The 57,671-nt window shown below is 64.7% G+C and carries 51 protein-coding genes (1 of these 51 only partly in view); 20 read left to right on the top strand and 31 right to left on the bottom strand.

All coding sequences use genetic code 11. The annotated features are described in order from the left end of the window. Positions 1–898: the 3' portion of an NAD-dependent succinate-semialdehyde dehydrogenase gene (locus HHL14_RS09845; protein WP_169497413.1), read on the top strand. Its footprint begins 548 nt before the window's first position; 898 of the gene's 1,446 nt are visible here — the last part of the coding sequence; the start codon falls outside the window, past its left edge; the stop codon is at positions 896–898. A 132-nt stretch (positions 899–1,030) separates the two neighbouring features. Next, a complete protein-coding gene (locus HHL14_RS09840; protein ID WP_169497412.1) occupies positions 1,031–1,657 on the top strand; it encodes a GNAT family N-acetyltransferase in 627 nt (208 codons plus the stop codon). 177 nt (positions 1,658–1,834) lie between these two features. Here the strand turns inward: HHL14_RS09840 and kdgT are convergent, their stop codons facing one another. After that, on the bottom strand, positions 1,835–2,854 hold the full coding sequence (kdgT, locus tag HHL14_RS09835; protein ID WP_169497411.1) for a 2-keto-3-deoxygluconate transporter: 1,020 nt from the start codon (positions 2,852–2,854) through the stop codon (positions 1,835–1,837). A 280-nt stretch (positions 2,855–3,134) separates the two neighbouring features. On the opposite strand from kdgT, the gene kduI reads away from it, so the two are divergent. The 6 genes from kduI (at position 3,135) to HHL14_RS09810 (ending at position 7,244) form a co-directional block, all read left to right on the top strand. Continuing rightward, a complete protein-coding gene (gene kduI, locus HHL14_RS09830; RefSeq protein ID WP_169497410.1) occupies positions 3,135–3,980 on the top strand; it encodes a 5-dehydro-4-deoxy-D-glucuronate isomerase in 846 nt (281 codons plus the stop codon). Positions 3,981–4,009: 29 nt separating this feature from the next. After that, positions 4,010–4,780, top strand: coding sequence for a 2-dehydro-3-deoxy-D-gluconate 5-dehydrogenase KduD (kduD, locus tag HHL14_RS09825; protein ID WP_169497409.1), 771 nt, complete (start codon positions 4,010–4,012; stop codon positions 4,778–4,780). A 102-nt stretch (positions 4,781–4,882) separates the two neighbouring features. After that, the gene (kdgR, locus tag HHL14_RS09820; RefSeq protein ID WP_169497408.1) at positions 4,883–5,782 is read left to right on the top strand and encodes a DNA-binding transcriptional regulator KdgR; all 900 of its coding nucleotides are present in this window, start codon (positions 4,883–4,885) and stop codon (positions 5,780–5,782) included. Between the two features lie 538 nt (positions 5,783–6,320). Then, a complete protein-coding gene (locus tag HHL14_RS33535) occupies positions 6,321–6,455 on the top strand; it encodes a hypothetical protein (protein WP_268966589.1) in 135 nt (44 codons plus the stop codon). A 93-nt stretch (positions 6,456–6,548) separates the two neighbouring features. Continuing rightward, entirely contained in the window at positions 6,549–6,917 is a 369-nt protein-coding gene (locus HHL14_RS09815; protein ID WP_169497407.1) for a hypothetical protein, read from the top strand. Between the two features lie 78 nt (positions 6,918–6,995). Next, positions 6,996–7,244, top strand: a complete 249-nt coding sequence (locus HHL14_RS09810; RefSeq protein WP_169497406.1) for a hypothetical protein — start codon at positions 6,996–6,998, stop codon at positions 7,242–7,244. A gap of 119 nt (positions 7,245–7,363) precedes the next feature. On the opposite strand, the gene HHL14_RS09805 is transcribed toward HHL14_RS09810, so the two are convergent. From HHL14_RS09805 to HHL14_RS09785, 5 genes are all read right to left on the bottom strand, one after another. Next, the gene (locus HHL14_RS09805) at positions 7,364–8,788 is read right to left on the bottom strand and encodes an MFS transporter (RefSeq protein WP_169497405.1); all 1,425 of its coding nucleotides are present in this window, start codon (positions 8,786–8,788) and stop codon (positions 7,364–7,366) included. 102 nt (positions 8,789–8,890) lie between these two features. Beyond that, positions 8,891–9,655 (bottom strand): SDR family NAD(P)-dependent oxidoreductase, encoded by a 765-nt coding sequence (locus HHL14_RS09800; RefSeq protein ID WP_169497404.1) that lies wholly within the window; start codon positions 9,653–9,655, stop codon positions 8,891–8,893. A gap of 25 nt (positions 9,656–9,680) precedes the next feature. After that, positions 9,681–10,019 carry an NIPSNAP family protein gene (locus HHL14_RS09795; RefSeq protein ID WP_169497403.1) on the bottom strand — a complete coding sequence of 113 codons (339 nt, stop codon included), beginning with the start codon at positions 10,017–10,019 and terminating at the stop codon, positions 9,681–9,683. Beyond that, positions 10,016–11,830: an FAD-dependent oxidoreductase gene (locus tag HHL14_RS09790; protein WP_169497402.1), complete on the bottom strand. Its 1,815-nt coding sequence runs from the start codon at positions 11,828–11,830 to the stop codon at positions 10,016–10,018. Before HHL14_RS09790 ends, HHL14_RS09795 begins: the two co-directional genes overlap by 4 nt. Before the next feature lie 22 nt (positions 11,831–11,852). Then, the gene (locus HHL14_RS09785; protein ID WP_169497401.1) at positions 11,853–12,704 is read right to left on the bottom strand and encodes an SDR family NAD(P)-dependent oxidoreductase; all 852 of its coding nucleotides are present in this window, start codon (positions 12,702–12,704) and stop codon (positions 11,853–11,855) included. A gap of 180 nt (positions 12,705–12,884) precedes the next feature. Between HHL14_RS09785 and HHL14_RS09780 the strand changes: the two genes are divergently transcribed. Then, positions 12,885–13,775 (top strand): helix-turn-helix domain-containing protein, encoded by an 891-nt coding sequence (locus HHL14_RS09780; protein WP_169497400.1) that lies wholly within the window; start codon positions 12,885–12,887, stop codon positions 13,773–13,775. Positions 13,776–13,816: 41 nt separating this feature from the next. On the opposite strand, the gene HHL14_RS09775 is transcribed toward HHL14_RS09780, so the two are convergent. Together HHL14_RS09775 and ilvA are read right to left on the bottom strand one after the other, a co-directional pair. Then, complete coding sequence (locus HHL14_RS09775; RefSeq protein ID WP_169497399.1) at positions 13,817–15,007, bottom strand: 4-hydroxybenzoate 3-monooxygenase; 1,191 nt, start codon at positions 15,005–15,007, stop codon at positions 13,817–13,819. A gap of 265 nt (positions 15,008–15,272) precedes the next feature. Continuing rightward, positions 15,273–16,838: a threonine ammonia-lyase, biosynthetic gene (gene ilvA, locus HHL14_RS09770; RefSeq protein WP_169497398.1), complete on the bottom strand. Its 1,566-nt coding sequence runs from the start codon at positions 16,836–16,838 to the stop codon at positions 15,273–15,275. A gap of 26 nt (positions 16,839–16,864) precedes the next feature. Here ilvA and HHL14_RS09765 point away from each other — a divergent pair, with 26 nt between their 5' ends. Further along, on the top strand, positions 16,865–17,314 hold the full coding sequence (locus HHL14_RS09765) for a hypothetical protein (protein WP_169497397.1): 450 nt from the start codon (positions 16,865–16,867) through the stop codon (positions 17,312–17,314). On the opposite strand, the gene HHL14_RS09760 is transcribed toward HHL14_RS09765, so the two are convergent. Next, positions 17,311–18,576, bottom strand: a complete 1,266-nt coding sequence (locus HHL14_RS09760) for a virulence factor family protein (RefSeq protein WP_169497396.1) — start codon at positions 18,574–18,576, stop codon at positions 17,311–17,313. The genes HHL14_RS09765 and HHL14_RS09760 overlap by 4 nt on opposite strands. After that, positions 18,573–21,164 (bottom strand): bifunctional lysylphosphatidylglycerol flippase/synthetase MprF, encoded by a 2,592-nt coding sequence (mprF, locus tag HHL14_RS09755; RefSeq protein WP_169497395.1) that lies wholly within the window; start codon positions 21,162–21,164, stop codon positions 18,573–18,575. Before mprF ends, HHL14_RS09760 begins: the two co-directional genes overlap by 4 nt. A gap of 333 nt (positions 21,165–21,497) precedes the next feature. Between mprF and HHL14_RS33530 the strand changes: the two genes are divergently transcribed. Then, positions 21,498–21,626: a hypothetical protein gene (locus HHL14_RS33530; RefSeq protein WP_268966588.1), complete on the top strand. Its 129-nt coding sequence runs from the start codon at positions 21,498–21,500 to the stop codon at positions 21,624–21,626. A 146-nt stretch (positions 21,627–21,772) separates the two neighbouring features. Here the strand turns inward: HHL14_RS33530 and HHL14_RS09750 are convergent, their stop codons facing one another. After that, entirely contained in the window at positions 21,773–21,916 is a 144-nt protein-coding gene (locus tag HHL14_RS09750) for a hypothetical protein (protein ID WP_169497394.1), read from the bottom strand. 254 nt (positions 21,917–22,170) lie between these two features. On the opposite strand from HHL14_RS09750, the gene HHL14_RS09745 reads away from it, so the two are divergent. Next, the gene (locus tag HHL14_RS09745) at positions 22,171–23,568 is read left to right on the top strand and encodes an MFS transporter (protein WP_169497393.1); all 1,398 of its coding nucleotides are present in this window, start codon (positions 22,171–22,173) and stop codon (positions 23,566–23,568) included. Between the two features lie 75 nt (positions 23,569–23,643). On the opposite strand, the gene HHL14_RS09740 is transcribed toward HHL14_RS09745, so the two are convergent. The 5 genes from HHL14_RS09740 to HHL14_RS09720 all read right to left on the bottom strand — a co-directional run bounded on the left by HHL14_RS09740 (position 23,644) and on the right by HHL14_RS09720 (position 29,124). Further along, on the bottom strand, positions 23,644–24,138 hold the full coding sequence (locus HHL14_RS09740) for a DUF421 domain-containing protein (RefSeq protein ID WP_169497392.1): 495 nt from the start codon (positions 24,136–24,138) through the stop codon (positions 23,644–23,646). Positions 24,139–24,193: 55 nt separating this feature from the next. Then, on the bottom strand, positions 24,194–24,847 hold the full coding sequence (locus HHL14_RS09735; protein WP_169497391.1) for a glycosyltransferase: 654 nt from the start codon (positions 24,845–24,847) through the stop codon (positions 24,194–24,196). Beyond that, the gene (locus HHL14_RS09730) at positions 24,844–25,449 is read right to left on the bottom strand and encodes an SAM-dependent methyltransferase (RefSeq protein ID WP_169497390.1); all 606 of its coding nucleotides are present in this window, start codon (positions 25,447–25,449) and stop codon (positions 24,844–24,846) included. Before HHL14_RS09730 ends, HHL14_RS09735 begins: the two co-directional genes overlap by 4 nt. Positions 25,450–25,487: 38 nt before the next feature. Then, positions 25,488–26,756 carry an acyl-CoA dehydrogenase gene (locus HHL14_RS09725; RefSeq protein WP_230412975.1) on the bottom strand — a complete coding sequence of 423 codons (1,269 nt, stop codon included), beginning with the start codon at positions 26,754–26,756 and terminating at the stop codon, positions 25,488–25,490. 403 nt (positions 26,757–27,159) lie between these two features. Continuing rightward, positions 27,160–29,124 carry a PAS domain-containing hybrid sensor histidine kinase/response regulator gene (locus HHL14_RS09720; RefSeq protein ID WP_169497389.1) on the bottom strand — a complete coding sequence of 655 codons (1,965 nt, stop codon included), beginning with the start codon at positions 29,122–29,124 and terminating at the stop codon, positions 27,160–27,162. Positions 29,125–29,570: 446 nt separating this feature from the next. On the opposite strand from HHL14_RS09720, the gene HHL14_RS09715 reads away from it, so the two are divergent. Continuing rightward, positions 29,571–29,831, top strand: a complete 261-nt coding sequence (locus HHL14_RS09715; RefSeq protein WP_169497388.1) for a hypothetical protein — start codon at positions 29,571–29,573, stop codon at positions 29,829–29,831. 262 nt (positions 29,832–30,093) lie between these two features. Here HHL14_RS09715 and HHL14_RS09710 read toward each other — a convergent pair whose 3' ends face one another. After that, positions 30,094–31,140 (bottom strand): NAD(P)/FAD-dependent oxidoreductase, encoded by a 1,047-nt coding sequence (locus tag HHL14_RS09710; protein WP_169497387.1) that lies wholly within the window; start codon positions 31,138–31,140, stop codon positions 30,094–30,096. A 293-nt stretch (positions 31,141–31,433) separates the two neighbouring features. Between HHL14_RS09710 and HHL14_RS09705 the strand changes: the two genes are divergently transcribed. Beyond that, positions 31,434–31,871 carry a carboxymuconolactone decarboxylase family protein gene (locus HHL14_RS09705; protein WP_169497386.1) on the top strand — a complete coding sequence of 146 codons (438 nt, stop codon included), beginning with the start codon at positions 31,434–31,436 and terminating at the stop codon, positions 31,869–31,871. A gap of 117 nt (positions 31,872–31,988) precedes the next feature. Here the strand turns inward: HHL14_RS09705 and HHL14_RS09700 are convergent, their stop codons facing one another. Further along, positions 31,989–32,849 carry a LysR family transcriptional regulator gene (locus tag HHL14_RS09700; RefSeq protein ID WP_169497385.1) on the bottom strand — a complete coding sequence of 287 codons (861 nt, stop codon included), beginning with the start codon at positions 32,847–32,849 and terminating at the stop codon, positions 31,989–31,991. 158 nt (positions 32,850–33,007) lie between these two features. On the opposite strand from HHL14_RS09700, the gene HHL14_RS09695 reads away from it, so the two are divergent. The 5 genes from HHL14_RS09695 (at position 33,008) to HHL14_RS09675 (ending at position 37,817) form a co-directional block, all read left to right on the top strand. After that, positions 33,008–34,408: a DHA2 family efflux MFS transporter permease subunit gene (locus tag HHL14_RS09695; protein WP_169497384.1), complete on the top strand. Its 1,401-nt coding sequence runs from the start codon at positions 33,008–33,010 to the stop codon at positions 34,406–34,408. A gap of 371 nt (positions 34,409–34,779) precedes the next feature. Continuing rightward, complete coding sequence (locus HHL14_RS09690) at positions 34,780–35,709, top strand: LysR family transcriptional regulator (protein ID WP_169497383.1); 930 nt, start codon at positions 34,780–34,782, stop codon at positions 35,707–35,709. A gap of 111 nt (positions 35,710–35,820) precedes the next feature. Beyond that, positions 35,821–36,048, top strand: coding sequence for a hypothetical protein (locus tag HHL14_RS09685; RefSeq protein ID WP_169497382.1), 228 nt, complete (start codon positions 35,821–35,823; stop codon positions 36,046–36,048). Between the two features lie 210 nt (positions 36,049–36,258). Beyond that, entirely contained in the window at positions 36,259–37,413 is a 1,155-nt protein-coding gene (locus HHL14_RS09680; protein WP_169497381.1) for a glycosyltransferase family 2 protein, read from the top strand. 182 nt (positions 37,414–37,595) lie between these two features. Further along, complete coding sequence (locus tag HHL14_RS09675) at positions 37,596–37,817, top strand: hypothetical protein (RefSeq protein WP_169497380.1); 222 nt, start codon at positions 37,596–37,598, stop codon at positions 37,815–37,817. A 202-nt stretch (positions 37,818–38,019) separates the two neighbouring features. Here HHL14_RS09675 and HHL14_RS09670 read toward each other — a convergent pair whose 3' ends face one another. The 11 genes from HHL14_RS09670 to HHL14_RS09620 all read right to left on the bottom strand — a co-directional run bounded on the left by HHL14_RS09670 (position 38,020) and on the right by HHL14_RS09620 (position 55,389). Further along, a complete protein-coding gene (locus HHL14_RS09670; protein WP_169497379.1) occupies positions 38,020–39,327 on the bottom strand; it encodes an MFS family transporter in 1,308 nt (435 codons plus the stop codon). Between the two features lie 249 nt (positions 39,328–39,576). After that, the gene (locus tag HHL14_RS09665) at positions 39,577–41,100 is read right to left on the bottom strand and encodes a SpoVR family protein (protein WP_169497378.1); all 1,524 of its coding nucleotides are present in this window, start codon (positions 41,098–41,100) and stop codon (positions 39,577–39,579) included. Positions 41,101–41,343: 243 nt separating this feature from the next. Beyond that, positions 41,344–42,615 carry a YeaH/YhbH family protein gene (locus HHL14_RS09660; protein ID WP_169497377.1) on the bottom strand — a complete coding sequence of 424 codons (1,272 nt, stop codon included), beginning with the start codon at positions 42,613–42,615 and terminating at the stop codon, positions 41,344–41,346. Between the two features lie 180 nt (positions 42,616–42,795). Continuing rightward, complete coding sequence (locus HHL14_RS09655; RefSeq protein WP_169497376.1) at positions 42,796–44,718, bottom strand: PrkA family serine protein kinase; 1,923 nt, start codon at positions 44,716–44,718, stop codon at positions 42,796–42,798. A 935-nt stretch (positions 44,719–45,653) separates the two neighbouring features. Beyond that, entirely contained in the window at positions 45,654–46,415 is a 762-nt protein-coding gene (locus tag HHL14_RS09650; protein WP_169497375.1) for a 2-keto-4-pentenoate hydratase, read from the bottom strand. A gap of 413 nt (positions 46,416–46,828) precedes the next feature. Then, entirely contained in the window at positions 46,829–48,655 is a 1,827-nt protein-coding gene (locus tag HHL14_RS09645) for a methyl-accepting chemotaxis protein (RefSeq protein ID WP_169497374.1), read from the bottom strand. 443 nt (positions 48,656–49,098) lie between these two features. Next, positions 49,099–50,028, bottom strand: coding sequence for a ribokinase (gene rbsK / locus HHL14_RS09640; RefSeq protein ID WP_169497373.1), 930 nt, complete (start codon positions 50,026–50,028; stop codon positions 49,099–49,101). Positions 50,029–50,092: 64 nt separating this feature from the next. Continuing rightward, positions 50,093–51,136 (bottom strand): LacI family DNA-binding transcriptional regulator, encoded by a 1,044-nt coding sequence (locus tag HHL14_RS09635; RefSeq protein WP_169497372.1) that lies wholly within the window; start codon positions 51,134–51,136, stop codon positions 50,093–50,095. 176 nt (positions 51,137–51,312) lie between these two features. Further along, positions 51,313–52,389: an ABC transporter permease gene (locus HHL14_RS09630; protein ID WP_169497371.1), complete on the bottom strand. Its 1,077-nt coding sequence runs from the start codon at positions 52,387–52,389 to the stop codon at positions 51,313–51,315. Next, positions 52,386–53,981: a sugar ABC transporter ATP-binding protein gene (locus tag HHL14_RS09625; protein ID WP_169497370.1), complete on the bottom strand. Its 1,596-nt coding sequence runs from the start codon at positions 53,979–53,981 to the stop codon at positions 52,386–52,388. Before HHL14_RS09625 ends, HHL14_RS09630 begins: the two co-directional genes overlap by 4 nt. A gap of 433 nt (positions 53,982–54,414) precedes the next feature. Continuing rightward, the gene (locus HHL14_RS09620; protein WP_169497369.1) at positions 54,415–55,389 is read right to left on the bottom strand and encodes a sugar ABC transporter substrate-binding protein; all 975 of its coding nucleotides are present in this window, start codon (positions 55,387–55,389) and stop codon (positions 54,415–54,417) included. Positions 55,390–55,763: 374 nt separating this feature from the next. On the opposite strand from HHL14_RS09620, the gene HHL14_RS09615 reads away from it, so the two are divergent. Then, positions 55,764–56,036 (top strand): hypothetical protein, encoded by a 273-nt coding sequence (locus tag HHL14_RS09615; protein WP_230412974.1) that lies wholly within the window; start codon positions 55,764–55,766, stop codon positions 56,034–56,036. Here the strand turns inward: HHL14_RS09615 and corA are convergent. Both corA and HHL14_RS09605 read right to left on the bottom strand, forming a co-directional pair. After that, complete coding sequence (gene corA, locus HHL14_RS09610) at positions 55,958–56,935, bottom strand: magnesium/cobalt transporter CorA (RefSeq protein ID WP_169497368.1); 978 nt, start codon at positions 56,933–56,935, stop codon at positions 55,958–55,960. The genes HHL14_RS09615 and corA overlap by 79 nt on opposite strands. 191 nt (positions 56,936–57,126) lie before the next feature. Beyond that, on the bottom strand, positions 57,127–57,549 hold the full coding sequence (locus HHL14_RS09605; RefSeq protein ID WP_329601637.1) for a hypothetical protein: 423 nt from the start codon (positions 57,547–57,549) through the stop codon (positions 57,127–57,129). Positions 57,550–57,671 lie beyond the last annotated feature (122 nt).

Here is a 57,671-nt window from a genome sequence, read left to right as displayed (position 1 = left end):
CCCGGCCTCGCCCGCCGCGCTGCTGCAGGCGTTCGTCGAAGCCGGCGTGCCGGCCGGCACGGTCGGCCTCGTGTTCGGCGATCCGGCTGAAATCTCGAGCTACCTGATCCCGCATCCGGTGATCCGCAAGGTCACGTTCACCGGCTCGACGCCGGTCGGCAAGCAGCTCGCGGCCCTCGCCGGCTCGCACATGAAGCGCGCGACGATGGAACTCGGCGGCCACGCACCGGTGATCGTCGCGGAAGACGCCGACGTCGCGCTCGCCGTCAAGGCAGCCGGCGCCGCGAAGTTCCGCAACGCAGGCCAGGTCTGCATTTCGCCGACGCGTTTCCTCGTGCACAACAGCATCCGTGAAGAATTTGCCACGGCGCTCGTCAAGCATGCCGAAAGCCTGAAGCTCGGCGACGGTCTCGCCGAAGGCACCACGCTCGGGCCGCTCGCCAACGCGCGCCGTCTGACCGCGATGGCCAAGGTCGTCGAAGACGCTCGCAAGACCGGCGCGAAGGTCGCGACGGGTGGCGAGCGCGTCGGCTCGGAAGGCAACTTCTTCGCGGCCACCGTGCTGACCGACGTGCCGCTCGAAGCGGACGTGTTCAACAACGAGCCGTTCGGCCCGATCGCGGCGATCCGCGGCTTCGACAAGCTCGAAGAGGCAATCGCCGAAGCGAACCGTCTGCCGTACGGTCTGGCCGGCTACGCGTACACGAAGTCGTTCGCCAATGTGCATCTGCTGTCGCAGCAGATGGAAGTCGGCATGCTGTGGATCAACCAGCCCGCCACGCCGACGCCGGAAATGCCGTTCGGCGGCGTCAAGGACTCCGGCTACGGCTCGGAAGGCGGTCCGGAAGCGATGGAAGCCTACCTCGTGACGAAGGCCGTCACGGTGATGGCGGTTTAAGAAAGCGCATCGGCCGCGGCGCGGGTGACGCAGGCGCGTCATTCGCGCGGTGGCCGATCTGTGGCCGATAACCGTTTTTCATCGATCTGCCAGGTCCGCGAGCCCCAAATCTCGCGGACCTTTTTTATTGCCATGCACACTATTTCCGCCGAATCGATGCAGCCGACACTGAGCGGCACGCACGTCGAACTGCAGCCGCTGCGCGAAGAACACGCACCGGCGCTCGTCGCGGCCGCCGCCGACGGGCAGTTGTGGGACATGAAGCTGACCGTGGTGCCGGACGCATCGACCGTCGATGCCTATATCGCTACCGCGCTCGCGGGCCGCGCGGCCGGCACCGTGATGCCGTTCGTGATCGTGCGGCGCGATAACAACGTCAACGCTAACGACGCGGGCTGCGGACGGATCGTCGGCAGTACGCGGTTCTGGAAGATCGATCGCGCGAATCGCAAGCTCGAAATCGGCCACACGTGGCTCGCGGCGTCGGCGCAGCGCTCGGCCGTGAACACCGAGGCGAAGTATGTGCTGCTGTGCCACGCGTTCGACGCAATGCACTGCGTGCGCGTGCAGTTCACCACCGACGAACTCAACGACCGCTCGCGCGCGGCGATCCTGCGTATCGGCGCGCAACAGGAAGGCGTGGTCCGGCACGAGCGGATCATGCCGGACGGACGCAAGCGCAACTCGGTGCGCTTTAGCATCATCGACGACGAATGGCCGGCGGTGAAGGCGATGCTTGAGGCGAAGCTGGCGGGCTGAGAGGACGCACGGGCGGCTCAGGCGGCTCAGGCGCGCATCACAATCTGTCGCGAGCGGCCCGCGAATCGGCGAGCCACCCGCCCGCCGAACACATCACGTCACCTTCGCGGCAAGCCCATCAACAAGCCGGGCCGCCCTCACGCGCGGAACCGGCCTTCTCTCCCCCCCATCACCCCATCAAACGTGCGCATCCCGCTCGTTCATCGGTGCGGTCTGCGTCGCCACCGCGAACTCTTCGCGCAGCGCATCGCGCGCATGATGCCGGCGCACCCACAGCGCGGTCAGGATCGGCACGAGGATCGCGGTCACCAGACACGCGGTCGCCACCATCGCGGTCGCGGCCGGCACCAACGGTTTGAAGCTCGGGATCATGTCGGCGATGATCGCCGGATTCGCGACCGCGGCGCCCGCCGTCGACGACGCCGCCAGCCCCGCCGCACCGTTGCCGCCGGCGATCCAGCGATCGGCGAGAATCAGCGGCACGCCGGTCACGACGATCACGCCGAGCCCGAGCACGACGCCCGGCAACCCGCTCGTGACGATCACGTTCAGATCGATGCCGTTGCCGAGCGCAAAGCCGAAAAACGGAATCAGCGGATGCACGCAGCGGCCGAACAGATCGCGCAGCTCGCTATCGAAGTTGCCCAGCGCAAAGCCGATCAGAAACGGTAGCACCGCGCCGACGAACAGCCGCGGCTCGAAGAACGCGACGCCGGTCGCGCCGAGAATGAGCATGCTGATCAGCGGCCCCGATTCGACCGACATCAGCACGAACGCGCCCGCCTCCTCCTTGGTGCCGTATTGCTGCATCACGGCCGCATACAGACCGCCGTTGGTCATGTCCATCGAGGTCGTGATCGCGAGGATCGACAGCCCGGCGAACAGCCCGGTCTTGATGCCGTCGACCGGAATGAAGCGCGCCGCGATCAGCGTGACGATCCACGCGACCAGCATCTTGGTGGCCAGCAGCGTGCCCGATTTGCGCAGCACGGTGCCGGTCGCGCGCAGATCAATCGTCGCGCCCATGCAGAAGAACCACACCGCGAGGATCGGCACCGTGCCGGTGATCAGGCCGTTGGTGAACGAGCCGAAATACTTGCCCGCGCCCGGCGCGAACGTGTGCACACAGGCACCGAGCAATAGCGGCACCAGCATCAGACCACCAGGAATGCGGTCGATGGCCTTCTTGATCTTCATGCCTCCTCCATGGACTGTCACGTCCCGTTGACGGGTGGATTACCCGGGGTGATGTCCCGTTCTGCGCCGAGCTCTCCCTGTTCGGCGCAATATAGCATCATAAAAGGAACGTCGTTCCGTTTTATTGCTTCCCGTCGTCCTATCGTTTACCCGTTACGAACTGTAAGCCTTATCTGGCTTGATACCGCACAGCAATATTTTCGGACCGACGTTCCGAAATGCGAATTCCTGCGTTACAGTTTCGGGCACACGGCGAGCGCCGAGCGACCGGAGACCCCGCATGGAAGTGAGACAGGCCTGCAACAGCGAATACGCGAAAACGCTCGACACGACCGGCTTGCGCCGCGAGTTTCTGGTCGAGCAGATTTTCGAGCGCGATGCGCTGAAGCTCACCTATAGCCACATCGACCGCATCATCGTGGGTGGGGTGTGGCCGGTCGGGCGCGCGGTCGAGGTGCCCAGCGCGCTCGGCAAATCAATCGGCGTCGGCTATCTGCTGGAGCGGCGCGAACTGGGCGCGATCAATATCGGCGGTGACGGCTGGGTCGAGGTCGACGGCACGCGCTACACGGTGCGTCACGAAGAGGCGATCTATATCGGCAAGGGCACGCAGTCGGTCACGTTCGGCAGCGCCGATACCACCGACGCCACCCGCGCCGCGAAGTTCTATCTGAACTGCGCGCCCGCGCACACCGCTTATCCGACCCGCACGATCTCGCTGGCCGAGGCGTCGCCCGAAACGCTCGGCGATCCGGCCACCGGCAACCGCCGCACGATCCACAAGTTCATCGTGCCCGACGTGCTGCCGACCTGTCAGCTGTCGATGGGCATGACCCGGCTCGAACCCGGCAGCCTGTGGAACACGATGCCGTGCCACACGCACGAGCGCCGCATGGAGGTGTATTTCTATTTCGACCTCGCCGACGATGCCGCGGTCTTTCATCTGATGGGCGAGCCGCACGAAACGCGGCACATCGTGGTGCGCAACGAGCAGGCGGTGATCTCGCCGAGCTGGTCGATTCACTCGGGCGTCGGCACGCGCGCATACACGTTCATCTGGGGCATGGTCGGCGAGAACCAGGTGTTCGGCGACATGGATCATCTCGCGGTCCGCGAGCTGCGCTGAGCGCGTCGCGACGCTTTACCGGGTACGACATGAGCTCGACCACCTTGAACACTTTCGATCTGACCGGCAAGGTCGCCATCGTCACCGGCAGCAACACCGGTCTCGGCGCCGGCATGGCGGTCGCGCTCGCCGCGGCCGGTTGCGACATCGTCGGCGTGAGCCGCGCCTATGCGGGCGACACCGCCGCGCGCGTCAAAGCGCTCGGACGCCGCTTCGCCGACGTGCGCGCGGATCTGTCGTCGATCGCACCCGTCGACGACATCGTGCATGCGGCGCTCGAAGCGTTCGGCCGTGTCGACGTGCTGGTCAACAACGCAGGCATCATCCAGCGCGACGACGCGCTGACGTTCAGCGAAGACGCGTGGGACGCGGTGATGGACGTCAATCTGAAGAGCCTGTTCTTTCTGTCGCAAGCGACCGCACGGCAGTTCGTGCGCCAGGGCGACGGCGGCAAGATCATCAACGTCGCGTCGATGCTGTCGTTCCAGGGCGGCATTCGCGTCGCCTCGTACACCGCGTCGAAAAGCGGCGTGCTCGGCCTCACGCGGCTGCTCGCGAACGAATGGGCGGCGCAGCGCATCAACGTGAACGCGATCGCACCGGGCTATATGGCGACCGCGAACACCGCCGCGTTGCGCGACGACGCGCAGCGCAACGACGAGATTCTCGGCCGCATTCCGGCCGGCCGCTGGGGCGTGCCCGACGATCTGGCCGGGCCGGTGGTTTTTCTGGCGTCGTCGGCATCGGACTACGTGCATGGGCATACACTGGCGGTGGATGGCGGCTGGCTCGCGCGCTAGGCTGGCCACGCGTCGGACGGATTCGTCGCCAGCGTTCGCACAACGCGCTATGCTCTCGCGCCGGTGCTTTCGATCGACGGCGCGAGTGGGTACAGACAGGGAATGACGGACATGGCGGCAAAAGCAACACCGAAAAACACGGCGCAAACGGGTGCACGAAACCCGCGCAAGAATGCAGCCGACACCCCCGCGCTCGATACCGACGGCGCCGAGCGCGGCGAATCGGCGTCGTCGATCGGGCGGGTTTTTGCGATTCTCGGCGCGATCGGCGATAGCGGGCAGATCGGCATCAGCGAGTTGTCGCAACGGCTCGGCATGTCGAAGACCACTGTGCATCGCGTGATTCAAACCTTGAAGGCGCTCGGCTACGTGACGCAGGAAGTCGAAACCGAGCGCTACCGGCTGACGATCCGTCTGTTCGAACTCGGTGCGAAAGCGCTCGAAAGCGTCGACCTCGTGCGCGAAGCCGACATCGAGATGCGCCGCATCGGCCAGATGACGCGCGAAGCGGTCCACCTCGGCGCATTCGACGACGACGCGATCATCTACATCCACAAGATCGACGCCGACTACGGGCTGCGCATGCAGTCGCGCATCGGCCGGCGCAATCCGCTGCATAGCACCGCGATCGGCAAGGTGCTGCTCGCGTGGATGGAGCCCGCCGACGCGCACGAGGTGCTGTCGCACATCGAATTCCGTCGCTCGACGCAAAAGACCCTGACCTGCGCCGAAGCAGTGTTGAGTATTCTGCCGCGCGTGCGCGAACAGGGTTATGGCGAAGACAACGAGGAACAGGAAGAAGGCCTGCAATGTATCGCGGTGCCGGTGTTCGACCGCTTCGAGCGCGTGATCGCCGGCTTGTCGATTTCGTTTCCGACGATGCGCTGCGGCGCCGATACGAAGTCGCACTACGTCGCGCTGCTCAAGCAGGCGGGCCTCGCGATTTCGACGCGGCTCGGTTATCGCGAAGCCATCGCAGCGGAGCCCGCGGCGGCACAGTGAGCGTGGTCGATTACACCTGCACCCCATTCACGCGCTGCGTGTTGCCGACATGATCGAAGCTTAAGAGACGCTGATGTCGCGGCACGTCAAACTATATTTAAAGCGTCTTTACGATCATGCCCACGTGAGCGCGCGAGCGGCTCACGCCTAGTCTGCAACTGAATGTATCCGCGCGATACATCAGCAGCGAAAGCCCATTCGCCGCCTTTTTCAGCAGCCAACGCAGCGCCGCGTCTCTCGATCGACCCACATCGCATCGTGTCGACGCCGAATTTTTTCATAACGCCCTCAAGGGTTTGCCGGACCCTCTAACAATCATCTGTCATTTCGACAGGTCGACCGCACACTTTTTCCATCGGGATCGTCGCACGCGCACGCTTCGACTGCGGCGCGCGTGGATCGACACGTCCTGTTACACACAAACACACCAGTAATCGCGCCGCTCAGTAGAGTTCGGTTCAACCCGAGCGATTCGTACGAAACGCTTTACACGAAACCAATTGAATGTCGGCGATACCGACACCCAGGGAGCAACGTCATGAAGAAAATTTTCGCACTGGCCATTCTTGCCGCTACGCTCGGCGGCGCATTGAGCGGCTGCATCGTGGTCCCCGATGGTCCTCATGGTCACGACCATCACTACGAGCACGATCACGACCGCGACCATTACTAAGCGCATCGCCTGAGCGCGCGGTTCAGACCGCGCGCGATGAAGGCATAGCGCGCCAGCCGCTTCTCCTCACATACAACGATACAGAGAACCATCATGAGTCAATCACGCAACCGCTGGATTCAGTTGACGCTCGCCGCCGGCCTCGCGATCGGCGCATCGTCGGCCGCTTTCGCGCACGTCGACGTCGGCGTGAATATCGGCGTACCCGCCGTGGTCGAGGCTCCGCCCCCGCCGGTTTATGTGCAGCCCGCGCCGGTGTATGCACCGCCGCCCCCGGCCGCCGTCGTGATCACGCCGGGCTGGTACGGCGATCGCTACTACGACGGTCATCGCTATTGGGAACGTCACGACTGGGAGCGCCGCCATCCCGAATGGCGCGACGCGCGCGGCCCGCATGGCGACCGTCATGACAACGGCTGGCACGGCCGCGATCATGGCGACCGCGGCGATCACGACCATTGATGAACGACATGGCGGCGTCGCGCTGACGCCGCCATGTCGCGTTGGCCTTCGCGCCAACTCTTCGACAGGAGCGACGACGTGGTCCGCAACGATCCGAGACGAGTCACCGCACAGGTCGACGGTGCGCTGATCTGCGCCGAATACAGCGAGCAGACCGGGCAACTGTGTCTGCGCCAGGACGGCACGCTGCTACGCGAATGGTTTCCGCCGCATTCGTGGATGGCGATCGCCTCAGTCGCCGGCGCGCGCCACTGGGGCACGCGTCCCAGCGACGACGACCTGATCGCGCTGCTGCACAACGAGCTGGCGCTGCTTCGCACGAGCTGAGTTTTCGGGCGAAATTTTTTCGCGAGACTCGCGGTACAGAGACTTGCGGCACATTTACCCGCTTGTTCATGCGCTTTAATGCGCTCGCACTTTACCCGGCACGACAACGCAGCGCGTGCTCAATCGATCGCGACAGCACCGACGGCTTCATCGACCGATGCCTCTTCCGCGAGCGGCCCCCGCCGCCTCATCAACACGATGCCGCCCGCCGCGATCACAGCCGGCACAGCCAGCAGACTGAACACCGCGCCGAACTGCCAGCCGAGGCCCATCAACGCGGCACCGACGAGTGCGCCGGCCACCCCACCAACCCGGCCAATCCCCAGCATCCACGCCACACCGGTGGCCCGTGCGCGGGTCGGGTAGAAGCTCGCCGCGAGCGCCGACATCGACGTGACCGCGCTGGTCGCCACCGTGCCGGTCAGGAAGATCAGCGTGCCGAGCCAGATCTGATGGCCGACGCCCTGCCCGACCAGCAACACGAGTGCGCCGACCAGCACATAGGTGAACGCGATCACGCGATGCCCGGCGAAGCGGTCCATCACCCAACCGACGCACAGATTGCCGAGGATGCCGCCAAGCGGAAACAGCGAGGTCATCAACGCGGCCTTTTCGCCCGAGAAGCCGGTGTCCTTGAATAGCGTCGGCAGCCAGTTGGTCAGCAGGTAGTAGATCAGCAGCCCCATGAAATACGCGAGCCACAGCATCAGCGTGCCGAAGCGGTAGCGCGTCGACAGGATGATCGCGAGCGCCCATTGCGCGCGTGTGTCGCCGGCCTGGCTGCGCACGTCTTGCGCAAAGAAACGGCAACCGTCGAGACGGCTATCCGGTGCGATCCGCTGCAGGATCCGCGCGATGCGTCGGTCGGCCTGCTTGCGCACTGCGAGGAATTGCGCCGATTCGGGCAGCAGCAGAATCAGCAGCACGGTCAGCACGATCGGCCCGACGCCGCCCGCGACCAGCACGCTCGGCCAGCCGAACTGCGGAATCAGCCATGCGGAAGCGAGCCCGCCGATCGCAAGGCCGCCCGAAAAACCGCAGAACATCGCGTTAACCGCGACCGCGCGAATGCGGGCAGGCGCGTATTCGGACATCAGCGTGACCGCGTTCGGCATCGCCGCGCCGAGACCGAGCCCGGTGAAAAAGCGCAGCACGGTCAGCGATTCGATCGAACTTGCACGAGCCGCCGCGAGACTCCACAGGCCGAAAAAGAATACCGACAACACCAGCACCGTCTTGCGTCCGAGCCGATCCGCGCACGGACCGGCGGCCAGCGCGCCGATACCGAGCCCGACCAGCGCCGCGCTCATCACGGGCCCGAGCGCGCTGCGCGCCACGCCCCACTGCTGGACCAGCGACGGCGCGATAAAGCCGACCGCCGCGGTATCGAAACCATCGGCGGCGACGACCAGAAAGCAGAGCACGAGAATCGTCCATTGAAACGGCGAAAAGCGCTGGGCGTCGATAAAGGCCTGCACGTCCACCTGGCGCTCGGCATCGGATTGGCGTGGCACTGGGGCCCCGCCGCGTTGAAGCTTTTCCATTGCGATGTCTCCTTGAAATAACGAGGTATTTTTTATTATTCGGATTGCTATCTAAAATGCGGATGCCGCCGCCTGGATGGCGTACGGCATACGGCTTCCGCGCTAGCTGGTCGCCGCGCCGAACGCGTGCCAGCCGCCATCGACGCTGAGCACCGTGCCGGTGATATAGCTCGCCGCGTCAGACGCGAGAAACGCGATGGCATGGGCGATTTCGTCGGGACGCGCGAGACGGCCCATCGGCGTACGCTTCTCGATCGACTGCACGTTCATCTGGCCGTTGCGTTGGAGCGTTTCGACGAGTTCGGTCGCGACATAGCCGGGCGCCACCGCATTCACGCGAATGCCGTCGCTTGCCCACTCGCAGGCAAGCGAGCGCGTCATCGCGACGATGCCCGCTTTCGCCGCGCCATACGCGTTGCGCGTCGGAATGCCAGCGAGTCCCGCGATCGAACCGAGATTGACGATCGCTCCACACCCTTGCGCGAGCATCACGCGGCCCGCTTCACGACATGCGACGAACGTGCCGCGCAGGTGGACGTCGAGCAGGCGATCGAACGCCTCGACGTTCTGCTCGACGGTCGGATACGGTTGATCGCTGTTGCCGGCGTTGTTGACGAGTACGTCGAGCCGTCCATAACGTTCGACGCATGCATCGATCAGCGCGCGCACGTCGGCTTCGCTGGCCACGTCGGTGCTCACGCCGAGGTGCGCGTCGCCCAGTTCGCGGGCCCGCTCGGTGGCGCGCTGTAGATCGAGATCGGCGATCACCACGTGATAGCCGTCCTGCGCGAAACGCCGCGCGCACGCCCAGCCGATTCCATTCACGCCGCCGGTGACGATGGCGACGGGTTGCGTCGGTTCGCTCATGTCCGTCTCCTCCTCTGCCGCGCCGCTAGCGCAGCATCGCCAGCGTCCTGAAGTCGACGCGTTTGATGATGCGGCTCTCCTGCGCGACGATCAGATGCGCGGAGGCTTGCAGATAGGCAGGCCACTCCGGATCGGCATCGCGCGCGGTGCGGCGCTGGTCGTAATCGGCGATGCTCTCGTAGCCCCACAGATGCACGACCTGATTCAACGCGCCGATGTCGCTCATATAGAAGCCGACCGGTGCGCCGAGGTACTTCAACTGGATCGGCATCGCCAGCCGGTCGAAGACGTCGATGAATTCCGCCATGCCGCGCGGGCGGATCGTATAGATGCGATGGTCGACGAAAGGTTTGCCCTGGCTCATGTGCCGGTCCTCAATACGGTTGCGGATGCGGCGGCGTCCGTGGTGTCCGCGCTCTCCGGATAGTTCGTTTTACTGACGTTCACGCCGGCGAGATGTCGGCCGGTGATATAGCCGAACGTCATGATCGGCCCGAGCGTGATGCCCGCGCCCGGATAGTTGCCGCCCATCACGCTCGCCCGATCGTTGCCGACCGCGTACAGACCGTCGATCGGCGTGCCCGCGTCGTCGAGCACTTCGCCGGTTACCTTCGTCGAGATGCCGTCGAAGGTGCCGAGGTCGCCCATCTCGACCTTCAGCGCGTAGTACGGACCGTCGCCGATCGGCGCGACGCATGGATTCGGCTTGTGCTCGGGGTCGGCGAGATAGCGGTTGAACGACGTCGTGCCGCGGCCGAACTCGCGGTCTTCACCGTGCGCTGCATCGGCGTTGTAGCGCTTCACGGTCGTTTCGAGCGCGGCGCCGTCGAGGCCCGCATGGCGCGCGAGTTCGGCCAGCGTATTGCCCTTGCTCAGATAGCCGTTGCGCAGCAGCGGACCGAGCGGCACCGGTGCGGGCTTCGCATAACCGAGCCCGTATTTGCGGATCGTCGCGTGATCGCAGATCAGCCACATCGCGGTTTCGCGCTCGTTCGCGCAGGCGTCGATCATTGCCGCGCCGACGTCGTGATACGAATTCGCCTCGTTGGTAAAGCGCTTACCGGCACGCGTCACGCCGATCACGCCCGGCTTGTAGCGATCGACCAGATGCGGAAACACGCCAACGCTGCCGTCGCGCATCGGCACGCGCGACACCGGCATCCACGCGGCGGGTTGCGGATAGCGAATCGCCACGCGCGCGCCGAGCCGTTCGGCCATGCCGACGCCGTCGCCGGTATTGCCGCGCGGCACCGGCGACACGTGTTCGCCGCCGCGCTGCACATGCGGATAAGCGCGGGCGATCCGTGCAACGTCATGCGAAAAGCCGCCGCACGCGAGCACGACGCCGCGTCGCGCGACGATGCGCATGTCGCCATTCGGTCCGTCGACGAGCGCGCCGCTCACACGCGAGCCGACGACGCTCAATTCACGCGCGGCGGTGTTCGTGTAAATCGGAATGCCGAGGTCGAGCACGGATTTCGCGAGCCGCGCGGCGAGCGCATTGCCGCTCGTGATCTGCACGCCGCGCCGGTACAACGCGAGGTCCTTCAGATGACTCGCGAGCCGCTTTGCGACATACAGCGCGGATTTGAGCGAACGCGTCGCGTTGAAAAAGTGCTTCAGGTCCGCGTTCGACGAGTTGAACATCATGCCGATGAACGTGATCGTTTTCAGCGGCGGACGCAGACGCGCGATGTCCTTGCCGAGCGCACGCGCATCGAACGGCGCGGCCACCACCGAGCGGCCCACGTCGACGCCGCCGCCCACGTTCGGGTGATAGTCGGGGTACAGCGTCGACACGAATTTGACCGTGGTTTCCCGCTCGAAGAAATCGAGCATCTCGGGGCCGGTGTCGAGAAACGCATCGACGGCGGCCGCGTCGAAGAACGCGCCGGCTTCGTTACGCATATAGGTCAGCGCCGCTTCGCGCGTATCGCGCACGCCATTGTTTTTCGCGTGATGGTTGCCGGGAATCCACAGCACCCCGCCAGAAAATGCGGTCGTGCCGCCGAATAGCGGCTCCTTCTCGATCACGATGACATCGAGGCCGTGCTTGCGCGCGGTGATCGCGGTCGACAGGCCGCCCGCGCCCGAGCCGATGACGAGCACGTCGCAGGTGAGCGTCGTGCCGCCTGTTCTGCCGGTTGCGCTGGTTGCGCCAGTTGTATGAGTCATGACGGTGTCCTTGCGTGAGGGCTTAGCGGGGAGCTTGAGAGGCCTCGAAGCCGGGACGCGGCACGAGGTCCATCAGCATGCTTTCGAAGCCGCCGTCGACGGTGATTTCCGTGCCGTTCACATACGCGGCACGCTCGCTCGCCAGAAACGCGACGACGTCGGCGATATCGTTCGGCTCGCCGATGCGGCGGCTCGCGGTCATCGCGCTGCGGCGCCGTTCGATGTCGCCGTGCTCATAGAAGGCAGCCGACAGCGGCGTGCGGATCATGCCTGGGCACACCGCATTGCTGCGAATACCACGCGCGCCCCACTCCGCCGCGATCTGCTTCGACAGCAGCAGCACGCCGGCCTTGCCCGCGCTGTATGCGCCGCTATAGGTCTGCGGATGATGCGCGGCCACCGAGGCCACATGCACGAGCGCACCCGTGCCGCGCTTGAGCATCGCCTGACCGAATTGCTGCGAGCACAGCATGTAGCCGGTCAGGTTCACGCGCAGCATCGCGTTCCATGCGTCGAGACCGATCTCTTCGATGCCGCCCGGACGCAACAGCCCCGCGTTGTTGACCAGCACGTCGGCAGCGCCCAGTTGCGCCTCGACATCCGCAACCGCGCCGCGCACGCTATCGATATCGCCGATGTCGCAAGCCAACGCGAGCGCCTCGACGCCATTCGCGTTCAGCGCCTGCGCGACCGCCCGGCACTTTTCCTCATCGCGGTCGAGCAGCGCGACGCGCGCGCCCGCCGCGCCGAGCACCTGCGCAATCGCACTGCCGATGCCACCCGCCGCGCCGCTGACGACGCAGACCTTGCCGGCGAGCCCGAGCCAGTGCCGCGTATCGGCGCCGGCTTCGCGCTGATCTTTCTGCTGAATCATTTGCTTAGTCCTCCGAATCTCCATGACTGTTATCGCGGCGAACGAGCTTGCCGTGCAGCACGACGAGCCGCGCTAATCGACCGCGCCTGTGATGGAAAAAAGTATAGCCACGCAGCTCAGGCGGAAATTGGACAAAGGCAGCGCATCGCAGGACAATCCGAACATAGGAGACAAAACGGCATGAGGAATATCCCTAACTACGACCTGTACGGAGAGTCGGCGCGGCCACCGTGGTACGACGCGTTCAACTTCGAGTGGATTGTCGAGCGTAGCCGTCCGAACGATTGGCATATTGCCGCCCACCGGCACGATGCGTTGCTGCAGATCCTCTATATCCGTAGCGGTACCGGTCACGTGCTGGTCGAAAGCGAAAAGCTCGCGATCGAAGCCCCATGCCTGATCCTGTTGCCCGCGCAAACGGTGCATGGTTTCGTGTTTTCGCCGGAAATCGATGGGCTCGTGATCACCGCCGCGCAACGGGCGCTGGAGTCGATTTCGAAAGCCGTGTCGCCGGGTTTGCTGCCGGTGCTGCAACGGCCCGCGCTCATCCCCGTGCGGCCCACGGTTGGCGAGCACACGTTGATGCCGTTGTTCGGTTTGCTGGAGCAGGAATTTCGCGGGAGCGCGCGCGGCCATATCGCCGCCGGCATGTCGCTAATGATTGCACTTTTTGTGCAAGTCGCGCGTTTGACGGATGCCGCGTCGAGCGCGAACACAACGGTCAACGACCGGCGCGCGGCGCAACTCAAACGGTTACGCGAACTGATTGCCGCGCACGTGCGCGAGCATCGGCCGATCGATTTCTATGCGGAGAAACTGGGGGTGACCGCGGCGCAGCTAGGCCGGATCTGTCGCGAGGAACTCGGCCATTCGCCGCTGTCGCTCGTCAATGATCAGCTGATACGCGAGGCGCAACGCGATCTGGTCTACTCGGGCTTGAGTATCAAACAGATCGCGCATGCGCTCGGTTTCGAAGATTCGGCCTATTTCAGCCGCTATTTCCGCAAGCAGACAGGCATCACGCCGACAGAATTTCAGGCGGCGGCGCATCGGGATCTGTCGATTAATTAGCGATCCCGAGCGTCGCGCCGGCAGAGGTTACGAGGTGCCGCTTACAGATGAGCCTGCATCTGCGCGCCGGAAATGCCGACGTAGTTTTCCGCGAGGACGGTGGCTGCGGTGCGCGACGTCGTCACGTACTCGAGTTCAGCCACTTGCAGTTGCTGCTCGAACGCCGATGCGCCTTCGATACGATGCATCATGCTGGTCATCCAGTACGAGAAGTGCTCGGCGCGCCAGATGCGCTTGAGCGCCGTTTCGCTGTAACGGTCGAGCAGATCGGTGCGGTTTTCCTTGTAGAACGCGTCGAGCGCGCGGCTCAGCACGTTCACGTCGGCGACCGCGAGGTTCATGCCCTTCGCGCCCGTCGGCGGCACGATGTGCGCGGCGTCGCCGGCGAGGAACAGACGACCGTGCTGCATCGTCGTCGATACGAAGCTGCGCATGCCGACAATGTTCTTCTGGAAAATCTTGCCGTCGATGATCTTCTGACCATCATGCGAATCGGCACGTGCATGCAGTTCCGCCCAGATGCGATCGTCGGACCAGTTATCGACCGAGTCCTTCGGATCGCACTGGAAGTACATACGCTGCACGTTCGGCGAGCGCGTGCTGATCAGCGCGAAGCCACGCTCGTGGCGCGCGTAGATCAGTTCGTCCGACGACGGCGGGCCTTCGCACAGGATACCGAACCAACCGAATGGGTAGACCCGTTCGAAGTCCTTGCGCAGTGCCTGCGGAATCGCCTGACGCGACACGCCTTGCGAGCCGTCGCAGCCGATCACGAAGTCGCATTGCAGTTCATGCTCCGCGCCTTCGTGGCGATAGCGGATCGACGGCTTGTCGGTATCGATGCCATGTACCGAGGTGTCCGACACGCCGAAACGCAGTTCTGCGCCGGCCGCAACGCGCGCCGCGACAAGGTCCTTGATCACTTCGTGCTGCGCGTAGACCGTGATCGCATGACCGGTGAGGCCGGTCAGATCGATGCGGCGGCGCTTACCTTCGAACGCGAGTTCGAAGCCATGGTGCAGCGCGCCTTCGGCTTTCATGCGCTCGCCAAGACCGGTTTCGGTCAACAGGTCCATCGTGCCCTGCTCGAGCACGCCGGCGCGGATCGTCGATTCGATCTGCTCGCGGGTGCGCGTTTCGAGCACCACCGAGTCGATACCGCGCAGATGAAGCAGGTGGGAAAGAAGCAGGCCAGCAGGCCCTGCACCGATAATGCCGACTTGGGTACGCATCGATGTCTCCTGAATGCAGTGATGAGATTTGCGCTCAGTGTGACGATCGGTGCAGGTATCGCGCAACGCGATATGCCGGATAGGCCGTATCGCGTTGCGCGATAGAAGGGATTGACCCAGCTCAAATCCGAGCGTGGCGCATTAGCCTGAGACTCAAGTCGGACGGGGCTTTCCGGCGATCGTGGCGAAGCGTGATCAATCCTGCCGTTATTTGACCTACCTCAGGTAAACCCCGATCTCCTCGCGCCGTCTCAACGCGCTTCAACTAGCCAAGAAACAGTCGATAGACAGGATTTTTCGTCTCTTCCCAGTACGGATAACCGAGTGTCGCGAGGAAGCGCTCGAACGCCGCGTTCTCGCTCTCCGGCACCTGGATGCCGACCAGAATCGAGCTGTAGTCCGCGCCCTGGTTGCGGTAGTGGAACAGGCTGATGTTCCAGTTCGGCGCCATCGACGACAGGAACTTCATCAGCGCGCCTGGCCGCTCCGGAAACTCGAAGCGGAACAGGCGTTCGTCGTGCGCGAGCGGCGAGCGGCCGCCGACCATGTAGCGGATGTGCTGCTTCGACAGTTCGTCGAAGGTCAGATCGACGGTCGCGAAACCGTGCGCTTCGAACGCGCCCGCGATCTGCGCGGATTCGCTGCGATTGCGGATCTGCACGCCGACGAAGATATGCGCGGAGTTCGCGTCCGCGATCCGGTAGTTGAATTCGGTGACGCTGCGGGTGCCGACCAGTTCGCAGAAGCGCCTGAAGCTGCCGCGCTCTTCGGGGATCGTCACCGCGAACACCGCTTCGCGCGCTTCACCCACTTCCGCGCGCTCGGCGACAAAGCGCATGCGGTCGAAGTTCATGTTCGCGCCCGACGTGATCGCGATCAGCGTCTGGTTCTCGATGCCTTCGCGCTCGGCGTACTGCTTCAGGCCAGCGACTGCCAGGGAACCTGCCGGCTCCAGCACGCTACGCGTGTCCTGGAACACATCCTTGATCGCGGCGCACAGCGCGTCCGTGTTCACGAGCAGCACGTCGTCGAGATACTCGCTGCACAGACGGAAGGTTTCTTCGCCGACCAGTTTCACCGCGGTGCCGTCGGAGAAGAGACCCACTTCGTTCAAAGTAACGCGTTCGCCCGCTTTCAACGAAGCGGCCATCGCACAGGAGTCATCAGTCTGCACGCCGATCACCTTGATCTCGGGGCGCACTGATTTCACGTAAGCCGCAACACCTGCCGCAAGACCGCCGCCGCCGATCGGCACGAATATCGCGTGAATCGGCCCCTGGTGCTGGCTGAGGATTTCCATCGCCACCGTGCCCTGACCGGCGATCACATAAGGGTCGTCAAAAGGATGCACGAAGGTCAGGCCGCGCTCTTCCTGCAGTTTGACCGCATGCGCATACGCGTCGCTATACGACTCGCCGGACTGCACGACTTCGACGGTCGGCCCGCCATGCGTGCGGATTGCGTCGACCTTCACCTGTGGCGTCGTGACCGGCACGACGATGATCGCCTTCACGCCCATCCTTGCCGCCGACAGCGCCACACCCTGCGCATGATTGCCCGCCGACGCGGTGATCACGCCACGCGCGAGCGCATCGGCCGGGATGTGCGCCATCTTGTTGTACGCGCCGCGCAGCTTGAATGAGAACACCGGCTGGTTGTCCTCGCGCTTCAGGTACACCGGATTGCGCAGCCGCGCCGACAGGTTCGGCGCGCGTTCGAGTTCAGTCTCGCGCGCCACGTCGTAGACGCGCGCGGTCAGGGTCTTTTTCAGGTAATCGTGAGACAGCGCGACGCGCTCGGCGGCGGCCTGTTCGAGTTCGGTCAACAGCAAGGCAAGCTCCTGGGTGGCAACATACGATGCAACAACGAATCGGCTGCGATCGGCAGCAAGTTCGCCAGGAGGCAGGCATAGACCTGAAAGCGGACATAAAAAAACCCGCCTCGTTTGGCGGGTTTTTAGTCACTGCAAGCCGACGTGCGCTAACCCACCATTCGATGAATGATGCTAATAATCAGCGCAATACGGATGTCGAGGCAGTTCATGCAGGCGATCATCGTCGACTTGGCGAGCTTTGTCAATCCCCGCTCGCATGTCCTCTCAGACTGCCGACATGCCTGCGTGAGACCAGGGAATCGGCTTTCGGCAAGAAGGTTTCATGCCACGGCAAACTCGTACCGCTTGCGTTTTCCCCGAAATTCATCAGCCATCCTAAGCGGTTTTCGTATCCACGTTTTTCCTCCGCATCCAAAGAAACGGGGCGCGCCAGCAACGGCGCGCCCCGCTCATCCCGCCATCGCAGCGCTTAATCCCGCACGCCACTCTGCTTCCTGAACGCCGCGAGAATCCGTCGTTCGAGCGCATTGTAGTCGCGGCCAAAGTGATGATCGCCCGACGTGCGGATCACTTCGACGCCGGTCTTCTCGAGCGCCGGGCACAGCGTGTCCGTTTCGCTCGCGCCGTAGAAGCATTGCACCATCGCCGGCGGCACGTGTGCCAACTCCGGTCGGACCTTCAGCGCCTTGTCGCTTGCGGGCATGCCGAGCCAGCCGCCGACGCGGACCTGGAAGTCGGCATCGGGCGCAAAGCCGAGCAGCGAGATCAGCGACACCTTCGCGCGCTGCTCCGCGGGCAGGCGGTTATAGGCGAACGGCATCACATCGGCGCCGAACGAATAGCCGATCAGCGCGATATGCTCCGCGTGCCAGCGCGCGCCGTAGGTCTGCATCACCCGCGCGAGATCGCGGCTGGTTTGCGCGGGCGGCTTCTCGCTCCAGAAATAACGCAGGCTGTCCCAACCGACCACCGAGACGCCGTCCTTCTGCAACGCCTGCGCGATCGTCTTGTCGAGATCGCGCCAGCCACCGTCGCCGGAAATCACAATCGCCATCAGGCCGTTCGGATGCGCGGCCGGCAATTCGATCAGCGGCAGGTCGGACACGTCGTCGTCCTTCGTCGACACCGATTGCAGATGCGGGGTCACGAGCGCCACGAGACGCGCGCGATCGGCCGTGCCGGTACTGGCCTTTTCGACGAAACCCGGCACCTTGTCGCGGATCACGGTCGGGTCCGGCGCACACGGATGGAAACGCGCATCGAGCGTGGGCTCGGCATCGACCGACACCGCGCCGGCGATCGTATTGGACGGCGCCTGCTCGAGCACGTGCATCGCGAGCGTCGCACCCTGCCCCGTACCGACCACGATCGGCGCGAAATAGTGGCTCGACTGCGATTGCCGTTCGAGCTGATGGCTCAACGCCTCGGCATCGCCAACCAGTTGATGGCAGGTTTCCTTCTTCGCCTTGAGGTTCGCCGCGTAGCGCGCGGTATCGACACCGACCGTCAACGCGCCGGACTTCGCGAGCGCATCGGCACTCTTCTGGTCGGCCTCGCTCCAGCCGCTTGCCTGCGAATACAGCACGACGAAGCCGCGCAGCGGGCCGACGGGCTCGGTGACCCGCACGTCGCCATATTGGCCGCCGGATACGGTGGTGGTGGTTGCGTGCGCGAGCGCGCCGCAGCTCAGTACGCTCGCCGCCATGGCGAGTCGGAACAACGGATGCAATGTCATGAACGCCGGCCTCCTGCCAGCAGCGACAGGTCCGCGAGCGTGAAGAACACGCCGGAACCGGATGCCGCGAGATATCGCGGCTCCCAGTGCGGCTGGAATTTGCTCTTGAAAGCACGCAGTCCGCGGAAGTTATAAAAGCGGCCGCCGAAGCGCCACACGATGCCGGCCAGCCGATGCCAGCGCGACGCGAGCGGCGTCGGTTGCACGCCGGAGAGCGGCGCAATGCCGAGACTCAGCGAGCGGAAACCCGCCTGTTTCAGATGCAGCGCGAGCTGCGTGAACAGATATTCCATCGCGTAAGACGACGCGCTTTCGACATGACGCATCACGCCGACGGTCGCCTCGGTATTCAGATCGGTCGTCATGAAGGTCACGAACGCGGCCGGTTCGCCGTTCTGGCGCACCAGCATCACCGATTGCGCGGCGAGGTATTCGTCATGGAATGCCGCCACCGAAAAGCTCTTCTCGCGCGCGTCGCGGCTATCGAGCCAGCCGTCGGAAATCTCGCGCAGCGTTTCGAGCGAAGCCGGCACGTTCGGCTGATCGATCACCTCGACCGTGAAGCCGTCGCGCTCGCCGCGCTTTAACGCATAACGCAGATGCGCACGATGCGAGCCTTTCAGATCGAAGTCGTCGAGCACGACGTGCGCTTCCTCGCCGAGCTTCATCAGCGTGAGACCGGCGTCGAGATAGAGCGGCAGCGCATTCGCGCGCACCTGGTAGAACGCCGCGCGGCCGCCGTGCTGATGCGCAAGCGCGACGAACTTGCTGATCAGCGCGGCCCACTCTTCGCGCGGCCCGACCGGATCGTGCAGCGCGGCCCACGTGCGACCGTACTTCGCGTACATCAGGAAGGCCTTGCGCGACTCCGAGAACAGGAAGCTCTTGTCGCCCATCAGCGCGAGACCGGCATCGCTGCGCTCCTGCGCGCGCACGATACGCGCGGCGTCGCGCAGATCCTCGGGCGCGGGCTTGACGAAACGGCCCGGTGCCGGACGCAGCAACTGCCAGAACGAAAACGTCGCGGCGAACAGGCTCGCGGCCAGCGTCGCGCGCAGCGCACGCGGCGCGCGCTCGTCGAACGCGAATTGCCACCACAGGTCGCGCGTGTACGGCACGTCGCGGAACGCAAACAGCATGACCCACGTCGCCAGCATCAGCACCATCGCCACCGACACGAGCCAGCCCGCGGTGAAGCGCTCGGCGAACAGCGACGAATGACGGTTGAAGCGCTTGCGCGTCGCCAGCAGCAGCACGATCAGCGTGCTGAGCACGCCGGCCTCGACGAACGCGAGCCCCTTGGTCAGCGACAACGCGAGGCTCAGCACCGTGAGCGCGAGCGTCATCCACCATGCGGCGTCGAGCCGTCGCAGCAGACCGCGCGCGACGAACAGCAACAGCACGCCGAGCACGCTGCACAGCATCTGCGAGCTTTCGAGCACCCACAGCGGCACCAGATCGCGCAGGATATGAATGCGTTGCCAGAACGCGGGCGTCGCGCTCGAAATCACCAGCATGCCGCCGACCACGAAGGTGACGAGACTCAGAAACAGCGGCGCGAGCTCCGACGCGCGCTCGGCCTGCAGCATCGACAGCCGGCTTTTCAGCACACGGCCTTCGAAACCCGCCAGCAGCGCGGCCGAGACGATCAACGGCACGCCGAAATAGATCGCGCGATACGCGAGCAGCGCGGCGACCATCTGATGCATCTGCACACTGCCGCTCAGGGTAAACACCATCGCCGCCTCGAATACGCCGACGCCGCCGGGCGTATGGCCAATCAGGCCGAGCAGCATCGCGGCCGCATAGACGGTGATGAAACCGATAAAACTCACGTTCGCGTGCGGCAGCAGCGCCCACAGCGCGAGCCCCGCGGCGACCACGTCGAGCACCGCCAGCGCGACCTGGGCGAGCAGATCGCGGCGCGCGGGGATATCGAACGACAGCCATTGCCAACGCGTGCGCACCGGCCGCGTCTCGCGACGGCACGCAGCCGCGGCGAGCGCCAACGCAACGAGGAGCGCCGCCCCGCCCCAGCGCAGCGCGAGCGGCGACAGACGCAGCATCGGCGCGAGCTGGTCGGCCATGCAGACCATCCCGAGCGCGCTCATCAGCACCAGCGCGAGCGCCAGCGAAACGCTCGTAAACACCGTCATGCGGCCGATCTGCGCGGGCGTGATATTGGCGACGCCGTAGACGCGCGCGCGCACCGCCCCGCCGGTCAACGCGCCGAAGCCGGTCGCATTGCCGAGCGCGGAGCCCGCGGTCGCGCCGACCCACAGCGCCGCGCGCGGCACGCTCGTGCCGAGATAGCGCAGGCCGACCGCGTCGCGCCCGACCAGCGCGACGTAGCTGAGCGCGGTCGCGCCGAGCGCGCCGATCCACTCGCGCGCCGACAGATTGCGCAGCTCGCGGATCACCGAGCGGTAGTCGACCGCTTCCGACAGATGCTGCAGCACGACCAGCAGCAGCCCGCAAATGACGAGCGCCAGCACGGGCGACAGGAGTCCCCGGCTGCCAAGCGCTTTCGATGCACGGCCGAGCAGTGCGCCGAGGCGCCCGAACCGGTGTTGAAGTCGATGAGACATGGTCAATGCAGGCCTTGCGAGGAGCAATCGCGGGCGACGGGTCGTCACGCGCGATCTCGCCGGTGATGGCGATTACAAAGTGATAACGGCAAAGCGTGCAAAAGGTTGACAGCATTAGTCATTTCGCTGTCGGTTGGCTTGTGCGGCAAGCGCCAAAAGGGACGCGATTGTAATGCTTCCCCGGGTGTTTCGCGGATCAAGATCCGCACTCGCCTGCCGTAATCAGGATCAGGAGCGCGATGTAACAGGAGGTGCGGGGCGCGCGGCGTGGCTGGCAGCGCCCCGCATGCCGCACCGCGCGATGGTTGGTCTGAAACCTGAAGGAAAATGACGATGGCTGATCAGGATTGGCTGATGGCGGGGGTTTATCTGGTCGGGCTGATGTCGCTGGTGCTGGGAATCAGCGCGCTGTCGATGCGAGCGACCCGGATGGGCAAGGTGACCTCGCACGCCGGCGAATAATCTGACCATAAGGTCCGAGAGACCCGTGAGGCTATCCGCGAAAAAACGACGGGCCAGAAAGCACGATGCCCGCTACGGGAGCGGGCATCATGTCTGACGGCGAGGCCGGTTAAAGCTGGGCGGCCTCCAGCCGGTTCCCGGCGCGCTTACTGCGGGCGGCGATGCGCTTCTGCGATCACGGCGCAGTTTTGCAGGTGCAGGTTCAGCGCATGCAGCGCCAGCGCGCGCAGCTTGCCGAACAGCGTGGTGGCAGCGGGAGTGGAACGGACGACGTTCGATGCGGTGTTCATGGCAGGTTCCTTAATTCGGGTAACTAGGGTTTATACCTAAGCAATAACCCGATTATAGACCTCTTATGGCGCACTGCAACAAAAATTAACGTTCCAGGGGACGTGAGCCCCATCGCGAGCCCCAATTTCCCTGGCTTCGATTTCAAGGAATCGTCAACGGGCGGCATCGAACGGCGTCGGTGTTAACAACCCGCACCGTACAGGTGCAATAATGCCCCCTTTGCCTGCGACACCCCGCCGCAGACTTCGCCGTCATGACTGCCGTTCAGAAAGCCCTGATTGCGCCCCTTATCGTCGCGTGCGCGATGTTCATGGAAAGCGTCGACGCGAACGTGATCGTCACCGCGCTGCCGGCGATGGCGCGCGATTTCGGGCGCGATCCGGTCACGCTGAAGATCGCGGTGACGAGCTACGTGCTCGGTCTCGGCGTGTTTATCCCGGTGTGCGGCTGGCTCGCCGACAAATTCGGCGCGCGCACGGTGTTTCGCACCGCGATCGGCATCTTCGTGACGGGTTCGCTGTTGTGCGCCGCGTCGAATTCGCTCGCCACCTTCACGGTCGCGCGTTTCATTCAGGGCGTCGGCGGCGCGATGATGGTGCCGGTCGGACGGATCATCATTTTTCGCGTGGTCGAGAAAGCCGACTTCATCCGCGCGATGAATTATCTGAGTGTCCCCGCGATGCTCGGCCCGGCCGCCGGCCCGCTGCTCGGCGGCTTCATCACCACCTATCTGCACTGGCGGCTGATTTTCTTCATCAACGTGCCGATCGGCATCCTCGGCATTTATCTGACCAATCGCTATATCGCCAACACGCGCGAACCGGACCCCGGCCCGCTCGACTGGATCGGTTTCCTGTTGTCGGCGGCCGGCGCGGTGCTGCTGTTGCTCGGGTTGTCGCTGATCGGTGGCGAACTGATTTCCAACATGGACGCGTTCGGCATGTGCGCGGTCGGCGCGGTACTGCTCGCGCTCTACGTCGTCTACGCGCAGCGGGCCGCGCTGCCGCTGCTCGATCTGCGCTTCTTCAAGGTGCCGACGTTCCAGGCGAGCGTGCTCGGCGGCTCGCTGTTCCGGATTGGTCTCGGCGCGCTGCCGTTTCTACTGCCGCTGCTGCTGCAGGAAGGCCACGGCATGAGCGCGTTTCAATCCGGGCTGATCACCTGCGCGTCCGCGTTCGGCGGCATGTTCATGCGCACGATCGCCTCCTCCGTGCTGCGCCGTTTCGGTTTTCGCCAGGTGCTGGTGTTCAACGCGGCGCTGTCGGGCATCGCGATCGCCGCGTGCGGGCTGTTTTTCCCGCATACGCCGACGTGGATCATCTGGGTCGTCGTGCTGCTCGGCGGCTTTTTCCCGGCGCTGCAGTTCACCAGCCTCAATTCGCTGACCTATGCGGAGATCGCGAGTCGCGACGTCGGCCGCGCGACCAGCCTCGGCAGCGTCGTGCAACAGATGTCGCTCGGTCTCGGCGTGACGGTCGGCGGGATCGTGCTGCAGATCGCGCGCCTGCTGAACGGGCATCCGAGCATCATGTGGTCGGATTTCTGGCCGGCGTTCCTCGTGGTCGGGCTGTGCTCGTTTGCGTCGATTCCGGTCACGCTGCGTTTGCCGCGTGGCGCGGGCGAAGAGATTTCGCGGGGCGTGCGCGGCTAGCTAGCGATCAGCGCGGGGAACAACGTCATACCGTTCAGACCGTGGCCGTCACCCACCCCGCACGGCTCGGCACGCTCACGCGCGTTTGCGGATCACGCTCACCTCGCCATTGCGCTCGAGAATCGCGGCGGCGACGTTATCCAGCGAACGCGAGCCGGTTTTCTGTCGCACCGTTTCCTCGATATCGGTACGCGTGACCAGCGCCGCGCGCATTTCGCGCGCGTTGAACGCGCCATCGCTGAACACTTCACGCTCGACGCCACCCACCAGCACTTCGAAACGCCGCGAGCGCATGCAGGCCCACGCGAGCATCCGGTGACACGCGACGATCACGAACGACGCGGCCACCGTCGCAATGAACGGCGACGCCCCAACGATCGCGCGGCTCAGCGTCGCGCCGAGCAGGATCACGACCACCGAATCGAACGGCGAGCGCTGTCCGAACGAGCGCCGCCCCGACACGCGGATCAGCACCAGCGCGATCACGAAGACGGCGATCGAGCGCAAGGCCATCTGCAACGGATCGAGCGTTCTGCCTTGGCCGAACAGAACGAAGATCGCATCCATCATCGTGTCCTCCTCGCGGCATGCCACTGTCGATGACGCCCGAGCCCGACCTCGCGCGCTAGCTCGCCGCCCACGCGAGCAGCGTGTCGCCGAAGCCGCCGCGCACGCGGGCCGCGGTGCGCGCGCTGGTGATCACGCGCGGCGCGGCGCTCCACGCGATGCGCGCGCCGCTCGCGATCAGACGATCGACGAGCGCCACGTCCTCGCTGCACCTGAGCGGCGGAAAACCGCCCGCGCGCCGGTACGCCTGCGCCGACACGCCGAGATTCGCGCCATGCACATGACGATGTCCGTCGGCGTCCACGTAGGTCTTGCGGAAATATTCGCGCACGCTGTGCGGATGCGCGCTCCAGTCGTCGACGGCGATCGAGCCGCAGACCGCGTCGGCGTCGAGCGCGAGTTGCGCGGCGAGCCAGCCGGGCGACACGCGGCTATCGGCATCGGTAAACGCGAGCCAGCGCGCGCCCTGCGCGAGCAGCAACGATGCGCCGAGCGCACGGGCGATGCCGACGTTGCGCGCTTTCAGCGTTAGCGTCTGCACGCCGTAAGCCCGCGCGATCGCGGCGGAAAAATCGCTGCACGCATCGAGCGCGACGACGATCCGCACCGCTTCGCCCGCGAGTCCTTCGTGCCGCGACGCGTCGAGCAGCGCCGCGAGGCAACGCGCAATCGAGGCCTCCTCGTTATGCGCGGGAACGATCACGCCGATCATAGAAGTCCCTCCCGTTGCGCGACCGAACGCGGATCGCGCGACCATACGTCGATCAGCAGATCGGCTTCATCGTGATGCGCGAGCCGCGCGAGACCGCAGCGCGCATCGAAAAGCGCGTGCGCGCGGTCAGCCGATTCGCGCGCTTCGGCGAACGGTCGACGCCAGTGACACGCGAGCAACGTGCCGTCGGTAGTCAGCGACGCGGCGATCCGCGCGGCCAGCGTTTCGAGCTCGGCCGCGTCGAGGTAATACGCGAATTCGCTGATGACGATCAGATCGAACGGCCCGGCGTCGGTCGGCCATTCGCGCGGCACCGTACGTTGCTCGACGCGCACGTGCTCAGCCTGCGCCACGCGCTCGCGCGTCAACGTCACCGCTCGCGCGTGCAGATCGGCGGCGAGCAGCACGTCGCAACGCTTCGCGAGTTCGGCCGTCAACTCGCCGTTCGCGCAGCCCGGTTCGAACGCGTTGCGATAGCGCGGCCTCGGCAGCAGCGCGAGCGTCAGCGAACGCTTGCGACGTTCGTACCAGCCCTCGCGCAAGCGCCACGGGTCGTCGCTGCGGCGATAGAGTTCGTCGAAGTACAGCATCGTCGGGTTCATCTCAGCGACCTTCCTGGCAAATGCTCGTGAGGGAAACGTCATAGCGTCCATAGCGTGTCGGCCGATGTGTCGGCATGCATGGCCGCGCGATTCGATGTGGGCTCGGCCGCCTGTTCCAAAGCGCTGCCAGCGGTCGCGACGAGTCGCTCGCCGAGCGCTGCGAGATCGCGTTCCGCATGGCTTTGACGCAGAAATACCGGCAGATCCGCGAGCGCACGCGCGAAACGGGCATCGCGACACAACGGCCCTGCGCCGAGCGCGCGCGTCGCGTGTCGCATCACGGTGGTCGCGGCATCCTCGATGACCAGTCGTGCACGCAGCGCGACGGCTTGCGCATCGGCGCCCGGATGCGCGTCGATCCATGCGGCCGCTTCGCGCAGCACCGCGGCGGCGGACTGCAACGCGACATCAATTGCGCCGAGGTGCGCGAGACGATACGCATCGGCGCGCTGCGCGCACGCGTCGCGCAAGCGGTGGCCGATCTGCGCGGCCGCGCCGTACCAGCACGCGGCGATGCCGGCACCGCCCTGCCAGAAGCCGGCCCGGCGCAGATATGCGTTGGGCGCACCGACGAGCGTCGCGGCGGCGGCGTCGAACGTGACGTCGGCACTCGCGGTCGCCTGCATGCCGACGGCCTGCCATGTCGACGTATCGATCGAGATCGACGGCTGGTCCATCGCGACGGCCGCCAGCACCGGCGTGTCGTCGAGCCACGCGGTAACGAGTGCATGAGTGACGGACTGGGCGCCCGAACACCATGCTTTCGTGCCGCTCAGGCAGATCGGTTCGCGGGCTGCTTCAATGGTTCGGATTCCTTGTTGTGTTCCTTCTCGTATTCCTTGCCGCGTTTTTTGCGTCTCTACCCGCAGCCGTGCGTCCGACGCCTCGGCAGCCCACACGGCCCAACGGCTTCCTTCGGGCGGTGTCGGGCCCTGCAACTCGGCGAGAATCGCCAGCGCGTCGGTATGGCCTTCGAACAGTTTGACAAGCCCCAGATCGCGAGCGGCCACGGCGGCCAGCGCGCGCCAGCGGCTCAGCGTCTGGCCCTGGCCCGGCAACGGCATGCGCGGCGCGCGATCGTCGCCACGCTCGATCAAGGCGGCGAACAACTCACCGAGTGCGGCCGGATCGTTCGGATCGAAATGCGCGTCGCGCAGAAAGTCTTCGAGAGAGGTGGCGCTGTGCCGAGGCGCTCGCGCGTGGTCACGCGTGCCTGATTTGCGACGAGCGGGTTCGCGCGGGGATTGCCGCGAGTGTTGCCCTGATTGGGCCTTGAAACGGGCTGCGTGATCGCGCGTGTCGAGCATCGTGCCTCCCTGCACCGGTTCGAGTGGCCGCGCGCCGTGACACGGCGGGCCTGAACGTATGCACGATCACAGCAAGCAGCGTGCCGCAGCGGACGAAGGAACGAGCGGGAAACGCAACGCGTATTACGGTGTGTGCTGGAAGGGAATAGAAGCGGAGACCAGGCGGTCCAGGAGATCGCCGATGAAGCGGCCTATGAAGCAGCCCATGAAGCGATCTGTATAACAGCCGAAGGAATCTGCGCGAGAACGCGCGTATGACCGGAAAGAAAATTCCAACGCGCAAGCACAAGCCAAAGCGAAGACTAATCAATGCGAGGCGCTCGACTCGCAGCGGAGCATCTCACGCACTCCACCACATCGCACAGCACCGCAACACCGCAGCAGTTAATGTCACCCACTACCGTCACCCCCCACCCAGCCTCGCATCCGCCTGCGCGAGCAACGTATCGAGCACCGCCATCTCCACCGGCTTCACCAGATGCGAGTGAAATCCCACCGCGCGCGTGCGATCGAAATCGCTGGCATGACCGAAGCCCGTCATCGCCGCGTACATCGTGCGGGCCAGTTCGGGCATCGCGCGCATCGCGGCGAGCGTTGCATAGCCGTCCATCTTCGGCATCGCGAGGTCGATCAACGCGAGATGCGGCGCGAAACGCGGCGCGATCTGCAGCGCCTGCTCGCCGCCGTACGCGATGCGCACGTCGTGCCCCTTCAGTTCGAGCAGCATCGCGAGGCTGTCGGCCGAATCGTGATTGTCGTCGACGAGCAGAACCCGCAACGGCTGGATCTCGGGCGCAGCCGCGCCCGTCACGTCCTCGACGACCTCGACTTGCGCCGACGCCAGCGGCAGGCTCAGCGTGAAGGTGCTGCCGAGCCCCGGCCCCTCGCTACTCGCGACGATGCTGCCGCCATGCATTTCGATCAGCGACTTGCACAGCGTGAGCCCGATGCCCAAACCGCCTTCGCCGAGCCCCTGGTTTTCCTTTTCCTGTGCGAACAGCTCGAAGATCTTGTCGAGCGAGCGCACCGGAATACCGCAACCGGCGTCGCGCACTTCGAGCACGGCCATGCGGAAGTCGACGCGCCCCAGCACGTCGATCACGCTGCCCGGCGGCGAAAACTTCGACGCGTTGTGCAACAGGTTCTGCAGCACCTGCACGAGCCGTGTCAGGTCGCCGCGAATGATCACCGGCTCGGCCGGCACGTGCGCGATCACATTCTGCTCGCGCGCGTCGGTGAAGGGTCGCGCTGCTTCGATCGCGCGCTCGACGAGCTCGGCGAGATCGACCCGCGAAATGCGCAGCTCGACCTTGTCGGACATGATGCGGCCGATGTCGAGCAGATCGTCGACGAGCCGCGTCAGATGCGAGACCTGGCGATCGATCAGATCGCGCGCTCGCGCCAGCACCGGACTCAGACCGGTTTCCATCTGCATCGCGCCGACCGCGTTGCGCACGGGCGCAAGCGGATTGCGCAACTCGTGCGCGAGCGTCGCGAGAAATTCGCGCATGCGCTCGCCGGAGCGTTCGAGTTCTTCGCGTTGGCGCCGCTCGGTCAGATCGCGCGTGACCTTCGCAAAACCGCGCAACTGCCGCGCCTCGTCGTACACCGCGGTGATGATCACGTTGGCCCAGAACGTCGTGCCGTCCTTGCGCACGCGCCAGCCTTCGTCCTCGACGGTGCCGATCTGCCGCGCGATCGCAAGCTCGCGCGCCGGCTTGCCGGCCGCGGCCTCCTCCGGCACGTAGAACAGCGAGAAATGACGGCCAACGATTTCGTCGTGCGTATAGCCCTTGATGCGCGCCGCGCCCGAATTCCAGCTGATCACGAAACCTTGCGGATCGAGCATGAAGATCGCGTAGTCCTTCACGCTATCGACCAGCAGACGGAAGCGCTCCTCGCTTTGCCGCAACGCTTCGAGATACTCACGCTGCGCGGTCAGATCGCGCGTGATCTTCGCGAAGCCGGTGACCTTGCTGGCCTCGTCGTACACCGCGGTGATGATCACGTTAGCCCAGAACGTCGTGCCGTCCTTGCGCACGCGCCAGCCTTCGTCCTCGAAACGACCGGTCAGCGCGGCCTGCTCCAGCTCATACGTCGGCCAGCCGCGCGCGACGGCCTCCTCGGTATAGAACCGCGAGAAGTGCTGCCCGATGATCTCGTGCGCCGCGTAACCCTTCAGCTTCTGCGCGCCGGCATTCCAGCTGACGATATGACCGCTCGCATCGAGTAGAAAGATCGCGTAGTCCTTGATCGCCTGCACGAGCGACAAGTAATCGACGCGCACGGGCGGTGTCTCCGCGGCCTCGGCCTGGATCGGGATGGACGCGGCGTTTTCGTCTGAAGAAGGAACGTCGGACTGGATCATGGCGTGCACGTAAAGTTCTGGTCTCAAGCAAACGCCGGGCCTGGCCGGCGGCGGGGATGGAATCGAATGATCGATGGCGCGCTCGATGCACTCTTCGTGTTCGTGTTTTCGCGGGTATTTCGTGCGTATTTTATGTAGCCGGTGCATGAAGCCGCGCATGCATGCTCGCCGCAACGGAACGTCGCGCGAATCGGCACACTATCGGCACGCGGTCGGCTCGATACCGCGGAACTGCGCCGGAGCACGTCGCGTTTTACACAACTGCGCCGCCACTGCCTCGCAACCTCGCCGCACTTCCGACGCCAACAAAGCGCAAAGCTTATAACGTCGGGCCTCGCATTTGCTAGTCCTCTCCCGACAGTATCGGCATCGCTCGATGGTTACCGGTTCAGTTCTTCCTCCAGTTCTTCCATTACTGCCGCTTTTACAGCATCAAGGAGGCTCAATTGAAAAAGCTATTCACCACATTCGCCCGACACTGCGTCACCCCGCTCGCTCTCGCCGCCACCCTCGGCTTCGTTCACGGCAACGCGCAGGCCGAGGGCTGCGCGACAGGCGCGGCGGTCGGTGGCGTCACGGGCCACGTCGCCGGCCATCATGGCGTTGCCGGCGCGGCCGCGGGTTGCGCGATCGGCCATCATGAAGCGAAGAAGAAAGACAAGGCGGCCAGCGCCGCGGCCGCCGCGAGTCAACCGGCCGGCAAATAACGTCGGCGCACGGGGCTGCATGGGCCGGAAGAACATCTACTGACAGCGGCCCGATGCTACCGGCCCATGCACCCGCATCTTCGTTTAGTCGCTTCGCGAACGCCGACGAACCTGCACGTCGTTCACGCGCAGTATCTTCGAAAGCGTGAGCGTCCCGTGACCTCCATCAGTTCGCGACAACCTGGCAGCGGGCCAGCGCGTTCATCGCAAGCGGCACGTCTCCTGGTCACGCCAACTCACGCACGCTTCCCCGACCCGCCCCTCACCCCGCCGCGATCTTCTCGGCCAGCTTCGCGTCGTAACTCGAATGCACGTGCACGCGTTTCTTCTCCGGATACGCATAAGCGTAGGCCTTGCGCAACGCCAGCGATGCCTCGTGAAAACCCGACAGAATCAGCTTTTGCTTGTTCGGATAGTTCGCGATATCGCCGACCGCAAAGATGCCCGGCCGCGAACTCTCATAGTTCGACGTATCGACATCGATGCGGCCGCCGTGAAGCGTCAGCCCCCATTGCGCGAGCGGACCGAGATCGGCGACGAGCCCATACAGCGCAATCAGATGCTCGGCCTCGAGTTGTGTCTCGCCGTCGATCTGCCGCAGCGTCAGCGAGCGCAGTGCGCCGTCCTCGACGTCGAGACCCGCGATCGCGCCGACCACGAAGTCCATCTCGCCCGCCTCGACCGCGCGCCGCATCAACTCAACGCTCGAATCGGCCGCGCTGAAGCCGGCGCGCCGATGCACGAGCGTCACGCGCCGTGCGACCTTCCGCAGCGCGAGTGCCCAGTCGAGCGCGGAATCGCCGCCGCCCGCGACCACCACGACCTTGTCGGCGAAGTCCGCAAGCCGCGGCACGCTGTAGTGCACATGACGTTTCTCCAACGGCACGGCCTCGGCAAGCGCCAGCTTTTGCGGCATGAACGCGCCGTTGCCGGCCGCGAGCAGAATCGCCGCGACGTCGAACACGAGGCCGCGCTGGGTACGCACGGTCCAGCGGCCGTCGTCGCGCTGCTCGACCGTTTCGACGCGTTGCTCGAGATGGATCGGCACGTCGAACGGCTTGCATTGCGCGACGAGCCGCTCGACCAGTTCGCGCGCGGTGCAGGACGGAATCGCGGGGATGTCGTAGATCGGCTTGTCCGGATACAGCTCGATGCATTGGCCGCCGACCTTGTCGAGCACGTCGACGATCTGACACGTGAGGCCGATCACGCCGGCTTCGAACGCCGCGAAAAGACCGACCGGACCGGCGCCGACGATCAGGACATCGGTGCGGATCGGGGCCGCGGGCGAGTCGGCGGTGGTGGTCATCGTGAGGGTCTCCGTGGCGGCGTTAGATGAACGATCGATCAACGATGGGGGACAGGCGGCAAGCCATGCGTGATCGATAGATAAGCCACCATACCGAATCGGCCCGCACGCGGCAACGATGCCATTGCCGGCGGTAAGGATGCTTCGCGAGTGCGCACGGTATTTGAAAGTGGTTACCTGAAAATATCCGGAATCGGCCATTTTTAAGCGCCATTCGCAGGACTAAGCTGAGGTCTGTCCTATCCACTACCGCACGGCCTGCCCGTTGCAACGAACCCACCCAGGAGCCCATCATGGAACAACGTCTCGACTTCTACAAAGCCAATCCCGCCGCAGTCAAGTCGCTACTCGGCGTCGAAGAACGCATCGGCAAATCGGCGCTCGAAAAATCGCTGACCGAACTCGTGCGGCTGCGCGCGTCGCAGATCAACGGCTGCGCGTATTGCGTCGACATGCACACGACCGACGCGCGCAAAGGCGGCGAGACCGAGCGGCGGCTCGCGACCGTCGTCGTGTGGCGCGAAACGCCATTTTTCACGGACCGCGAACGCGCAGCGCTCGAATGGACCGAAGCCGTCACGCTGGTCTCGCACGATCACGTGCCCGACGCGATATGGCAGGTGGTGCGCCCGCATTTCAGCGACGAAGAACTGGTCGACCTGACGCTGCTCGTATCGGCGATCAACGCATGGAACCGCTTCGCGATTGCGTTTCGCAAGATGCCGGCGTGAGATGAAAATGAAGTGAGCCGTTTGGGTGGCGGCAAGCAACGCGGTGCCGCTTTTCCATTGCCGCACCCTTCTCGGCCCACTTTTCCTAACCCGCGTTCCCGCCTCAGCTCTTCAGCCTCACTCCCCGACCCACGAGCCGCGCAGATCGCTTTCATGCAGCAACTGCAGTAGCGTGCCGGCCGGTCGGCTCAGGCGCTTCGCCGCGAGCGCGATGAATTCCACCGGCGGCAGCGCCGGCAACGCGGCCGCATTCAACGGCGACGTCAGTCCGCGCGCGGACAGATACTGCGGCCGCACGGTAATGCCGAGACCGCCGCGCGCGGCCGCGATGCAGCCCGAATGACTGCTGCTCGTACAGACGATCTGCCAGCTCGCGCCAGCCTCGGCGAGCGCATCGAGCACCACCGCGCGCGTCACGCTCGGCTCGGCGACGAGGATCAGCGGCAGCGGCTGACTCAGATCGACGAGCGTGCCGGTGCGCGCGAGCCATTCGAGCCGCCCCGTGAAGAGTGGCACGCCGCGGCGATCGCCGAGCCGGCGCTTGCCGACCAGCAGATCGATCGCGCCGGCGTCGAGCAGTTCGTAGAGCTTGCCGGTCATGCCGATCGTGATTTCCAGTTCGACATCCGGATGGGCGTTGCGAAACGCGGCGAGCACGGTCGGCAGCGGCCCGAGCGCGATGTCGTCGGAGGAGCCGAGCCGCACGCGGCCCTTCAGGCGCGGCGCGCGAAACTGCGATTCCGCGCGCGACAGTGCCTGCAGGATCACGCTCGCGTGCGCGAGCATCGCCTCGCCGTCGGGGGTCATCGCGAGCGAATGGGTGTCGCGCACGAACAGGCGCCGGCCGACGCTCTGTTCGAGGCGCCGGATATGTTCGCTGACGCTCGACTGCGTCAGATCGAGCCGCCGCCCCGCTTCGGTGAAGCTGTGGCAGGCCGCGACGGTCGAAAAGGTCTTGAGCCAGATCGGATTGAGCATCCAGTATTGTCGCGCTGCTTATCGGGAAAGTCGATAACAGTCAGCGACCCTAGTGGGGTTCCCGATTGACGAGGATGTCAATAAGATGACGCAATTCCCGCTTGCCCCGCGCGGGCGGCGCTCAGCCGCTGTACCGCCGCGCCCCCGCCGTTGAAAAAATGACTAAGGATTCCGCCCACACGGCCTTACTGTGGATCGTCGCCGCCGGCTTCTTCATGCAGTCGCTCGACACGACGATCGTCAACACCGCGCTGCCTTCGATCGCCAACAGCCTGCACGTCGCGCCGCTCGCGATGCAACCGATCGTCGTCGCCTATACGCTGACGATGGCAATGCTCACTCCCGCTTCCGGCTGGCTCGCCGACCGCTTCGGCACCCGCCGCGTCTATTTCGCCGCCATCCTCGTGTTCGTGCTCGGCTCGGTCTGCTGCGCGAGCGCACACACGCTCGGCCAACTGGTGCTCGCGCGCGTGCTGCAGGGCCTCGGCGGCTCGATGCTGCTGCCGATCGGCCGGCTCGCGGTGCTGCGCAGCGTCTCGGGCGAACAGTACGTGTCGGCGCTCGCCTTCGTTTCGATCGCAGGCCAGCTCGGGCCGATCGCCGGACCCACGCTCGGCGGCTGGTTCGTGCAGGCCATCACGTGGCACTGGATCTTCCTGATCAACGTGCCGATCGGCGCGGTGGGTCTGTTTGCGGTGCAGCGATTCCTGCCGTCGCACGATGCCGTGAAGCCGCCGCCGTTCGACTTCATCGGTTGCGGGCTGCTGTCGCTGTGCATGATCGCGTTTTCGCTGGCCATCGACGCGCCGGTCGCCTCGCATCGCGCGGCATGGTCGGCGGGTCTGTTCGCGCTGGCCGTCGCGAGCGCGCTCGCCTATATTCCGTACGCGAAAAAGCGGCGCGACCCGCTCTTCAGGCTGTCGCTGTTCGGCGAGCCGAATTTCAGCGTCGGGTTGATCGGCAATCTCGTGTGCCGCGTCGGTTCGAGCGCGGTGCCGTTTCTCGTGCCGCTGCTGCTGCAACTTCAGCTCGGCTATTCGCCGCTGCACTCCGGCCTGATGATGCTGCCCGCGGCGCTCGCCGGCACGCTCGCGAAACGCTGGATCGCGCCGCTCGTGCGCCGCTACGGCTACGACACGTTCCTGCTCGTCAACACCATCATCGTCGGTTCGGCGATCGTCGCGTTCTCGCTGATTTCGCGCGGCACGCCCCTCGTGCTCGAAATCGTGGTCCTCGCGGTGTTCGGCGCGGCCAATTCGATGCAGTTCGCCGCGATGAACAGCGTCACGCTGAAGGACCTGTCGCACGAAGACGCGGGCATGGGCAACAGCCTGTTCTCGATGGTGCAGATGCTGGCGATCGGGCTTGGCGTGTCGATCGGCGGCGGGCTCGTGAACCTGTTCGCCGCGCAATGGGGCTCGGCCGAACTCGGCTTCCGCCTCGCCTTCGTGTGCGTCGGCGTGATCACGCTGGTGTCCGCATGGATCTTCCGCCATCTCGACGATCCGTCCGGCACGCGGGTGATTCGCGGCCAGGCCGCGCAGAGCGCGGGACGTTGACGCGCAGCGCGGCTTAGGTTCACGCGTGAACGCGGGCATCAACGACGCACATGAACGATGGGTCCGATTGACATAGATCAGCGAATGCGAAAGACGTGATGCCGCGTTGCTGCTGTGCTGTTGCCGCGTCGATGCAGCACATATCGGCCGCACGTTTCGATGTGCAATGCATGAAACGACACACGCCCCCTCTCTCCATCCAGTCGGATAACGTGTTTTTCACGCTTGACGTTACGGCATGACTCCTGACACGTTCATGCCGTCTGTCCATCCATCGCGTTCAACGAGCGTCACTTTCATGCGTCAGCGTATGAATCCGCACAGACTTTCGCGTTAACATGTGGGGCATCAACGCTTATCAGGAACCCCACATGCCATTTGACGAGCGCATGCTGAACGGCATGGGCGTGCTGACGGCGATCGTCGACTGCGGCAGTTTCGCGGCCGCCGGTGAAGCACTCGACATGTCGCAATCGGGCGTGAGCCGTTCGGTGGCGCGACTCGAAGCACGCCTCGGCATCCGCCTGTTCGACCGTACCACGCGCTCGGTGATGCTGACCGACGAAGGCCGGCGCTTCTACGAACAGATCGTGCCGCTACTCGGCGGCCTCGAGGAAGCCGCGACATCGGCGGCGCAAGGCGCGACCGCGGTACGCGGACGTCTGCGCGTCAACATGGACCCGTTCTTTTCACGGCTCGTGCTCGGCCCGCGCCTCGGCGGCTTCGTCGATAAACATCCCGATCTGCAACTCGAACTGATTACGCGCGATCAGTTGGGCGATATGGTCGCCGACGGTTTCGACCTCGCGATCCGCTTCGGCGAGCCGCCGCTGTCGACGCTGGTCGCCCGCAAGCTGCTCGATACGCGCATCCTGACCGTGGCGGCGCCGTCGTATCTGAAGAAGCATGGGCAGCCTTCGAATCCGGCCGAACTCGAAGACGGTCCGCACGTCTGCATCAAGTTTCGCGATCCGCTGAGCGGCTATCCGTTCATTTGGGAATTTCATCGCGGCCGCAAGAAGTTCGTGATCACGCCGCAGGGACGGCTGACCGTCAACGACGTCGGCACGCTGCATAGCGTATGCATCGCGGGTCAGGGCATCGCGCAGATTCTCGCGCTCGGCGCCCAGTCGCTGCTGGCGAGCGGCAAGCTCGTCGAACTGTTTCCGGATTGGGGCGACGAGGTCTATCCGCTGTATGCGCTGTATCCGTCGCGGCATCATCCGCCGGCCAAGGTGCGGGCGTTCCTGGACTTCATCGTGTCGCTGACGGGCGAGGGGCTGCGCGAGTCGGTTGTGTGATTCGGGCCGCATCGGCGGTCCCGTCTCCCGTCTCCCATTTCCGTTGAGGCCATACCGCTCGGGTCCGGGCCTTGCTGCTCCACGGCTGTCTTCCCTCTCAGGAGAGCAGCCATGAGCGAAACAAAGGACAAAGCCAAGGGCGAAGCAAAAAACGCGGTCAAAAATCAGGAAAAAGGCCCGAGCGGCCAGCAGACCGAGGATCTCGCCCACCCGCACCACGCGGTGCACAGCGATAACGCGAAGAGCAAGATGCCCGAGCGCCACGACGAAGGCCGCAAGCAATCGCCCGCCGACCATCCGGGCAAGAAGCCCGGCGAGGGCGAACCGTCGGTGAGTTGAAAAAACACAACCCAGTCCGCATGCGGCTTGACCGCATTAAATAGTCAAGCCGCATAAACCCTTGCCTTCTGCCACCTTTCTGTAAGCAAACATTTCTTCTACATTTTTACCGAATATTTTTTCGGCGCCTTCGACTATTTTGCTGCTTGCAGCATGGTGTGCGCCTAGCGAACCGGCTGCCGCTTTCTGGTTTGATAAAAGGCGACGCCCATGTCCATCCCGTCGAATGTTTTCGTGGCTTCCACGCCCGCCGTGCCGCCGCACACCCCGCGCCGCGCGTATGTGTCCATCTGCCTGCCCACCTGCGAGCGCCCCGAGCTGCTCGTCGAATGTATCGATTCATGCCTCGCACAGAACTACGGGCATCTGGAAATCGTGATCGGCGACGATTCGAAAGACGCGCGTACCCAGCAATCGATTGCCGCACGCTATCGCGACGAGCCGCGCGTGCGCTATGTGAAGAACGAGCCGCCGCTCGGCCAGGCGCGCAATGTCGCGAGCCTGTTCGAACGCGCGCGCGGCGACAAGATCCTGCTGATCCACGACGACGATCTGCTTACCATCGATGCCGTCGAAAAACTCGTGTCGCTGTGGCAGCGTCATCCGCATCTCGACGCGGCGTTCGGCAACCAGTACGAAGCGAGTCACGAAGGCGCGATCGATTTCGACGCGAGCGAGCGTCTGAACGCGGCGTTCTGGCGCACCTGGGAGGCCGTGGGCCTGCAGGCCCTCCCGGGCCGCACCGGGCTCGTGCAGATGTTTCCGAACAATGGCTGGATGGCCGATGCCCGGCTCGTCAAACGGATCGGTTATCCCGAGCAGCACGGCATGTGCTGCGATTTCGCGTTCGGCACCGAGTTGTGCCTCGCCGCGCGCGAGGTGTTTTATCTGCACGACTACGTATCGGTGTATCGCAAGACCGCGACGTCGATCTCGCACAACACGCGCGGCACGACCACGGCCGCGCCGCTGAGCGCCTACCGGTTCGTCAGGTCACTCGCTCTGCCCGCGCAACTGGAGCCGTCGCGGCGGCTCGCGCTGCAGCGGCTCGCGCCGATCGTCGTGTCGATTCATGCGCGCAACGGCCACGTGCGGGAAGGCCTGCGCGTCGCGCTCGCGCATCTGTTCGCGTACAACTACGGATTCAGCGCGCGGCTTTACTACCATCTGGCGATGCTCGCGCGCGCGGCGCTGCGCGGCCGGCCATCGGTCGCCGGCGCGGCCACCGATGCCGCCGCTGCCGCGGTCGCGGCGGTGGCAGCGGCGCCGGCCGCGGCGGCCGATCAGGCGGCGGCGGTCAAGGAGTTCGTCAACGAGCTGGTGAGCGAGCGGCCCGAGTCAGTGAAGTTGCGCGAGCGGCTGTAGCCGGGTCTGCGCGCCCGTATCCGTGAGCCATGATCTGTATCGGCCATGCGCAGGCCGATGCGGCTCAAGCCGTTTTTCTGCTAAGCATTCCCTGCTTAGCAAACGCGTATTCGTTACTTGGTCGCGCGCGCGCCGCTGATTACGATGAACCCGACCCGTCATCGCCTCAGAGGTAATTCGCCATGTCAGACAGTGCGTGTTTCAGGCCGCGCGTGATCGAGCCCGTCGTCGATAACCAGCCGGAAGGACTCGGGCTCGCGATCGAGTTGTGGCTCGCGCAACCGGTCGACGGGATCGCCGGCCGCGCGGTGCAGATTCATTTACGCGGCGGCGCGAAGATGGAACAGGCCGAGAGCCTGCGCGATCTGCTGCATGCGTGGGGGACGCGGATCGTGGTTAGTTGAGCTGATTTGAGTCCGACGCATGGACGCGTGTGCGGGCCGGTCGGCCGGCGCGGCGCGATGCGGCGCAAACAAAAACGGCGGCCTCGTTGCCGAGGGCCGCCGTTTTTACGGAGCGTGGTACTTCGTGTTGCGTTTCGCGTTACGTCGCATGCAGCGCTTCATGTCATACCCGGCGGCACGACGTGAAGCGTGCGCGCCTCGCTCAAGGCTCGTGCCGCAGATAACCTTCCTTCGACGGATCGCGCATCCGCAGCGAGACGATACCGGCGATCGCGCACATCACGGTCACGTACCAGAAGAACATCGACTCGACGTTGGCCTGCTTCAGCCACAGCGCGACGTATTCCGCCGAGCCGCCGAAAATCGCATTGGCGACCGCGTACGACAGACCCACGCCCAGCGCACGCACTTGCGGCGGGAACATTTCCGCCTTGATGAGCCCGCTGATCGACGTGTAGAAGCTGACGATCGCGAGCGCCACCACGACCAGCGCGAACGCCGCGTACGGGTTGGCGACGTCCTTCAGCGCGTGCAGCAGCGGCACCGTGCCGATCGTCGCGAAGAAGCCGAAGCACAGCATCGAACGGCGTCGGCCGATGCGGTCCGACAGCGCGCCGAACGCCGGCTGCATCAGCATGTAGACGAACAGCGCCGCGGTCATCACCGAACTCGCGGTCTTCGCATGCATGCCGGCCGTGTTGACGAGGTACTTCTGCATATACGTGGTGAACGTATAGAAGATCAGCGAGCCGCCGGCCGTGAAGCCGAGCACCGTCATGAACGCGCCCTTGTGCTCCCACAACCCGCGCAGCGTACCCGCTTCCTTACGGCCGCGCGTCGCAGCGGTGGTGGTTTCTTCGAGCGATTTACGCAGATACAGCGCGATCAACGCGGCGACCGCGCCGATCACGAACGGCACGCGCCAGCCCCACGCCTTCAGCTCCTCGGTCGTGAGGGTCTGTTGCAGGATCACCAGCACCAGCAGCGCGCACAACTGGCCACCGATCAGCGTCACGTACTGGAACGACGCGAAGAAACCGCGCCGGCCCTTCAACGCGACCTCACTCATATAGGTCGCGCTGGTGCCGTATTCGCCGCCCACCGAGAGCCCCTGCAGCAGCCGCGCAAGCAGCAGCAGCGCCGGCGCGAGCGCGCCGATCTGCGCGTAGGTCGGCAGCATCGCGATCACGAGCGAGCCGCCGCACATCATGAACACCGACACCATCATCGCGGTCCGGCGACCGCGCTTGTCGGCGAGCCGGCCGAAGAACCAGCCGCCGATCGGCCGCATCAGGAAGCCAGCGGCAAACACGCCGGCCGTGTTCAGCAACTGCGTGGTGGTGTTGCCGCTCGGGAAGAACGACGGCGCGAAGTACAGCGCCGTGAACGAATACACGTAGAAGTCGAACCATTCGACGAGATTGCCCGAGGATGCGCCGACGATCGCAAAGATGCGGCGCCGGGTGTCGTGCGCCGCGGCCACTCTGGATTGCTCGGTGAGGTCGTTCATGCTTGTCTTTCCTTATTTAAACGAGGACGACGATCTGACGCCGCCTTGATGCCACACGCCCGGACTGTGCGGCCGGCGCGAGTGCGCGATTTTTACATAAATGAAAGCAAATATGGGTTTTTGTCAGGCTAACTTAATGAAAGCCCTGGGTTGCCAGCGCGTGGGCGTTTGCGCTGCAACAAAGACGAAGCCCCCGCCAGTACAGGACTGGCAGGGGCTTCGGAGTGACACGGACCGCTCGACGCGACGCTAGACTCTCACCGCGGGCGGCACGTAGCGGCATTCGTAGCGCTTTCTGACGGTGCCGTTTTCGTCGACGCTCTCGAGGTACACGTCGAATTGCCAGAGGCGCGCCATATGCTTGAGCACCTCGTCGCTATCCGACGACAGATGCCGGTTGTCGCTCATGAAATGCCGCAGCGTCAGACTGCGGTCGCCGCGCGTATTGACGGCCCACACCTGGATGTTGGGCTCGCGGTGATGCATGTCGTACTGCCGCGACAACGCCTGACGCACGTACTGATAGCCGCTGTCGTCGTGAATCGCCGACACTTCGAGCGCGTCGCGCATGTCGTCGTCGAGCACCGAGAAGAGGCGCATTTCGCGGATCAGATGCGGCGACAGATACTGCGCGACGAAGCTCTCGTCCTTGAAGTTGCGCATCGCGTAGTGCATCGCGGGCAGCCACGGACTGCCGGCCAGCTCCGGAAACCAGCGCCGGTCTTCCTCGGTCGGCGCTTCGCAGATGCGGCGAATGTCGCTCATCATCGAAAAACCGAGCGCGTACGGATTGATGCCGCTGTAGTACGGCTTCGTGACCGGCGGCTGATAGACGACGTTGCTGTGCGAATGGAGAAACTCCATCATGAAGCCGTCTTCCAGCTTGCCCTGGTTGTACAGCGTGTTGAGCAGCGTGTAGTGCCAGAACGTCGCCCAGCCCTCGTTCATCACCTGGGTTTGCCGCTGCGGATAGAAGTACTGACCGATCTTGCGCACGATGCGGATAACCTCGCGCTCCCACGGTTCGAGCAGCGGCGCGTTTTTCTCCGCGAAATACAGCAGATTTTCCTGTGGCTCGGGCGGATAGCGATCCTCCACCTCTTCCGCCAGCGGTGTATGGCGCGTCGGCAGCGTGCGCCACAGTTCATTGACCTGCGATTGCAGATATGCCTCGCGTTCACGACGCGCGGCGAACTCCTTTTCGAGCGACAGCTTCTGCGGACGCTTGTAGCGATCCACGCCGTAATTCATCAGCGCATGGCACGAATCGAGCAGTTCCTCGACCCGGTCGAGCCCGAAGCGCTCCTCGCACTCGGCGATGTAATTCTTCGCGTAGACGAGGTAGTCGATGATCGCGTGCGCATCCGTCCAGAGTCGGAACAGATAGTTGCCCTTGAAAAACGAATTGTGCCCGTAGGCCGCGTGCGCGATGACGAGCGCCTGCATCGTCATCGTGTTCTCTTCCATCAGATACGCGATGCAGGGATTCGAATTGATGACGATTTCGTACGCGAGCCCCATCTGGCCGCGACGATAGCTTTTCTCGGTGGAGAGAAAGTGTTTGCCGAACGACCAGTGCCGATAGTTCACCGGCATGCCGACGGATGCGTACGCGTCCATCATCTGTTCGGCGCTGATGAGTTCGAGCTGGATCGGGTACACGTCAAGTTCGTATTGCTCCGCAACACGGGCAATATGCGAGTCGTACTCTTCGATCAGTTCGAAGGTCCAGTCGGACGGGCACGGCAGAGGTCTTCTATCTGCTACGTTCATACGGACTTCCCTTTGCCCTTCGGGGGCGTTCCGGTGTGTCCCATGCTGCAGCGCGGTGGACTGCTCCGGCAGGAGGCTGCCGTGCTGGCCGCCCTTGCCTCGGCATGCCCCGACAATTGCTGCGGCACGCCTTTGTTGCGCCGTGGCGCCACTGCTTCATACGATGGATCGTCCCGCATTCCTTCGTACGATGCGCCGCGCGCGCTGTCGTTCTGCTAAATCGGTTCAGCTACATCCGTTCCGTCAAGAAGTCGCCACCTGCTTCTCGAACAGCTCGCGAAACACCGGATAAATATCGGCCGCGGTTTCGACCTTCTTCATCGCCATGTGCGGTTGCGACAGCGCCAGTTGCGCGTATTCGAGCCACAGGTTCTGCTCTTCGGGCGTCACCTGAATATACGCAAAATACCGCACCTTCTCCAGGATGTCATCCGACAGTATCTTGCGGCACTTCGGCGAGTCGTCCGTCCAGTTGTCGCCGTCCGACGCCTGCGCCCCGTAAATATTCCATTCAGTCGGCGAATAGCGCTCGTCCATGACCTTGCGCATCAGTTCGAGCGCGCTCGACACCACGGTGCCGCCGCTTTCGGTCGAGTGGAAGAACGTGTCTTCGTCGACTTCCTCGGCGCGCGTGTGATGGCGAATGAACACGACCTCAATCTTCTCGTAGTTACGCTTCAGGAACAGATACAGCAGGATGAAGAAGCGCTTGGCGAGATCCTTGCGCTGCTCGTCCATCGAGCCGGACACGTCCATCAGACAGAACATCACCGCCTGGCTCGACGGCGTGGGCTGCTTCACGCGATTCACGTAGCGCAGATCGAACGGATCGATGAACGGAATCCGCCAGATACGGCCCCTCAGATGATGGATGTCGTCTTCGAGCAGCTTGATCTCTTCGCGGCGATCGGCGGGATCGGCCTTCAGCTCTTCGAGCTGCCGCTCCATCTCGTGCAACTGGTTGACGAGCGGCGCGCCGAGCGCGATGCGTCGGCCGAGCGCGCTGCGCAACGAGCGCACCACGTCGATATTGTTCGGCGTGCCCTCGGCGGCCCAGCCCGCGCGGATGCTTTTCCACGTCGGCACGGCCATCAGATGGGTTTTGACGAGACGCGGCAATTCGAGGTCGTCGAAGAAATATTGCATGAATTCTTCGCGGCTCAGTTCGAACACGAAGTCGTCCTGACCTTCGCCCTCGTTGCTGGCCTGGCCCCCGCCTCCGCCGCCCCCACCACCTTGCGGGCGCTGGATCTTGTCGCCGCGGATGTAGTCCGAGTTGCCCGGATGCACCATCTCCCGCTTGCCGCCCGGGCCATGGCGGAACGACGGCTCCGCGATGTCCTTGCGCGGAATCGTGATGCTCTGGGTGTTCTGGATATCCTTGATGCTGCGATCGCGGACCGCTTCCGACACGGCGCGACGAATGTAGTTTTTGACGCGACGCAAAAAGCGCTCGCGATTCGCAATGCTCTTGTTTTTACCTGCCAACCTGCGGTCGATGATTTGATGAAGCACGCCGGGTCTCCCGTGTCGATCGCAGCGAGCGCCTCAGCGCTCCCATGCAACTGCGCTCGTTTTAAGTGCGCGAGACGCGCGCCGTCTGGGCAGCCACGCTATGTCCATGCGGCTTGCGCCTCGCCGGTTTCCCGTACGGCCGAGCCGTACGGGCGGCACACGATAGACATCCTCAGCGCATCATGACGACTTGCGCACGCGCAGATACCAGTCACACAGCAAGCGTACCTGCTTCGGCGTGTAGCCCTTCGCCACCATGCGATTGACGAAGTCTTCGTGCTTGCGCTGTTCTTCGGCCGAGCCCTTCGCGTTGAACGAGATCACCGGCAGCAACTCTTCCGTGTTCGAGAACATCTTCTTTTCGATCACGACGCGCAGCTTCTCGTAGCTGATCCACGCGGGGTTCTTGCCCGCATTCGCAGCCCGCGCCCGCAGCACGAAGTTCACGATCTCGTTGCGGAAGTCCTTCGGGTTGCTGATGCCCGCGGGCTTCTCGATCTTCTCCAGCTCGGCGTTCAGCGCCGCGCGGTCGAAGCTCTCGCCGGTGTCGTGGTCGCGGAACTCCTGGTCCTGAATCCAGAAGTCCGCATACGTGACATAGCGATCGAAGATGTTCTGACCGTATTCCGAGTACGACTCCAGATACGCGGTCTGAATCTCCTTGCCGATGAACTCCGCATAGCGCGAGGCCAGCACGTCCTTGATGAAGGACAGGTACTTCTGCTCGGTTTCCGGCGGGAACTGCTCGCGCTCGATCTGCTGTTCGAGCACGTACATCAGGTGCACCGGATTGGCCGCGACCTCGGTCGAGTCGAAGTTGAACACGCGCGACAGGATCTTGAACGCGAAGCGGGTCGACACGCCAGTCATCCCTTCGTCGACGCCCGCGAAGTCGCGGTACTCCTGATACGACTTCGCCTTCGGATCGGTGTCCTTCAGATTCTCGCCGTCATACACCTGCATCTTCGAGAACAGGCTCGAATTCTCCGGCTCCTGCAGGCGCGTGAGCACGGACATCTGCGCCATCATCTTCAGCGTGCCCGGCGCGCACACCGCATTGGCGAGCGACGAGTTGCGCAGCAGTTTCTCGTAGATCTTGATCTCTTCGCCGTAGCGCAGGCAGTACGGCACCTTCACGACGAAGATCCGGTCGAGCAGCGCCTCGTTGTTGCGGTTATTGCGGAACGCCTTCCACTCCGACTCGTTCGAGTGCGCGAGGATCACGCCGTCGAACGGAATCGCGCCGAAGCCTTCCGTACCCTTGAAGTTGCCTTCCTGGGTCGCGGTGAGCAGCGGGTGCAGCACCTTGATCGGCGCCTTGAACATTTCGACGAATTCGAGCAGGCCCTGATTGGCGAGGCACAGGCCGCCCGAGTAGCTGTACGCGTCGGCGTCGTCCTGCGCGTACTGTTCGAGCTTGCGGATGTCGACCTTGCCGACGAGCGACGAAATGTCCTGATTGTTCTCATCGCCCGGTTCGGTCTTCGCGATGCCGATCTGGCGAAGAATCGACGGATAGCGGCGTACCACCTTGAACTTGCGGATGTCGCCGTTGTATTCATGCAGGCGCTTGACCGCCCACGGACTCAGGATACTTTTCAGGTAGCGGCGCGGAATGCCGTATTGCTCTTCGAGAATCGGGCCGTCTTCCTCGTAGTCGAACAGCCCGAGCGGCGATTCGTTGACGGGCGAGCCCTTGATCGCGTAGAACGGCACGCGTTCCATCAGTTGCTTCAGACGTTCCGCGATCGACGACTTGCCGCCGCCGACCGGACCTAACAGATACAGGATCTGCTTCTTTTCTTCGAGCCCCTGGGCCGAGTGCCGGAAGTAGGCGACCACCTGCTCGATCACCTCTTCCATTCCGTAGAACTCACGGAATGCGGGGTATACCTTGATGACCTTGTTCGCGAAGATACGCGACATGCGCGGATCGTTGCGAGTGTCGATCTGTTCAGGTTCTCCGATTGCCGTCAACATGCGTTCGCCAGCAGTGGCGTACGCGGCGGGATTTTCTTTGCAGAGCGCGAGATACTCCTCGAGCGAGAGTTCGTCTTCTCGCGTTTTCTCGAAGCGGGTCGCGAAACTGCTGTAGATATCCATGCTACCTCCTCGCCGAAGTCTGGAGCGATGTCGTGCGCGGCGCGCTATTCGGAAACGACATCGCTCGAATTCATCCTAAACCCTTTTAAATTTTTTTTCACGGACTACGTTGCGAAAATCGCGCCGAACCCGCCTCCCTACATTCCTCACTTGGAAACGAAGATTCGACCACCTACAATTTTTCACTCACGTCGCAACAAATCGCTGCGTTCACTGCCTCTGCCACACCTGCCTGCTCATCTGCCGCGCTGCTGCTTTCTTCGGCAACGCATCGCTATTCAGTGCTCCTGCACGAGTTCCCGATACCACCGCATCGGACCCATCGCATGCCGCTGCATGCCTCGCTTGCATGCTTCGCGCCATCGCCGCATGTCGCGGCTCGAGGTGTCGCGTCGCGTTGCTATTGCACGTGCCGTTCCAGCACCCTCTCTCCGCGTCCGGCGAGCGGCTGTCTGCGCTCGCACACTTCGTCGCTAAAAGCCCGTACGTGACGACGTTTTCTCGCGCAGCCACTTTTTCATCCACAACGCGCGGCATGTCGATCCGGTCTACACGCGTGCGCCGTTGTTACATGTTCGATGTTCGTCCGCGCACGTTGAACGGCACCCTGTGTCGTAACCGCGTCAGGCGATTCGTCCACGCGCGACGCAGTTTGGTTCCGCATCGTTTGCACGGAGATGTGTGTCGATCATTCCGATCGTTGCGCTCGCGCTTGCATGCGGGGATCCCTATAACTGGATCACGGCAACGATTCGTCGGGCTTCCATAGGTGTATACGGAAACATAAGCGGCCATTGCAATAAAAGTCTTCAAAGTAGAGTTAACGATTCGACCGCCTGCGTCATTTCGTTGCGACCCAAAAATAAAAACGGCCGCCGTGGGCAGCCGTTTGAGCGATGCGTCGTAATCTCCGGTTACAAGCGGCGCGACGCCGCTCAGGTCAGTTCGATTTCCACTTCGCCGAGTCCGTCGATATGGCCGCGCACGATGCCCAGCTCGCCGATCTTGTGAGCGCCAACGTAAGAGCCGGTGGTGATCGTCCAGTCACGCTCGATCGTGATACCCATGGCCGCGCAATGGTTGACGAACCACACCAGCAGCTCGCGCGGATCGCCCGCCGGATTGCCGGTCGCCTCGGGCAGCAGCGAATGGCCGTTGACACTGAGCTCCAGTTCCGGCGACACGAAATCGAAACCGCGCGCGAGGCTCGCATAGACCGCCGGATGGCCGGTAATCAGCGCGCCGTTGTTCTGCGCGTCGGCCAGTTGCGCGAGCGGCGCGACGTTCGGCCATTCGCTGAAGCGGCTATCGACGATTTCGATCGCGGGCAGCACGACGCCGACTTTCGACAACACCTCGTCGCGCGCATACGCCTGGCCGCGCGGCTCGATCGTCTCGTCGAAACGGAACGCGATCTCGAGTTCGACCAGCACGCGGAAAAAGCCCTCGTGTGCAAGCCGCGCGGGCGACGGCGTCACCAGCGAGGCCGGAATCGGCGCGCCCGACGCGGCGCCGCCCGGCGACTTCGCGCCGATCTTCCATGCGCCGGTCGACTCGCCGAGCCCCGCGATGACCGCCTGCTGGATCGCATAGGCGGTCGCCGCATCGGGCGGCAGGCTGTCGGGTGCGGGCGCATCGACCGGCCGATGCTGCCGGCGTGCCTCGACGAGGCGTTGCGCAAGATCGTATCGCGTCATGTCGGTCCTTTCTGGCTGGCGCATAAACGGTGGGCAAAGACATCACCCTATGGACGTCACACTATGTGGAAGACCACGCGGCGCGGCGCGCACGGCGATGCGCGTCGATCCGGATCGTGATCGTGCCCGTCAATGTACCGGATCGCGGCGCGCGCCGGGGCCTACGCGCACAGCGCAAACGTTAATTCATGCGCGAACGATAAAAAAAGACCGCGGATGCGGACGCATGCGCGGTCTTTGCAGCCTGATCGTCGTCTTCGTGTCACACGGCGCGGCCGCGTGAGCAAAGAAACGTCTCAGGAAAGTCCCCAGCGACAGGCCAACCGGGAACGAATGTTGCGTCGGCTCGCCACGGATCGAATCACACGACCATCCTCACCGGAACCCGCCGACGCCATGTAGAACACGCCCCCTTAGAACGTCTCCCAGTCCTGCTCGCCACCGGCCGTCACAGCGGCCTTCGCAGACGTACGCGCCGGCGCGGCGCCTGCTTGCAGCGCCTGGGCAGCGCTCGTCGCCATGCCGGCAGCGGACGCCTTCAGCGATGCCGATGCCGATACCGACGCCGGCACGCCGCCTTGCGTCGACTTGCACGTACGCATCGCGAGCGAGCTGCTCGCCGCGATACGCTTCGGCTTCGCCAGCGACGCCGCCGCATGGTCGCCATGAGCCGCGCCAGCCCCCGCGCCACGACCGTTTTCATCGACCTGGAACACCGAGACCGCGCTGCGCAGACGACCCGCCTGTTCTTCGAGCGACGACGCCGCGGCCGCCGCTTCCTCGACCAGCGCCGCATTCTGTTGCGTGACCTCGTCCATCTGCGTGACCGCGCGTGCGACCTGGTCGATACCGCCGCTCTGTTCCTCCGACGCCGCCGCGATCTCGCCCATGATGTCGGTCACGCGCTGCACCGCACCGATGATCTCGGTCATCGTGCGGCCCGCTTCGTCGACGAGCGCCGAGCCCGACTGCACGCGCTCGACCGACGTATCGATCAGCTCCTTGATCTCCTTGGCCGCCGCCGACGAGCGTTGCGCCAGACTGCGCACCTCGCCCGCGACCACCGCGAAGCCGCGCCCTTCCTCGCCGGCGCGGGCCGCCTCGACCGCCGCGTTCAGCGCGAGGATGTTGGTCTGGAACGCAATGCCTTCGATGATCGAGATGATGTCGGCGATCTTCGCCGAGCTCTGGTTGATGTCGCCCATCGTGCCGACCACCTGGCCGACCACCGCGCTGCCCTTGTTGGCGATCTCCGATGCGCTGGCCGCGAGCGCGCTCGCCTGGCGCGCGTTGTCGGCGTTCTGACGCACCGTGCCGGTCAGCTGCTCCATGCTCGACGCGGTTTCCTGCAGCGCCGACGCCTGCTCCTCGGTCCGCGACGACAGATCGATATTGCCCGCCGCGATCTGGCGCGTCGCGGTCGCGATCGACTCGCTGCCGCCGCGCACGCTACGCACCGTTTCGGTGAGGCTGCGCTGCATTCTGGCGATCCCTTCGAGCAGTTGCCCCATTTCGTCGCGCGAAGTCACCACCACCGGACGACGCAGATCGCCGGCCGCGATCGCGTCGAAGTGGCCGAGCGCTTCGTCGAGCGGACGCGCGATCGCGCGGCTGAGCGTCAGATACGACAGTGCCGCCGCCAGCACGCCGAGCACCAGCGCGCCGATGCTGACGATGCGAAACATCGCGAAGCTCGCCTGGGCCGAGTCATAGCCCAGTTTGGCCGAATCGAACTGGAACTTGCGCAGCGCCTCATCGGACACGACGAGGTCGTTGAACGCGACCTGCAGACTCTTGGCGTCGTCGATCAGTTTGCTCTGCTCGTTGGCCGTAATCGCCGCCGCGAACCCATCGAGTTGCCGGTGCAGCGCGGAGCGCTTCGCGGCCACGTCCTGCGCGAGCCGGTCTTCCTCGGCGTTGCGCGGCAGGTCCAGATATTTTTTCCACCACATGTCGGCGGTGCCGCGCAGCATGCGCGCGCGCTCGACCGTCGGCGCCGCTTCCGGCGTGCCGACCAGGAAGGCCGCGCGGTCGAGCGCGAGCCGTTCGCGCGCCGCATACATTTCCGCGTTGCCGATGTCGACCGCACTCGGCATCGCATTGGTAAAGGTGTCCTGATACGCGTCGTTCGAGTGGCTCATGCCGAACAGACCGAAAACGCCGATGCCGACCAGCAGCGCCGCGAGGAACGCCATCGTGAGACCAATGCGCGCCTTGATCGTAATGCCTTTATTCAACATGCTTGATCCTGTGTGCTTTGCAAAAAGAGAGGCTGAATACGCAGCCGTCGGCCACGTGATGAGGGTCCGGCGCTTTGGAGCCAGCGCTCTAATTACCGTTTACGGCATCGCAATCGCAGACTTGAAGCATTTAAAAGGTATGAAGAAAGACGTTGAAATCAGTTGAAAGCAAATGCGCCAGGGAAAGGGAGAAATTGGCGTGTGTGGCCAGCGCTGCCGGGGCTTGTCAAAGCGTGGAATGTGCAGTTGGAACTGCGTGAAGAACTGCCGGAGGAGGAACAGTCGGGAATTCGCGCGGCCGGGACGGTGTGGTCTTGCCGTGCCGCATCGACATTGCAGCGCGCCCACGCGATTGGGCCAAACGCGCGCCGGCGCGCGTTGCCGACCTCGTCGCGGCCGATGTGGACTCGTAAACGAAGTGGGACGAACGGCCCAGTTCGACGTCAGTTCGACGCGTCGACTTCCGCGCGAGTCGGGATCGACGGCTGCGCGCCCGCGCGCGTCACCGACAACGCCGCGGCGCGCTGCGCGAAGCGGATCGCCGCCTCCACCTGCGCACCCTGCGCGAGTTGCGCCGCGAAACCGCCGATAAAGGTATCGCCCGCCGCGGTCGTATCGACGGCCTCGACGCGGGGCGCGTCGTAGAGCGTCGCGGCCGCGCCGTCGAGCGCCGCATAAACGCCGCGCGCGCCGAGCGTGATCAGCACGTTGCGCGCGCCGGCGGCCCGCAGCGCGGCGGCAGCTTGCGCGGCATCGCCGGGCGACTCGACCGCGAGACCGGTCAACGCGGCCGCCTCGAGTTCGTTCGGAATCAGATAGTCGATCAGCGGCAGCCAGTCGGGCGGCAGTGGCCCGGTCGCGGGTGCCGGATTGAGGATCACGGTCTTGCCGAGCCGCCGCGCGGCGGCGAGCGCCGCGCGCACCGCTGGCGGCGGCGTTTCGAGCTGGCAAATCACCACGTCGGCGGCGGCGAGCGCCGCTTCGTGACGCGCGATCGCATCGGGCGTCACCTCGCCGTTGCTGCCCGCGACGATCACGATCGTGTTCTGGCTCGCGTCATCGACGACGATCAGCGCGACGCCGCTCGGCTCGCGGCCGGTCTCGAGCGCCGCGCAGTCGATGCCCTCCGCTTCGAGACCCGCGCGCAGTTGCGCGCCGTTCGCATCGGCGCCGACGCAGCCGAGCATCGACACCCGCGCGCCGAGCCGCGCGGCCGCGACCGCCTGGTTGCCGCCCTTGCCGCCCGCGACCTGCGCGAAGCCGTGGCCGGCCAGCGTCTCGCCCGGCTGGGGCAGACGCGGCGAACGCACCACGAGGTCCATGTTCAGACTGCCGACCACCGTCACGCGTGCGCGCGTTTCGTTGCTTGCCACTTGAGTGTCCTCCGTTGCGCGGCCGCCGCGCCATTCTCCGCCGCGCGCACAGCGCGCGTCGCGCTCAAGCCGCCAGATCCCGCCGCGTATCGCCCGCCCACGTCGCGGTCGACTCGCGCACGATCAGCCGTGGCGACACCACGCGCCGGCGCGCGGGCGCTCGCACGGTGTGATTCGACGCAGCCTCGGCGATCCGCTCGATCAGCGTCTGCGCGGCCATGTCACCGAGCGCGCGCACCGACTGGCCGACCGTCGACAGCGACGGGAACGTGAAGCGCCCGAGCTCGATGTCGTCGAAACCGATGATCGAGCAGTCGCGCGGCACGCTGATGTTGCGCTCCGCCGCCGCGCGCAAGGCGCCGATACCCATCATGTCGTTGCCCGCGAAAATCGCCGTCGGCTTGACCGTATCGAACAGCTGCGCGGCCGCGCGATGGCCGCCGGTGCCGGAAAAATCGCTTTCGACGATCGCATCGGCTGGAATCTCGATGCCGCGCTCGGCCATCGCGCGGATAAAGCCGTGCACGCGCATCGCGCTGACCGCGGTCTGCACCGGACCGGTGATGCAACCGATACGCACATGCCCGAGTTCGAGCAGATGACGCGTCGCCAGATACGCGCCCTTCTCGTGATCGATCTGCACGAGGTCCGCGCTGAGCCCCTCGATATTGCGGTCCACCACGACGAGCGGCTCGCGCGCGTCGGCGAGCGTCTGCGCGAGCACCGCGTCGTCGCCGGCGGACGCGACGATCAGCCCGTCGACGCGTTTTTCCTGCAGCACGCGCAGATAGTTGCGCTGCTTGGCGGGGTCGTCGTCGGAGTTGCAGAAGAACACGCAGTAGCCGTTGCGCGCACAACCGTCCTCGATGCCGCGCGCGAGTTCCGCGAAATACGGATTCGTGCTGTTGGGCACCACCAGTCCGATCGTCGCGGTCGAGCGCGCCTTCAGCGAACGCGCGACCGCCGACGGCACGTAGTGCAGTTGACGGATCGCGTGCTCGACTTTCGCGCGCACATCGGCCGACACCGGTCGCGAGTTGTTCACCACGTGCGATACCGTGGTGAACGACACGCCCGCCACGGCCGCCACATCCTTGATCGTCGCCATAACCTGTTGCTCTCCTGTCGATCATGTCTTCAGCGAAGACAGACCGGGCTGATTCATTTCATCCATCGTTGCGCGTGATGCACGCCGCTTTGCGTCACTTTGCGCGTCGCCGTGCACGCCGCTTTACGCGTCACTGCGCGCGTCTTCCATCCCGCCATCGATCCCGCCGCGCGCCCTCAAGCCCGCTTGCGCCGGCTGCGATACGTATCCAGCACCACCGCCACCACGATCACCGCGCCGGTGATCATGCGTTTGGTCGGCTCGTTCGCGCCGATCTGCGCGAGCCCCGCGGCCAGCACCGAAATGATCAGCACGCCGAAAAACGTGCTGATCACCGAGCCGCGCCCGCCCATCAGACTCGTGCCGCCGATCACGACCGCCGCGATCACCTGCAGCTCCATGCCGACACCCGCGTTCGGGTCGGCCGCTTCGAGCCGTGAAATCTGGAACAGCGCCGCCAGTCCCGCCAGCGCGCCCATCAGCGCGAACACGATCACCTTGTACGGCCGCGGATTGACGCCCGCGAGCCGCACCGCTTCCTCGTTCGTGCCGATCCCGACGAGATAGCGCCCGAACACCGTGCGCGTCAGCACCAGCTGCGCGATCACCATCACCGCGACCGCGATCAGGAACGCCGGCGAGATGCCGAGCGCGATCGGGTTCGACAGAAAATCGAACGCATCGCCGATATACGCGGTGCGCGAGTTGGTCATCTGGTACGCCATGCCGCGCGCCGCTTCCAGCACGCCGAGCGACACGATGAACGACGGAATCCGCCAGCCCACCGTCACCGCGCCTGTCACCGTGCCGGTCAGCGCCGCGACCGCGACGCCGGCCAGCGCCGACGGCAACGGCGACCAGCCCCACTTCAGCGCGGCCACGCTGACCACCGACGCCCCCAGCGCCAGCACCGAGCCGACCGACAGATCGATCCCGGCGATGATCAGCACGAAGGTCATGCCCACCGACATCACGACCAGATCGGGGATCTGGTTGGCGATCGTGCTGAACGTGTCGTAGGTCAGAAAGTGCGAACTCAGCAGCGAGAACAGCACGATCATCGCGAGCAGCGCGCCGGCGAGCCCCAGATAGTTCGACAGGCCGAACCGTGTGCCGGCCGGCTTGCCGCTCGCGAGCGGCGCCGACGGATCGGCGGGCGGCGTCGCGCCTGGCGCGTCCGACACGCCGGTCTGGCTGCCGCCCTGCTTCGAACCCGCTTTCGGACCCGTTTCGCGCCACGATTGATCGGTCATGACAGACTCCCTGCTTCGTTGGTGCCGTGGGTATGCAGCATTGCGTCGCGGCCGCGGTAGCCGGCAAACGCGGCCGCGAGCAGCGCGTCCTGGCTCCAGTTACCGCGCTCGAACACGCCCGTCATGCGGCCCGCCGACATCACGCCGATGCGGTCGCAGATCAGCATCAGCTCGCGCAGATCGCTCGACACCACCACGAGCGCGCGGCCGTCGCGCGCGAGCGCACCCATCAGCCCATAAATATCGAACTTCGCGCCGACGTCGATGCCGCGCGTCGGTTCGTCGAACAACAGCACCCGGCAATCGCGCGCGAGCCAGCGGCCGATCACGACCTTCTGCTGGTTGCCGCCCGACAGCTCGCCGACGATCTGCGCCGGCCCCGAGCTACGAATCCGCATCGCGTCGATCTGCTTCTTCGCCAGCGCGTTTTCGCGCCGCGCGTCGACGATCCCATGCCGCGCGACGCTGCCGAGATTACCGAGCGACACGTTGGCCGCGACCGGCTGCGGCAACAGCAGACCTTCGCCCTTGCGGTCCTCGGTGATCAGCGCGATGCCCGCGCGCACCGCGTCGGCCGGCGACGCGATGCGCACCGGCGTGGGCGTCGCGCCCGGCGTCGCGGCGAGCGACACGCTGCCGCCGTCCTTCGGGTCGGCGCCATAAATGAGCCGCATCAGCTCGGTGCGGCCCGCGCCGATCAGACCGCTCACGCCGAAAATCTCGCCCGCGCGCACCTCGAACGACACCTCGCGCACGACCTTGCCGCGCGTGAGCCGCTCGACCTTCAGCAACGGCGCGCCGATGTTGCGCACGCCCAGATCGATGTGCTCGCCGAGCTCGCGCCCGACCATCCATGTGACGATCTGCTCGCTCGTCAGGTTCGCCATCGCGTCGATGTGCACGAGGCGGCCGTCGCGCAGCACCGCGATCCGTTCGGCCACCCGCGCCAGTTCTTCGAGCCGGTGCGAGATGTAGACCAGCGCGACGCCGCGCGCCTTCAGCCGCGCGATCTGCTCGAACAGCAGATCGACTTCACGCGCGGTCAGCATGGCGGTCGGCTCGTCGAGGATCAGCACGCGGCAGTCGTCGATCAGATTGCGGGCGATCTCGACCATCTGCTGATGCCCGATGCCAAGCTCGCCGACCAGCGTGTCCGGATCGATCGCGTCGAGGCCGACCTGCGCCATCGCCTCGCGCGCGTTCTCGCGCAGCCGGCGTCGGTCGATCCAGCCGAAGCCGAACGCGCCCGCGCGCGGCAGGCGGTTCAGGAACAGGTTTTCGGCGACCGACAGCGTCGGCAGCAGATTGAGCTCCTGCATCACCATGCGTACGCCGAGCGCTTCCGCTTCGGTGCGGCTCACGGGCGCATACGGCGCGTCGGCGAGACGCATCGTGCCGGCGCTCGGCTCGACCAGCCCGCCGATGATTTTCGACAGCGTGCTCTTGCCCGCGCCGTTCTCGCCGGTCAACGCCAGCACCTCGCCCGCGCGCAGCGACAGCGACACGTCGGCGAGCACCGGTTCGGCATAGGTCTTGCCGATGCCGCTGACGCTCAGTACGACAGGTGAGGCGTGTTGGTCGGTTGAATCCATCGCGCTCCTGGTTGCGTGGCGCTGCCTGACGCTTACGTGGCGGCTTGCGTTGTGGCTTGCGTAGTGCCCGCGTTGCGCTTATGCAGTGCGTACCGTGCGTGCCGCGCGACACATCGCGACCGGCCGCCACGCGTGATGCCGGCCCGCGATGCGCAACGCACTGAAGTGCGGCGCCGCGCTTCGTTCGCTGCTCACCTCGCCATCGAACCGCCATCGAACCGCCGTCATGACGCTTATCTCTGGCATTAACGGCGGCACGGCGAGTTTCTTGAGCGTTTGTTGAATAAATGCGATTCGGGTTTTGATTTGGTGCAAACGGCACGCGTGGCCACGACTCGGATGCTGCCGCCCATGCGTCTGCGCCCCTCGCCCCGTGGCCCGCTACCGCCCGACTCGCGCTGCGAGCCGGGTCTCCGAGGCACGGGCTTTGCGCTTACTTCAGCGTCGCTTTCGTCACCAGATCGACCGGCGTTTCGACCACGCCCGACAACTGCGACTGTTTCTTGTTTTCGCTCAGCGCCTTCAACGCGGTGTCGATGCCGAACACCGCCTGCTTTGCCGCGTATTGATCGGCGGTGGCGAGGACGCGGCCGTCCTTGAGCATCGGATGGATCGCGTTGATGTTGTCGTAGCCGACCACCAGTACCTTGCCCTGCTTGCCGGCCGCGCGCACCGCCGAGACCGCGCCGATCGCCATGTTGTCGTTGCCGGCGAGCAGCGCCTTCAGGTTCGGGTACTCGTTGAGCATCGCCGATGCAACCGCGTTGCCCTTGTCGATTTCCCACTCGCCCGATTGCACCGACACGACCTTCGCGCCGACCGTCTGCATCGCCGCCTTGAAGCCTGCGGTGCGCTGCTGTGCGTTGGTGGTGGTCGACACGCCTTCGATGATGCCGACCTCGTCGCCGGACTTCAGCCGCTTCGCGAGGTAGTCGCCGACCTTCTGCGCGCCCTTCGCGTTGTCCGGGCCGACGAACGGCACGTTCAGATCCTTCGACTTCAGCACGTCCTGGTCGAGCCGGTTATCGATGTTGACGACGATGATGCCGGCGTCCACCGCTTTCTTCACGACTGGCACGAGCGCCTTCGAATCGGCCGGCGCGATGACGATCGCGTCGACCTTCGAGACGATCATCTGCTCGACGATGCGGATCTGGTTGGCGGTGTCGGTTTCGTCCTTGATGCCGTTCGTGATCAGGTCGAACTGGCCGGGATTGTGTTTCTGGTAGTCCTTCGCGCCGTTCTCCATGGTCAGGAAGAACTCGTTCGCGAGCGACTTCATCACGAGCGCGACCTTGGGCTTATGAGCCGGCGCGTTTTGCGCGTAGGCGGCGGAAAACGGTAGTGCGACGGAGGCGGTGGCGAGAACTGCGGCGGCAACGATTTGACGACGGGTCCAAAGGCTCATGCGTATCTCCAAGGTAGTCGGGCTCGCGGGCGAGCCGTATTTTTTGTGACGCGCAAACGTTTGCGAGGCCTATTCTCAGCGCAAGCCTTTCGAAATGTCAACGATTCGCAGTGCTGCAACGCACCGGCGCGCAATTTATGCGGCGGTGCAATGCGCTCGATCGACTCGGGCCGTCGTGCCGCGTGGGCGCGACGGCGGGCAGCGTGTGGCAAGGGTCCCTCGCTCGGTCCGCAAGACGATGTCGGCCGCCCGTTGCGAACGAGCTCGACGCGAACTGCGCGCGCGGCCCGTGAGGGCGACGCGCGGCGGCGCGAACGGCGCAACGGGCGGGCCGTTCATGCTGGCCCTTTATCGCGCGCGCTGCAAGTAAAACCGTGAGGGAATCGAAAGGCGCGTGGGACGCGTGGGACGCGTGGGACGCGTGGGACGCGTGGGACGCGTGGGACGCGTGGGACGCGTGGGACGCGTGGGACGCGTGGGACGCGTGGGACGCGTGGGACGCGTGGGACGCGTGGGCACAGGCGCACGCGGACTACGCCGCGCCGAACACCGCCCGACTCGCGCCAACCTACAACCAGCCGGCCTTGCGAAAACGCCGGAACAGTATGAAGTCGATCGCCAGCATCACCACCAGCACGACCGGATAGCCGTACTTGAAATGCAGCTCGGGAATGCGCTCGAAGTTCATCCCGTAGATACCCGCGATCATCGTCGGCACCGCGAAGAGCGCGGCGAACGAGCCGAGCCGCTTGGTGATCTCGCTCTCGGCGAGCGAGATCATGCCGAGGTTCACCTGCACCGCGGTCACGACGATTTCGCGCCGTCCTTCGATGGTTCGCACGATCCGGTCGAGATGGTCGTAGACGTCGCGGAAGTACGCCTGCATCCCCGCGCAGACACTCGGAATGCGCCCGCCCGTCAGTTTGCTGACCGCCTCCTGCAGCGGCACGATATGGTGCTGCAGGATCACGAGGCGGCGCTTCATCGAATACAGGTCCTGCACGATTTCGCGCGAGGCCGCCGAATCGTTCTTCTCGAAGATGCGGTCTTCGAGCGCCTCGAGCTCGGTGCTGACCGCTTCGAGGACCGGGAAGTAACGGTCGACCACATCGTCGATCAGCGCGTACAGCACGAACGCCGAACCCTCCTTCAGCAGATGCGGCTCGCGCTCGCAACGCGCGCGCACGCTCTGAAAACCGGTGCGCGTGCCGCGCCGCACCGACAGCACATAGTTGCCGCCGACGAACACGTCGACCTCGCCGATCAGCAGCTCGCCGTCGTCGTCCATTTCGACCGTGTGCATCACGGTGAACAGCGAATCACCGTATTCCTCGATCTTCGGACGCTGATGGCCGTGCTGCGCATCCTCGATCGCCAGTTCGTGCAGATTGAACTCGTCCTTCATGATCGCGAGCTCTTCGGGGCTCGGATCCTTCAGCGCGACCCAGACGAAACACTCGGGGCGGGAGACGTAGTCGCTGATGTTTTCGATGTTGATGTCGGCGAGCTTCCGGCCGTCCTGGTAGGCGGCGCAATTGATCAGCATGTTCGAATTACCTTGCAAACGGAACAGACCGGTCTGCGCTCGAACGCAAGCATGTCGAAGGCATTACGTAAGCTGAACGACGGTCTGCATATGAACGGATAAGCGCGCATGGCGTCAGGCGTCATGTTAAGGCGTCGCGGGAAAACGGCGGGTTTCCAATTGTTAATCATTGATCGCCCGTCGACGGCCCGCTATTGCGCGACCCGGCGCAGACCGATGCGGTGATCGTCGTTGAAGCTAACCGACGCGCGGTTGGTATAGCGCGGATCGGCCGTCACGATGAAGTTCAGCTCGACCACCGGATCGAACTGCGTCGACACGCCGAGCCGATGCGTGCCTGGCGGCAGATAGAACGTCACGTGCTCGCCGTTCATCAGGTCGGTCACGCGCTCGCCGTCGACGTAGACGAGCGCGTTGCGAAACCGCACGACCACGTCGCGCGAGCGCTCGCGCCGCAGATCGACCGCGACGAGCCCGGGGCCCGGCTGCGTATAGCCCTGTCTGACGATGCGCTCGGCCGGCACCGGCTTGAACGGCACCGGCTCGGCCGGCTCCGATGCGCAGCCGGCAAGCGCCAGCGCGACCGCGACGGTGAGGACGGCGCAGGCGGCCACGCCGGCACGTGGGCGCCGCACGAACCGGGACACGAATCCGGAACCCGGTGCGGCTCGGCCGCGGCAAGACAGGCGCTTCGGCATGCTGGTCTCCCCTGTTATCGATCGTGGCCCGGCCTGCT

The organism is Paraburkholderia antibiotica, assembly GCF_012927125.1.
In the GTDB taxonomy this organism is placed as follows: Bacteria; Pseudomonadota; Gammaproteobacteria; order Burkholderiales; family Burkholderiaceae; genus Paraburkholderia; species Paraburkholderia antibiotica.
This window is presented reverse-complemented; position numbering and strand designations above follow the sequence as displayed.

Coding starts and splice junctions, on each gene's coding strand:
- HHL14_RS09840 (WP_169497412.1), top strand. CDS start 1,031: ATGCACACTATTTCCGCCGAATCGATGCAGCCGACACTGAGCGGCACG.
- kdgT (WP_169497411.1), bottom strand. CDS start 2,854: ATGAAGATCAAGAAGGCCATCGACCGCATTCCTGGTGGTCTGATGCTG.
- kduI (WP_169497410.1), top strand. CDS start 3,135: ATGGAAGTGAGACAGGCCTGCAACAGCGAATACGCGAAAACGCTCGAC.
- kduD (WP_169497409.1), top strand. CDS start 4,010: ATGAGCTCGACCACCTTGAACACTTTCGATCTGACCGGCAAGGTCGCC.
- kdgR (WP_169497408.1), top strand. CDS start 4,883: ATGACGGACATGGCGGCAAAAGCAACACCGAAAAACACGGCGCAAACG.
- HHL14_RS33535 (WP_268966589.1), top strand. CDS start 6,321: ATGAAGAAAATTTTCGCACTGGCCATTCTTGCCGCTACGCTCGGCGGC.
- HHL14_RS09815 (WP_169497407.1), top strand. CDS start 6,549: ATGAGTCAATCACGCAACCGCTGGATTCAGTTGACGCTCGCCGCCGGC.
- HHL14_RS09805 (WP_169497405.1), bottom strand. CDS start 8,788: ATGGAAAAGCTTCAACGCGGCGGGGCCCCAGTGCCACGCCAATCCGAT.
- HHL14_RS09800 (WP_169497404.1), bottom strand. CDS start 9,655: ATGAGCGAACCGACGCAACCCGTCGCCATCGTCACCGGCGGCGTGAAT.
- HHL14_RS09795 (WP_169497403.1), bottom strand. CDS start 10,019: ATGAGCCAGGGCAAACCTTTCGTCGACCATCGCATCTATACGATCCGC.
- HHL14_RS09790 (WP_169497402.1), bottom strand. CDS start 11,830: ATGACTCATACAACTGGCGCAACCAGCGCAACCGGCAGAACAGGCGGC.
- HHL14_RS09785 (WP_169497401.1), bottom strand. CDS start 12,704: ATGATTCAGCAGAAAGATCAGCGCGAAGCCGGCGCCGATACGCGGCAC.
- HHL14_RS09780 (WP_169497400.1), top strand. CDS start 12,885: ATGAGGAATATCCCTAACTACGACCTGTACGGAGAGTCGGCGCGGCCA.
- HHL14_RS09775 (WP_169497399.1), bottom strand. CDS start 15,007: ATGCGTACCCAAGTCGGCATTATCGGTGCAGGGCCTGCTGGCCTGCTT.
- HHL14_RS09765 (WP_169497397.1), top strand. CDS start 16,865: ATGCAACAACGAATCGGCTGCGATCGGCAGCAAGTTCGCCAGGAGGCA.
- HHL14_RS09760 (WP_169497396.1), bottom strand. CDS start 18,576: ATGACATTGCATCCGTTGTTCCGACTCGCCATGGCGGCGAGCGTACTG.
- mprF (WP_169497395.1), bottom strand. CDS start 21,164: ATGTCTCATCGACTTCAACACCGGTTCGGGCGCCTCGGCGCACTGCTC.
- HHL14_RS33530 (WP_268966588.1), top strand. CDS start 21,498: ATGGCTGATCAGGATTGGCTGATGGCGGGGGTTTATCTGGTCGGGCTG.
- HHL14_RS09750 (WP_169497394.1), bottom strand. CDS start 21,916: ATGAACACCGCATCGAACGTCGTCCGTTCCACTCCCGCTGCCACCACG.
- HHL14_RS09745 (WP_169497393.1), top strand. CDS start 22,171: ATGACTGCCGTTCAGAAAGCCCTGATTGCGCCCCTTATCGTCGCGTGC.
- HHL14_RS09740 (WP_169497392.1), bottom strand. CDS start 24,138: ATGATGGATGCGATCTTCGTTCTGTTCGGCCAAGGCAGAACGCTCGAT.
- HHL14_RS09735 (WP_169497391.1), bottom strand. CDS start 24,847: ATGATCGGCGTGATCGTTCCCGCGCATAACGAGGAGGCCTCGATTGCG.
- HHL14_RS09730 (WP_169497390.1), bottom strand. CDS start 25,449: ATGAACCCGACGATGCTGTACTTCGACGAACTCTATCGCCGCAGCGAC.
- HHL14_RS09725 (WP_230412975.1), bottom strand. CDS start 26,756: ATGCTCGACACGCGCGATCACGCAGCCCGTTTCAAGGCCCAATCAGGG.
- HHL14_RS09720 (WP_169497389.1), bottom strand. CDS start 29,124: ATGATCCAGTCCGACGTTCCTTCTTCAGACGAAAACGCCGCGTCCATC.
- HHL14_RS09710 (WP_169497387.1), bottom strand. CDS start 31,140: ATGACCACCACCGCCGACTCGCCCGCGGCCCCGATCCGCACCGATGTC.
- HHL14_RS09705 (WP_169497386.1), top strand. CDS start 31,434: ATGGAACAACGTCTCGACTTCTACAAAGCCAATCCCGCCGCAGTCAAG.
- HHL14_RS09700 (WP_169497385.1), bottom strand. CDS start 32,849: ATGCTCAATCCGATCTGGCTCAAGACCTTTTCGACCGTCGCGGCCTGC.
- HHL14_RS09695 (WP_169497384.1), top strand. CDS start 33,008: ATGACTAAGGATTCCGCCCACACGGCCTTACTGTGGATCGTCGCCGCC.
- HHL14_RS09690 (WP_169497383.1), top strand. CDS start 34,780: ATGCCATTTGACGAGCGCATGCTGAACGGCATGGGCGTGCTGACGGCG.
- HHL14_RS09685 (WP_169497382.1), top strand. CDS start 35,821: ATGAGCGAAACAAAGGACAAAGCCAAGGGCGAAGCAAAAAACGCGGTC.
- HHL14_RS09680 (WP_169497381.1), top strand. CDS start 36,259: ATGTCCATCCCGTCGAATGTTTTCGTGGCTTCCACGCCCGCCGTGCCG.
- HHL14_RS09675 (WP_169497380.1), top strand. CDS start 37,596: ATGTCAGACAGTGCGTGTTTCAGGCCGCGCGTGATCGAGCCCGTCGTC.
- HHL14_RS09670 (WP_169497379.1), bottom strand. CDS start 39,327: ATGAACGACCTCACCGAGCAATCCAGAGTGGCCGCGGCGCACGACACC.
- HHL14_RS09665 (WP_169497378.1), bottom strand. CDS start 41,100: ATGAACGTAGCAGATAGAAGACCTCTGCCGTGCCCGTCCGACTGGACC.
- HHL14_RS09655 (WP_169497376.1), bottom strand. CDS start 44,718: ATGGATATCTACAGCAGTTTCGCGACCCGCTTCGAGAAAACGCGAGAA.
- HHL14_RS09650 (WP_169497375.1), bottom strand. CDS start 46,415: ATGACGCGATACGATCTTGCGCAACGCCTCGTCGAGGCACGCCGGCAG.
- HHL14_RS09645 (WP_169497374.1), bottom strand. CDS start 48,655: ATGTTGAATAAAGGCATTACGATCAAGGCGCGCATTGGTCTCACGATG.
- HHL14_RS09635 (WP_169497372.1), bottom strand. CDS start 51,136: ATGGCGACGATCAAGGATGTGGCGGCCGTGGCGGGCGTGTCGTTCACC.
- HHL14_RS09630 (WP_169497371.1), bottom strand. CDS start 52,389: ATGACCGATCAATCGTGGCGCGAAACGGGTCCGAAAGCGGGTTCGAAG.
- HHL14_RS09625 (WP_169497370.1), bottom strand. CDS start 53,981: ATGGATTCAACCGACCAACACGCCTCACCTGTCGTACTGAGCGTCAGC.
- HHL14_RS09620 (WP_169497369.1), bottom strand. CDS start 55,389: ATGAGCCTTTGGACCCGTCGTCAAATCGTTGCCGCCGCAGTTCTCGCC.
- corA (WP_169497368.1), bottom strand. CDS start 56,935: ATGCTGATCAATTGCGCCGCCTACCAGGACGGCCGGAAGCTCGCCGAC.